The sequence below is a fragment of the Gammaproteobacteria bacterium genome, assembly GCA_032250735.1.
Classification (GTDB): domain Bacteria; phylum Pseudomonadota; class Gammaproteobacteria; order SZUA-152; family SZUA-152; genus SZUA-152.
The window spans coordinates 1-54,763 of the sequence record JAVVEP010000020.1 but is presented as its reverse complement, the minus strand read 5'-3'; the positions used below and the strand labels follow the sequence as shown (position 1 = coordinate 54,763).

General features: G+C 59.1%; 46 protein-coding genes. 15 read left to right on the top strand and 31 right to left on the bottom strand.

Annotation, left to right across the window (positions count from 1 at the left end):
- The first annotated feature begins 175 nt into the window (after positions 1–175).
- Positions 176–1,771 (top strand): tetratricopeptide repeat protein, encoded by a 1,596-nt coding sequence (locus RRB22_11640; GenBank protein MDT8385058.1) that lies wholly within the window; start codon positions 176–178, stop codon positions 1,769–1,771.
- Positions 1,772–1,941: 170 nt separating this feature from the next.
- Here RRB22_11640 and RRB22_11635 read toward each other — a convergent pair whose 3' ends face one another.
- Entirely contained in the window at positions 1,942–2,205 is a 264-nt protein-coding gene (locus RRB22_11635; protein ID MDT8385057.1) for an RNA-binding protein, read from the bottom strand.
- A 181-nt stretch (positions 2,206–2,386) separates the two neighbouring features.
- The gene (locus tag RRB22_11630) at positions 2,387–3,721 is read right to left on the bottom strand and encodes a DEAD/DEAH box helicase (GenBank protein ID MDT8385056.1); all 1,335 of its coding nucleotides are present in this window, start codon (positions 3,719–3,721) and stop codon (positions 2,387–2,389) included.
- Positions 3,722–4,243: 522 nt separating this feature from the next.
- On the opposite strand from RRB22_11630, the gene RRB22_11625 reads away from it, so the two are divergent.
- A complete protein-coding gene (locus tag RRB22_11625; protein MDT8385055.1) occupies positions 4,244–5,008 on the top strand; it encodes a glucosaminidase domain-containing protein in 765 nt (254 codons plus the stop codon).
- A gap of 15 nt (positions 5,009–5,023) precedes the next feature.
- Here the strand turns inward: RRB22_11625 and RRB22_11620 are convergent, their stop codons facing one another.
- The 3 genes from RRB22_11620 to RRB22_11610 form a co-directional block, all read right to left on the bottom strand.
- Complete coding sequence (locus RRB22_11620) at positions 5,024–8,767, bottom strand: translocation/assembly module TamB domain-containing protein (GenBank protein ID MDT8385054.1); 3,744 nt, start codon at positions 8,765–8,767, stop codon at positions 5,024–5,026.
- On the bottom strand, positions 8,764–10,494 hold the full coding sequence (locus tag RRB22_11615) for an autotransporter assembly complex family protein (GenBank protein MDT8385053.1): 1,731 nt from the start codon (positions 10,492–10,494) through the stop codon (positions 8,764–8,766). Before RRB22_11615 ends, RRB22_11620 begins: the two co-directional genes overlap by 4 nt.
- Positions 10,495–10,597: 103 nt before the next feature.
- Positions 10,598–11,104: a hypothetical protein gene (locus RRB22_11610; GenBank protein MDT8385052.1), complete on the bottom strand. Its 507-nt coding sequence runs from the start codon at positions 11,102–11,104 to the stop codon at positions 10,598–10,600.
- Between the two features lie 526 nt (positions 11,105–11,630).
- On the opposite strand from RRB22_11610, the gene RRB22_11605 reads away from it, so the two are divergent.
- Both RRB22_11605 and RRB22_11600 read left to right on the top strand, forming a co-directional pair.
- Positions 11,631–13,031: an MBL fold metallo-hydrolase gene (locus tag RRB22_11605; protein MDT8385051.1), complete on the top strand. Its 1,401-nt coding sequence runs from the start codon at positions 11,631–11,633 to the stop codon at positions 13,029–13,031.
- A gap of 30 nt (positions 13,032–13,061) precedes the next feature.
- Positions 13,062–13,964: a TIGR00730 family Rossman fold protein gene (locus tag RRB22_11600; protein ID MDT8385050.1), complete on the top strand. Its 903-nt coding sequence runs from the start codon at positions 13,062–13,064 to the stop codon at positions 13,962–13,964.
- Positions 13,965–13,980: 16 nt separating this feature from the next.
- Here RRB22_11600 and RRB22_11595 read toward each other — a convergent pair whose 3' ends face one another.
- The 3 genes from RRB22_11595 to RRB22_11585 all read right to left on the bottom strand — a co-directional run bounded on the left by RRB22_11595 (position 13,981) and on the right by RRB22_11585 (position 15,440).
- A complete protein-coding gene (locus RRB22_11595; GenBank protein MDT8385049.1) occupies positions 13,981–14,205 on the bottom strand; it encodes a LapA family protein in 225 nt (74 codons plus the stop codon).
- Between the two features lie 63 nt (positions 14,206–14,268).
- Entirely contained in the window at positions 14,269–14,994 is a 726-nt protein-coding gene (locus tag RRB22_11590) for a transporter (GenBank protein ID MDT8385048.1), read from the bottom strand.
- A gap of 44 nt (positions 14,995–15,038) precedes the next feature.
- Positions 15,039–15,440 carry a hypothetical protein gene (locus tag RRB22_11585; GenBank protein MDT8385047.1) on the bottom strand — a complete coding sequence of 134 codons (402 nt, stop codon included), beginning with the start codon at positions 15,438–15,440 and terminating at the stop codon, positions 15,039–15,041.
- 325 nt (positions 15,441–15,765) lie between these two features.
- Between RRB22_11585 and RRB22_11580 the strand changes: the two genes are divergently transcribed.
- A complete protein-coding gene (locus RRB22_11580) occupies positions 15,766–16,089 on the top strand; it encodes a hypothetical protein (protein MDT8385046.1) in 324 nt (107 codons plus the stop codon).
- 32 nt (positions 16,090–16,121) lie between these two features.
- Here RRB22_11580 and RRB22_11575 read toward each other — a convergent pair whose 3' ends face one another.
- The 3 genes from RRB22_11575 to RRB22_11565 all read right to left on the bottom strand — a co-directional run bounded on the left by RRB22_11575 (position 16,122) and on the right by RRB22_11565 (position 23,351).
- Positions 16,122–19,160, bottom strand: a complete 3,039-nt coding sequence (locus tag RRB22_11575) for a hypothetical protein (GenBank protein ID MDT8385045.1) — start codon at positions 19,158–19,160, stop codon at positions 16,122–16,124.
- An 88-nt stretch (positions 19,161–19,248) separates the two neighbouring features.
- The gene (locus tag RRB22_11570; protein MDT8385044.1) at positions 19,249–19,851 is read right to left on the bottom strand and encodes a hypothetical protein; all 603 of its coding nucleotides are present in this window, start codon (positions 19,849–19,851) and stop codon (positions 19,249–19,251) included.
- A gap of 377 nt (positions 19,852–20,228) precedes the next feature.
- The gene (locus RRB22_11565; GenBank protein MDT8385043.1) at positions 20,229–23,351 is read right to left on the bottom strand and encodes a response regulator; all 3,123 of its coding nucleotides are present in this window, start codon (positions 23,349–23,351) and stop codon (positions 20,229–20,231) included.
- A gap of 714 nt (positions 23,352–24,065) precedes the next feature.
- On the opposite strand from RRB22_11565, the gene RRB22_11560 reads away from it, so the two are divergent.
- Together RRB22_11560 and RRB22_11555 are read left to right on the top strand one after the other, a co-directional pair.
- A complete protein-coding gene (locus RRB22_11560; protein ID MDT8385042.1) occupies positions 24,066–24,716 on the top strand; it encodes an adenylate kinase in 651 nt (216 codons plus the stop codon).
- 26 nt (positions 24,717–24,742) lie between these two features.
- Positions 24,743–25,135, top strand: a complete 393-nt coding sequence (locus RRB22_11555) for a hypothetical protein (GenBank protein ID MDT8385041.1) — start codon at positions 24,743–24,745, stop codon at positions 25,133–25,135.
- Positions 25,136–25,164: 29 nt separating this feature from the next.
- Here RRB22_11555 and RRB22_11550 read toward each other — a convergent pair whose 3' ends face one another.
- From RRB22_11550 to RRB22_11530, 5 genes are all read right to left on the bottom strand, one after another.
- Positions 25,165–25,875, bottom strand: a complete 711-nt coding sequence (locus RRB22_11550; GenBank protein MDT8385040.1) for a hypothetical protein — start codon at positions 25,873–25,875, stop codon at positions 25,165–25,167.
- Between the two features lie 28 nt (positions 25,876–25,903).
- A complete protein-coding gene (locus RRB22_11545; protein ID MDT8385039.1) occupies positions 25,904–26,971 on the bottom strand; it encodes a homoserine O-succinyltransferase in 1,068 nt (355 codons plus the stop codon).
- Between the two features lie 119 nt (positions 26,972–27,090).
- The gene (locus RRB22_11540; GenBank protein ID MDT8385038.1) at positions 27,091–27,936 is read right to left on the bottom strand and encodes an ATPase; all 846 of its coding nucleotides are present in this window, start codon (positions 27,934–27,936) and stop codon (positions 27,091–27,093) included.
- Between the two features lie 114 nt (positions 27,937–28,050).
- Positions 28,051–28,851 (bottom strand): tRNA cyclic N6-threonylcarbamoyladenosine(37) synthase TcdA, encoded by an 801-nt coding sequence (gene tcdA / locus RRB22_11535; protein ID MDT8385037.1) that lies wholly within the window; start codon positions 28,849–28,851, stop codon positions 28,051–28,053.
- A 41-nt stretch (positions 28,852–28,892) separates the two neighbouring features.
- Entirely contained in the window at positions 28,893–29,660 is a 768-nt protein-coding gene (locus RRB22_11530; protein MDT8385036.1) for a TatD family hydrolase, read from the bottom strand.
- Positions 29,661–29,783: 123 nt separating this feature from the next.
- Here RRB22_11530 and RRB22_11525 point away from each other — a divergent pair, with 123 nt between their 5' ends.
- On the top strand, positions 29,784–30,500 hold the full coding sequence (locus RRB22_11525) for a tetratricopeptide repeat protein (protein ID MDT8385035.1): 717 nt from the start codon (positions 29,784–29,786) through the stop codon (positions 30,498–30,500).
- 147 nt (positions 30,501–30,647) lie between these two features.
- Here the strand turns inward: RRB22_11525 and RRB22_11520 are convergent, their stop codons facing one another.
- A complete protein-coding gene (locus RRB22_11520; GenBank protein MDT8385034.1) occupies positions 30,648–31,748 on the bottom strand; it encodes a thioredoxin fold domain-containing protein in 1,101 nt (366 codons plus the stop codon).
- Between the two features lie 310 nt (positions 31,749–32,058).
- Between RRB22_11520 and RRB22_11515 the strand changes: the two genes are divergently transcribed.
- Together RRB22_11515 and RRB22_11510 are read left to right on the top strand one after the other, a co-directional pair.
- Positions 32,059–32,382, top strand: coding sequence for a helix-turn-helix transcriptional regulator (locus RRB22_11515; protein ID MDT8385033.1), 324 nt, complete (start codon positions 32,059–32,061; stop codon positions 32,380–32,382).
- The gene (locus tag RRB22_11510; protein ID MDT8385032.1) at positions 32,372–33,610 is read left to right on the top strand and encodes a type II toxin-antitoxin system HipA family toxin; all 1,239 of its coding nucleotides are present in this window, start codon (positions 32,372–32,374) and stop codon (positions 33,608–33,610) included. Before RRB22_11515 ends, RRB22_11510 begins: the two co-directional genes overlap by 11 nt.
- Here the strand turns inward: RRB22_11510 and RRB22_11505 are convergent.
- The 13 genes from RRB22_11505 to RRB22_11445 form a co-directional block, all read right to left on the bottom strand.
- Positions 33,570–35,213 (bottom strand): hypothetical protein, encoded by a 1,644-nt coding sequence (locus tag RRB22_11505; protein ID MDT8385031.1) that lies wholly within the window; start codon positions 35,211–35,213, stop codon positions 33,570–33,572. The two genes, RRB22_11510 and RRB22_11505, sit on opposite strands and share 41 nt — an antisense overlap.
- Before the next feature lie 14 nt (positions 35,214–35,227).
- Positions 35,228–37,138: a VWA domain-containing protein gene (locus RRB22_11500; protein ID MDT8385030.1), complete on the bottom strand. Its 1,911-nt coding sequence runs from the start codon at positions 37,136–37,138 to the stop codon at positions 35,228–35,230.
- Positions 37,135–38,307 (bottom strand): VWA domain-containing protein, encoded by a 1,173-nt coding sequence (locus RRB22_11495; GenBank protein ID MDT8385029.1) that lies wholly within the window; start codon positions 38,305–38,307, stop codon positions 37,135–37,137. Before RRB22_11495 ends, RRB22_11500 begins: the two co-directional genes overlap by 4 nt.
- A complete protein-coding gene (locus RRB22_11490) occupies positions 38,291–38,794 on the bottom strand; it encodes a hypothetical protein (GenBank protein ID MDT8385028.1) in 504 nt (167 codons plus the stop codon). The genes RRB22_11495 and RRB22_11490 overlap by 17 nt, the downstream gene beginning before the upstream one ends.
- Before the next feature lie 53 nt (positions 38,795–38,847).
- The gene (locus RRB22_11485) at positions 38,848–39,888 is read right to left on the bottom strand and encodes a DUF58 domain-containing protein (GenBank protein ID MDT8385027.1); all 1,041 of its coding nucleotides are present in this window, start codon (positions 39,886–39,888) and stop codon (positions 38,848–38,850) included.
- A 2-nt stretch (positions 39,889–39,890) separates the two neighbouring features.
- Entirely contained in the window at positions 39,891–40,853 is a 963-nt protein-coding gene (locus RRB22_11480; GenBank protein ID MDT8385026.1) for a MoxR family ATPase, read from the bottom strand.
- 117 nt (positions 40,854–40,970) lie between these two features.
- Positions 40,971–42,005 (bottom strand): hydrogenase expression/formation protein HypE, encoded by a 1,035-nt coding sequence (gene hypE, locus RRB22_11475; GenBank protein MDT8385025.1) that lies wholly within the window; start codon positions 42,003–42,005, stop codon positions 40,971–40,973.
- Between the two features lie 7 nt (positions 42,006–42,012).
- Complete coding sequence (hypF, locus tag RRB22_11470) at positions 42,013–44,385, bottom strand: carbamoyltransferase HypF (GenBank protein MDT8385024.1); 2,373 nt, start codon at positions 44,383–44,385, stop codon at positions 42,013–42,015.
- Complete coding sequence (gene hypD / locus RRB22_11465; GenBank protein ID MDT8385023.1) at positions 44,382–45,545, bottom strand: hydrogenase formation protein HypD; 1,164 nt, start codon at positions 45,543–45,545, stop codon at positions 44,382–44,384. Before hypD ends, hypF begins: the two co-directional genes overlap by 4 nt.
- 5 nt (positions 45,546–45,550) lie before the next feature.
- The gene (hypB, locus tag RRB22_11460) at positions 45,551–46,399 is read right to left on the bottom strand and encodes a hydrogenase nickel incorporation protein HypB (protein MDT8385022.1); all 849 of its coding nucleotides are present in this window, start codon (positions 46,397–46,399) and stop codon (positions 45,551–45,553) included.
- A 49-nt stretch (positions 46,400–46,448) separates the two neighbouring features.
- Entirely contained in the window at positions 46,449–46,799 is a 351-nt protein-coding gene (locus tag RRB22_11455) for a hydrogenase maturation nickel metallochaperone HypA (protein ID MDT8385021.1), read from the bottom strand.
- Positions 46,792–47,034, bottom strand: a complete 243-nt coding sequence (locus RRB22_11450) for a HypC/HybG/HupF family hydrogenase formation chaperone (GenBank protein MDT8385020.1) — start codon at positions 47,032–47,034, stop codon at positions 46,792–46,794. Before RRB22_11450 ends, RRB22_11455 begins: the two co-directional genes overlap by 8 nt.
- Positions 47,035–47,174: 140 nt before the next feature.
- Positions 47,175–48,458 carry a hypothetical protein gene (locus RRB22_11445; GenBank protein MDT8385019.1) on the bottom strand — a complete coding sequence of 428 codons (1,284 nt, stop codon included), beginning with the start codon at positions 48,456–48,458 and terminating at the stop codon, positions 47,175–47,177.
- A gap of 208 nt (positions 48,459–48,666) precedes the next feature.
- On the opposite strand from RRB22_11445, the gene RRB22_11440 reads away from it, so the two are divergent.
- From RRB22_11440 to RRB22_11420, 5 genes are all read left to right on the top strand, one after another.
- Positions 48,667–49,791: a 4Fe-4S dicluster domain-containing protein gene (locus RRB22_11440; protein MDT8385018.1), complete on the top strand. Its 1,125-nt coding sequence runs from the start codon at positions 48,667–48,669 to the stop codon at positions 49,789–49,791.
- Positions 49,788–50,633, top strand: coding sequence for an FAD/NAD(P)-binding protein (locus RRB22_11435; GenBank protein ID MDT8385017.1), 846 nt, complete (start codon positions 49,788–49,790; stop codon positions 50,631–50,633). Before RRB22_11440 ends, RRB22_11435 begins: the two co-directional genes overlap by 4 nt.
- Positions 50,634–50,792: 159 nt before the next feature.
- A complete protein-coding gene (locus RRB22_11430) occupies positions 50,793–51,569 on the top strand; it encodes a sulfhydrogenase subunit delta (protein ID MDT8385016.1) in 777 nt (258 codons plus the stop codon).
- Complete coding sequence (locus tag RRB22_11425) at positions 51,566–53,431, top strand: hydrogenase maturation protease (GenBank protein ID MDT8385015.1); 1,866 nt, start codon at positions 51,566–51,568, stop codon at positions 53,429–53,431. Before RRB22_11430 ends, RRB22_11425 begins: the two co-directional genes overlap by 4 nt.
- Positions 53,432–53,938: 507 nt before the next feature.
- Positions 53,939–54,526, top strand: a complete 588-nt coding sequence (locus tag RRB22_11420) for a hypothetical protein (protein ID MDT8385014.1) — start codon at positions 53,939–53,941, stop codon at positions 54,524–54,526.
- 5 nt (positions 54,527–54,531) lie between these two features.
- Here RRB22_11420 and RRB22_11415 read toward each other — a convergent pair.
- Positions 54,532–54,763, bottom strand: a 232-nt coding sequence (locus RRB22_11415) for a hypothetical protein (GenBank protein MDT8385013.1), incomplete at its 5' end; no start/stop codon positions are given.

The window sequence follows — 54,763 nt, the reverse complement described above, 5'->3', positions numbered from 1 at the left end:
CGTTGGGGGCTTTGCCAGAACCAAAACTTACCCACAGATTCTGCTGAAGAGCCAATTTTCTAAATGCAGCATTAAAGTTAGCAGGTTTAGATGACTTGGCCGGGACGGTCTGTTAATGGATTTTATCTGTAATTTCCTTTTCTATACCAAAAAGTAAGATTTTTAGGTCGTTCTAATGTCTCCCATCATCTTTAGCCTACAAAATTCATGGCGTAATGCACGACAACAATGTTGGATCGTATTTTTTACACTGTCTCTGTTGTCATTGACACTGTATTCCCCATCATTTTTCGGTGATTTTATCTGGGATGATACAGAAACATTTTTAAATGATCCGTCAATTCGTGACTCCAGTTATATTTCTTCGTACTTTACGGAGGGCGTGGCTAGCCACCTTGAAAAACAAGGAGTGGCCCATAAAAGCCTTGGCTATTACCGCCCGCTTATCAGGATGCTTCATTTTTTGGAGTATAAAATATTCGGGAAAAATCCGGCGGGTTTTCACGCTGTCAGTATCATTTTAAATTTATTGGTTGTGTTGCTGGCTTTTTTGGTGGTGCGTGAAGTAACCAGAAATTCTTTAGTCGCTTTCATGTCAGCGATGTTCTTTTCGGTTAACCCTAGTCATGTAGAGGCGGTAAGCTGGGCTTATTCAGACTCTTATCTTGTTTTTTCGTTGTTTTGCCTTTTATCATTTTATTTCCATCTTAGAAATAAAATAGTGTGGTCGTTAGTTTCGTTTTCTGCGGCATTACTTGCGCAAGAATCGGCGATACTATTGCCTATCATATTGGTATTTGAGCGATATCTGATAGCAAATAAAAAGACATTTAAGGATTATAATTTTTTAATCCCGTATTTGGTGTTGGTGGTATCATTTCTTGTTTTGCGCTCATTCGCTGTTGGCAGCTTGCCGATCACCAGCATTGGGATTGTGCCATGGTTAAATGCGATATCAACGATACTGGCTACCAGCGTAAAGATATTTTTTGTGCCGGATGCAGCGATAGCGCTTTACCATAACAAGCCTGGAATGTTTGCTGAAATATCAGTCGGACAGAGTTTTATTTATTTTGGCGTAATAGGTCTTGGCTTGGTTGCTGCGTGGCTCTGGAAATACCATCAGGCATGGCTATTTTGGTATGCATGGTTTTTCGTGTGGCTGCTTGTGATGTTCAATGTGGGTGAATTCGCACAATTCTATTTTATGGACAAGATACTTTATTTGGGATCGCTGGGATTCTGTGTGTTGTTAGCAAAGGGACTGTTAAGTTTGCGCGTCAAGGAGAGTGTTTTAGTTTTGATAACGGTCAGTTATGTAGCGCTTTATTTTTCGGTATCAATGTGGCGCGTGTCTTATTTTTTAGATGAGAAAAAATATTTTGAAAAAGCGGTATTATTCTCGCCTGATTTTCCCTTGTTGCGTTATTCCACAGGCATGATGTATCTGGATAGAGAGGAATATAACAAAGCCGAAAAGGAGTTTAATCTGACGGTAAAACTGGATCCAAAGCACTCCTATGCGTATAACAATTTAGGTAACATTATGTATATGCGTAGCGACTTTTCTGGGGCGATCAACTTTTGGCGACGCGCCATTTCTGCTGATCCTACAAACCCACAGCCCTATTACAATATTGGTGCAGCCTATGATCGCCGAGGTGATTTCCAGCAAGCTTTACGCTATTACAAACAATATCTTGTTAAGCAGCCGAATCCACCCGAAAATTTATTAAATCGAATTCAACAAATTAAAAATATTCAGCGCTGAGTTTTTGTTACTATTTTATTGTCACGGCTATCCCGTCAACCTTTACAGTGCCGTAGGGCGTAATAACTGAAAAGGCATTGCGCCGCCAAACTAATCGCGATCACTGTTACTCAGCTCTCAATATTTATCAACGTTTGTGAGGTACATGACTTCGATCTGGTTTTGCCAACTTAGGAATTGTGTTCTGCATCCGGTTTTGTTTCGGCCTTTTTAACGCGGATTTTGTTGCCGTCTACCTCGGTGTAGTTGAGGTTTTTGATGGCGGCTTTGGCCTCGCCCACGTTGGGCATTTCTACAAAGCCAAAACCCTTGGAGCTGCCGGTGGCTTTGTCGGTGACCAGGGTGCAGGACTGTACGCTGCCGTAGGTTTCGAACATGGCGCGTAATTCCGCCTGTTTGGTGATGCGGGCAAGGTTGCGTATTAATAGTTTCATGGGATCACTGTGTTGTAAGGAAATGTTGTGATGAAACGTTGTGATGAGATGTCGCAATAAGGGTGGTGGTAGAAAACGCTGGCTATTCTGCGGGATGCGCTGATGCCAAAGGCCGGGATGATGCTGTTGAATCAGTCATCATCCCGGTATCGCTGACAGCGTTAATTACCGCGTGCTTTTCCTAACGTGAATTTTGCGACCGCTGGCTGGATCGGTTGCTCGGGCGGCTCTGATTGCCCGACGGTCCCTTGGCGTGTGAACGTGGGTTGTTCTGATTCGCGTAGGAGCGATTCCCCGCCGGTTTTTTCGCGCCGCTGGACGGCCTGCCGCGTCCCTGGTTGATGGGCTGGGGCTTGATGCTGAGATCGGGTTTGAAATCATCGAACACGACCTTGGGAATCTCGCGCTTGATAAGGCGCTCGATATCTTTCAGTAGCTTTAGCTCGTCGACACACACCAGCGACATGGCGGTACCTTCATTGCCGGCACGACCGGTGCGACCGATACGGTGCACGTAATCTTCGGCGATGTTGGGCAGTTCAAAGTTCACCACATGCGGTAACTGGTCGATGTCCAGTCCACGTGCGGCAATATCCGTGGCGACCAGGACGCGCACCTTGCCGGTTTTAAAGTCGGCCAGTGCCTTGGTGCGGGCACCCTGACTCTTGTTGCCATGAATGGCGGCGGCGGTGATGCCGTCGGCGTTCAGCTGCGTCGCCAGATGATTGGCGCCATGCTTGGTGCGATTAAAGACCAGCACCTGTCGCCAGTCGTTGGAACCCACCAGGTAGGAAAGCAGTTCACGTTTGCGATTCTTGTCCACCGGATGCACCACCTGGGTGATATTTTCCGCAGCGGTATTGCGCTGTGCGACCTCGATCAGCACCGGCGTCTTCAGCAGATCGTTGGCCAGATGTTTGATCTCGTCGGAGAAGGTGGCGGAGAAAAACAGGGTCTGTTTCTGTTTGGGTAGCAGGGCGAGCAGTTTGCGGATATCACGGATAAAACCCATGTCGAGCATGCGATCGGCCTCGTCCAGCACCAGGATCTCTACCTGCGACAGGTCGATGGTTTTCTGGCCGACATGATCCAGCAGACGCCCCGGTGTTGCGACCAGGATGTCGATGCCGTCACGCAGCTGTTTAATCTGTGGGTTGATGCTGACGCCACCAAAGATCACGCTGGATTTCAGCGGCAGGTATTTACCGTAGGTGTGCACACTTTCGGCAACCTGTGCGGCCAGTTCGCGGGTCGGGGTCAGCACCAGGGCGCGGATGTGGCGACGGGCCTTTTTCTGATCACCAGCCGCCGACTTGTCTGATGACATGAGCCGCTGTAACAGCGGCAGGGTGAAGCCGGCGGTTTTGCCGGTGCCGGTTTGTGCGCCACCCATGATGTCGCGGCCTTCCAGAATAGAGGGAATGGCCTGTTGCTGTATGGGGGTGGGGGAGCTATAGCCTTTTTCGGATACAGCACGGAGTAATTCAGCCCGAAGGCCGAGGGATTCAAATGACATGTTTGGATGATCTCCAGAGATCGGCCTACCCAATACACATGGTTTGGGTCGGTCTAGGCGGAAACTTGCTAGTAGGTTACGTGGTAAAACAGAATGGATTATCACGTTCAAAACAGGCGCAGACCGAAGTGCGCCAGAAGTTGTGGGCGGAGTATAGCAGAGAATCTATTGGAAGGGTGAGCAATGTTTTAATTCCAGCCTTGATCCCGTCGGCCGTGGCCAGTCAGCGACAGGCGCCGGCCAGACCCCCTTCGATTGCACCCACGATTGCACCCAGGATTAAACCCTTTATTGCACCCCTTTAATCACTTTCTGCGTACTGCGGGCCTGACGGCCGTTACTACCGTTGGCATCCTGACTATTTCGGTTCTGGCGGCGACAGTGACGGTGATGTGATCCTGTAACGACCACGATCCTGTATAGTGACGTGCGCCTTTTGAACAAGGGGCGCTGCTGAAAGCGTATGATTTTTTAATAGTTAAGAATAGTAAGAAGAGTTAAGGGTAGTCAGAAGAGGCAGTAATGACAGTAAACAACACGGCCGTGTTGACCGCCGCCGGTCTGCTATGCGCCGTCGCCGGATTGACGTACTGGATGGCTCCCTCGGCGACGCCTGACTTTAGTGAGTTTCCCGCCGGCCCGGAGCGTAAGGCGGCCTTTTTTGGCTATCTGGCGCCGTTGATTGAAGAGAAAAACGACGAGATCCGCGCCACCCGGCAGGATCTGCTGGCGTGGAATGAACACCGGCAGTCCATCAGCTGGTGGGATGCGCGACAGATTCGTCACATTGCGAAAGACTATCGCATGGACGGTTTTGATCTGGGCAGTGATGCTGACTGGCAGACCCTGCTGCGCCGGGTCGATGCGGTGCCAGCCTCGCTGGCCCTGGCGCAGGCGGCCAATGAGAGCGCCTGGGGGACGTCCCGTTTCTCGCAACAGGGGTTCAATTATTACGGGCAGTGGTGTTTCGAGGACGGCTGCGGGATGGTGCCTGAGCTGCGGGGTCCGGGAAAAAACCATGAGGTCGCGACGTTTGATTCGCCCGCGGACTCCGTTGCGAGTTATATCGATAATCTGAACACGCATGATGCCTATCACGAGCTACGCACCCTGCGTAGCACCCTGGCGGCCACGCAACAGCCGGTGACGGGTATCGCCCTGGCCGCCGGGCTGGAGAATTATTCCGAACGCGGCGCCGCATACATTGAAGAGCTGCGCGCCATGATCCTGAGTAACGAGCTGGCGCACTATGATACCCCGCAGCCTCACTACGACACCCTGAATTAATCCTGAATCCCTGGTTTAACGCTCGATGGTGAACAAGATATCGGCGCCCTGGTATTCACCACTTTCCCCCTTGAGTTGCCAGTGCTCCGAGATCTGATAGCGCAGGGTGAGGGTGTTGAAGGCCTCGATCAGGCCGACGCCGTAGCTGACGTAGAGTCTGGGGGAGAGGTAGCGCCCCATCACCAGCGATGCCTGATCACCGCCTTCGCTGCTCTCGACGCGCATTTCATCCAGCCCGAACTGGTCCGTGAGGGCGCGCGCCAGCGAGTTGCCGCTACTTAGGCCAAGCGCCAGCGCCGCCTTGGCCATCATGCTGCCTTCTTCACCGGAGGCGTTTTCGATGGGCCGGCCCAGTATCAGGTAGGAGAGGGCGTCGGTCTGTCCCATGGCGGGGATCGTAAACAGTTCGATCTGTGGCTGTTTGAGGCTGCCCCTGGCGTACAGTCCCGCGGTGACCTCGCCGACCTGGCGCACGGCGCGCAGGTCGAGGCCGGGGTTACCGAGCGGCCCGCCGGTATAGAGCAGGCGGCCGTTCTCGATCTCCAGGCGTTGTCCATAGGCGCGATAGCGGCCCTCGGGAATGGTGATCTCCCCCGTGCCCCGGGTCAGCTGGCCGGGCTCGTCTTCCAGTAGCAGGCTGCCACCCAGGCGGCCTTCAAAGCCGAAACCATAAAACGTGACCCGCTCCCCCAGCGTCAGCCGCACGCGGGTGGTGATGGACCACTTTTCCGCCGCGCCCGGCTCCTGGCCGATGATCACCACGTCCTCGGATACCCGCGCCGCGGTGGACAGGTCTTTCGGCTGTAACCGGGCGAAGGGGATGTGGACCTTGCCCTTGATGTCGATGGTCCGGTCCTGCAGGGTGAGCTGGAGATCCGGGGTAATCAGCACGCGGGCCTCGGGGATGCGGGCCACCTCGAAGGCCTCGCCCTTGATGTCGATGTCGGTGGGCCAGCCCGCCTTGGGGTCGAGCCGGGTCTGTCCCTGCACCGCCAGCGTGCCGTCGCCGGACCGGGCGCCTAGCGTGTAGTGCAGTGTTTCGGCATTGTCGATCTCGGCCTGTAACTTGATGCGCTCGATGTGCAGGCCCAGCCGCGGGATCCGGAATTCACTGTTGTTGAGACTCGCCTGACCGCTGAAGCGGGGCCGGGCGAGGGTGCCGTCGGCCGCGAGGTTCAGGTCCACTTCACCCTGGAGACCCTGCACCTCGGGGATCAGGACCTCGACCAGGCCCAGGTCGCGGAGCGTGAGCCGGGCCTCGGCGTGCAGGGGCTGGCGCTGGCGATCCAGCGTTAGCAGCTGGGCGCCGGGTAATTCCGCGCTGAGCCTGAGCTGTTCGCCGGTGCGCATATCGAGTGACGCCCTGGCATTGATGTCCTTGTCGGTGAGGAAGATCGCCATGGACCCCTGCCGATATTCCCAGCGGTCGCGCTCGCCTTCCAGCAGCGGATAGGTGACCGCCCCCGGCGGCAGCTCGATAGTGGCCTCGCCCCGCACGCCGTCGGCCTGTAGGTCGAGGCGGGCGTGGGCATTGGCGGTGCCTTCCAGGCCCAGGTTCTCCGGCAGCCAGGGAGATAACAGCCCCAGCGGCAGCTGGCGGGCGTCGAGCCTGGCCTGCCAGAGATCACCGCTGCGCTGTAGCGCCAGGCACAGCTCGCTGTCCTGGCTCTGCCAGCAGAGGGGGGGCGCTTTGAGGGTATCGGCGCGAAGCTGAAGCTCGACGGGTGCCTTGAGTCGCCAGTCCTGAAAGCGCGAGCTGTTGAGTTCGGCCCGGGCGATCCGTCCCTGCCAGCCCTGGTCATCGATCCGGCCCTGTAATTCGATTACGGCGCTGAGGTCGTCGGCCGCCACCTCTGCGCTGATCCCCTGTTGGGTGCTGACGATGCTTAGCGATTGCAGGGCAATGCCTTTCAGCATCAGGTCTTTGGCGGCGAGGTTGATGTCGAGCTTTTGCCACTGGAACATATCTATAGTTAGCGCGCCATCGAGACTGCCGATCTGGTATTCCCGAAGACTGAGCGTCTGGCCCTTGAGCGTGGCCTGCAGGGTCGGCGTGGCGCGGGGGCCGGTCAGGGCCCCCTGGGCCTGGAGCTGGCCCAGGGCCTGTGGATAGAGCGCGGCCAGATCGGTGGCGGCGATGGACCAGTCCAGTTGCAGACGCTCGCCGATGCGGCCCTCGGCCTTGATCCGGGCGCTGCCGGAGCGCAGGTCGAGCCGCTCAATATCGAGCCCCGCGTCACGCCAGCCTACACGGCTGCGCAGTGACACAGGATAGCCGCGCAGCTTGCCGGACAGTTCGGTGATGTCGGCGTCGGCGATCAGTTGGCCCTGTTCCAGCCGGCCCGTGCTGGTGAGCGTGGCGCCGAGCCGGCCGGACCACTCCGCGCCCAACGGTAAATAGCTGGCGGGATTGATGTCGCGGATGCTCGCCTGTGCCTGCCAGTGCAGTTGCGGTGACCAGTTGAGCTGTCCCTTGATCGTGGTTTCACCGTCCAGCGCGGTGATGCGCAGGGAGTCAAAGCGCAGCCCGTCGAGGTTGCCCGCGGCGCTGGCATACCAGAAGGAGGGCGGGGCCTGCGGCCAGAGTCTGTCCGTCGCCAGGCCCACGCGGTACTGTGCCAGGCTGCCCTCGATCCAGCCGCTGCCCACGGCGCTATCGAACCAGGCGCCGGTTTTGAGTGGCCAGCGCAGGTGTTGCCAGCTCAGGGCCAGGGCGACCTCGCCGCCGTCGGCGCCGGGCCGCCAGTCGCCACGGGCCTGCAGGCGGGTGTCGCGCTCCGGGGCATGCAGCAGCAGCTGCTCGATCTCGATGCGGTTGTCGGGGCGGCGATGCAGGCGGAAATCGCCCGTCACCGGGCCGAGTTCCGGGTAGCGACCTGCCAGGCTGCCGGTGAGGCTGGCCGTGCTGAGGTCGCCCTCGCCGGTGAGCGCAAGACTGCCGGTGGCGGCGGGCCAGCCCGTCCCCAGTTTTGCCATATCGAAGGCGCTGATATCGGCGCGGGCCTGCCAGGTGGGGCTATCCAGCAGGGCCCGGAGCTGCGCGTCGAGGTCGAGTTGCACGGCGGCTCCTGTCAGCTGCTGTTGTAGCCGGGTCATCGTCAGGTCACCGTTGAGTGGGCCGTCACCGGTGATCACCGCACCCGAGGGCAGGCGGGCCTGCCAGTCGAGCTGGAGTTGATGGGCATAGTCCCCGGCCAGCTCGATGTCGCCCGCAATCGTGAGGTGGAAGGTCTCGGCCTGAATGCGCAGTTCGTCGATGCTGAGCTGGCTGAAGAGGCTGCTCGCCCTGAGCCGAATCTGTTCCAGGCCGAGGGTCTTGCCGTTCTGGTCGAGGCTGATCTCGTCGATCTGCACCTCGTTCAGGGCCACCCGCCAGGGCAGGCGGATCTCCGGCAGGGACAGAGGCCGCTTCGGCTCTGCTGGGGCGGGCGTGGCTGTGGGCGGCAAAACGATGTGCAGGCCGCGCACCTGCAGGCGGCTGATGTTGACGTTGGCGGTGAGCAGGGTGGCGGGCAGCCACTCCAGGCGGATCTGCTCGGCGCTGACGCGCGTGCCGTCCTGTGTATAGTCCAGCCCCTGAATAGTGATCGGCCCCAGCAGCTGACCCTCCAGGCTGTCCAGGCTCAGCTCACCGGGGAGGTACGACTGCCCGTAGTGGTAGGCCCAGCGCAGGCCGCTCTGGGTCATCAGCAGCCAGACCAGGCCGAGAAGGGGGATCAACAACAGGCCGGCGATGCCGATGCGCAGCAGGCGTTTCATAGATCCGGGCCGATGTTGATGTGCAGACGCCAGGGCTGGCCGTCCTTGCTGATGGCGCTGGCCAGGTCGATGCGCACCGGTCCCACCGGTGACTGCCAGCGCATACCGAAGCCCGCGCCCCTTTCCAGTTTTTCGGCGATGTCGTCGATGGCGTTGCCGGCGTCATAGAACAGGGCAACCCCCCACTTGCCGCCGAGCCGGCGTTCGAACTCGACGCTGCCGACCATGAGATTTTTGCCACCCACCACCTCGCCGGCGCTGTCCACCGGGCCCAGCGACTGGTAGGCATAGCCGCGCACGCTCTGGGCGCCACCGGCGAAGAAACGCACCGATGGGGGCAGCTGGTGAAATTCCTGGGTATAGGTGCTCCCCAGTCTGCCGCGGAGGATTATGCGGTTGCGCTGTCCCAGCGAATAGATGGTCTTGACGCCCCCCTGCAGCTGGGCGAAATCGGTGTCGGACAGCAGCTCCTGGCTGGCGCCGCGCAGGCCGATGTCAAACCGCAGCCCGTCCAGGGTATAGATAAAGCTTTGGCCCCAGGTGCGGCTCCAGTTGACGCCGGGAATGAACAGGGTGGAGGTGCCACGGTCACCGGCGACCTCGAACTCCTCGCGCTGATAATTGAGGGAGACGGATTCGCGCCACTCGCCGCGTCCGCGATTGATACTGGCGCCGATGGTGCGCAGGGTGCTGTCGCTGCTATCGGTCTTTTCGTTGACGATGCCCGCGCTGTACACCAGCTGGTCGGTACGGGGATTGAGGATCGGCACGCGGTACTGGGCGCCGAGGCTGTAGCCGATCTCCGAGATCCGGACCTCGGTGTTGAGGCGGTGTCCCCGCCGGTTAAGGCGCGGTTTTTCCCAGCCGAATTTGGCGCGGGCGCCGGTATCGGTGCCGTACCCGAGACCCATGCTGTAGCGATTCGGCTTGCGCGGGGTGAGCATCACATTGATGGGGATCTCGGTGCTGTCTTCCTGGGGTTTGGCGGGCGAGACCTCGATCGTCTGAAAATAGTCGCTGTTATTGAGTGCATGTTGCAGGCTGATCATCTCATCGAGGGAATAGGGATCACCCTGTTTGAAGGTGATGTAGCGCCGCAACAGGCGGTCATCGAGTACCTCCTGCTGTAACGACACCTCGCCAAAACGGTAGCGGGGGCCGCCGTCATAGTGGACATAAATGCGGGCCTCGTAGGCGTCGAGGTCAACCTCCACCCGGTGTTCCACAAACCGCGACTTGAAATAGCCGCGCTCCGCGGCCAGTCGGGCCAGGTTGGCCTTGAACTCTTCATAGTCAAGGTGGTTGAACACGCGGCCCTTGCGCAGCGGCGGCTTGCGCAACAGGGCCTGAAACTCGGGATCCCCGGCCATCTCCTCGCTGATAACGATGTTGACCTCGCCAATGGGCAGGGGCGGGCCCGCGTCGATGACATAGCGGGCCTGCCATTCATCCGTCGCCACCTGGGTCAGCTCCGCCTGAATGACGGGGCGATAATAGCCGAAGGGTTGCAGGGCGTTGCCGATCTCCTCGGGCGCCTTTTTGTGCAGGCGCTGCAGGCGACCCTCCGACAGCAAGGGGTCTGCCCGGTGCTGCACGACACTCAGGAACAGACGCACATTCTCTTCCAGCCGCGCGTCGATGCCGCTGATGGTGACGTTGACATTGAGCTGCGCAAAGGGTGCCGCGGAATAGGCGCAGGCCAATAGCGCCAGCAGCATTCTTTGCATGTGATACATCATCGTTGCCTGCTACGTAAGCTCAGAGTGAGACTGACGGTTTGCGTTTAACATCTTCAAGCGGGCGTCAATGTGGCGGCCGTTTCGCTTCGATTTACCGTGTGCCACCGAGTTCCTGAAGTTTGGCCCGATAGGTCATGTCCTTACCGAAGCCAAACGATGCCTCGCCATTGTCCTTGGCGGGAAGGTGGTAGGTCTGGGTCGTGGTGGTCACCCGTGGGGATAATTCCTCACACGCTTCCGCCGACAAGGCGCGGATTTCCGCCAGGCGCGGTTGCACGACCCTGTGCAGCACCGCGAGCTCGATGGTCTCCCCCAGCAGCTGGTGGGTGACACTCACGCCGGTGAAATACTCCACGCTGGTATATACCTTTTCCATTTTGCCGGAGGCTGTCCGTTGACAGCTCAACTGGAGAAAACTGCGTTGAATGCCTTTGTTCCAGGTATATTGTTTTTGCGACACAATCGCCTTGCCCCGCTCAATGAGTTTATCCCCCTGCAGCAGTTCAAAGTCCATCAGGAAGCGATCCGCCGCGTGGGCGCTGACCGTGGTGGCGAAGAGGGCTGCCAGCAGTAAAAATCGTAAACTCAATGTGGTCATCTCCCTGTTTCCATTATCCGTTCCCGCTATTATTGCCAGTATTGTTGAAAAAACATTAAAAATTATAGTCGTGTTATCCGCTTGTCGCATACCCGCGCTGGGGCCGGGACACCCTCTGCCGAGGTGCCGCTACGATAACACGCCGGCAGGCAATCCAGACAGTCAGGTAGGGTGGGCAGGTTTTTGTGCCCACGCGGCCTCGGTGAGCGGATTGCCGAAAATGATAACGAGGTATGGTGTAGGGAATTCGGGTGATGCTGTATGGGAACACGAAAAATGATTGTGGATGTTTCCGCGTGGGCACAAAAACGTGCCCACCCTTGGCTGTGGTTACGTCCCGGTGTTTATGTGGCGATCGCTACTTTTGGTGACAGGTTATGCGGGTGTTATTGTGTAGGCGTGTAGGCGGCGTTATGGATTGGAACCTGTATACTCTAAATAAGTCAGCTAGGGTGGGCACAAAAAACGTGCCCACCCTACCTGGCTCAAACAATAACGGTCGGCAAAAAATAATGCGGAGAATACGATGGCAACGTTAACGTTTTATGGGGCAGTCCGGGGGGTGACCGGGTCCGCGTATCTGCTGCAGACTGAGCACGCCACCGTACTGCTGGAATGCGGACTGATTCAGGGAAGTCGTGAAGAGGAAAAAGGCAACAAGCAGCCGTTCCCCTTCAATCTGCAAGAACTGGATGCGATGGTGTTGTCGCATGCGCATCTGGATCACTCGGGACGCATACCCAAACTTGTCGCGGACGGTTACCGTGGTCCCATCTATATGACCTATCCGACGCATGAGTTGTTGGTGATCATGCTCAAGGATGCCGCGTCACTGGCGGAACGGGATGTGGAGTGGGAGAACAAACACCGTCGTCGTGCGGGTAAAAAGGAGCTGGCGCCGTTATATACCCTGGAAGACGTGGAGGACGCACTGACCCTTGTTCATGATATCGACTATGGCCAGCGCCAGGAGGTCGCGGAAGGCGTCGAGATCTGTTATCGCGATGCCGGCCATATCCTGGGTTCCGCCATTGTGGAGATCTTTATTACCGAGGCCGGGGTGAAGAAAAAACTGGTGTTCTCCGGCGACCTTGGCAACAGTTGCGCGGCCTTGCTGCGCGATCCGGAGGTGGTCACTGAGGCGGATGTGCTGTTGCTCGAATCCACCTATGGTGATCGGGAACACCGCTCCATGGAGGAGACGCTGGCGGAGTTCGCGGAGATTATTGCCACGGCCTCGGAAACCGGCGGCAATATCCTGATTCCGTCCTTTGCGGTCGGACGTACCCAGGAGATCATTTTTCATCTCGGCGAACTGTATCAGGCGGGCAAGCTGAATCATCAGGCGGTGTATCTGGATAGCCCGATGGCCATTGCCGCCACCGAGGTGTATCACCGTTTTCAGAATGTCTTTAATCGTGAAGACAAGGCGACGCTGAAACAGGGAAAAACCGGCAGCCTGCACAGCTTCCTGCCGGTGTTGCGCTACTCACGTTCCACCAATGAATCGATGGCCCTTAACCGGATTGAGAAGGGCGCCATCATCATTGCCGGCAGCGGTATGTGTAACGGTGGTCGCATCCGACATCATTTCAAACACAATCTGTGGCGACGAAACGCCCATGTGATTTTTGTCGGTTACCAGGCGATCGGCACACCGGGCCGCGCCCTGGTGGATGGCGCAAAAACTTTCAAGGTGGGTGCGGAAACCATCGCCGTCAAGGCCACTCTGCATACCATCGGTGGATTTTCCGCCCACGCCAGTCAGTCGCAGTTGCTGGCCTGGGCAAATCATATGCAGGCCTCGAATCCGCGGCTCTACCTGGTGCATGGTGACCCAGAGGCAAAGACGGCGCTGCGCGACTTTTTTGCCAAACAGGGCTGGGCGGCCACGATACCATCGCATGGCGAGTCTATCTCGATCTAGATCTAGATCTAGATCAGAGGGAAGTCTTTGATGAAAAAACCCGAGCTGCCCAACAAGGTGTTCCCGTCCGCGAAAGACGATGTCAGTGTCTCCCGCCGGGTGCCGGACACGCCGCAGACCCGTTCATCGGCCTACCGCCTGGCCTATGCCGATAAACAGTTTTTGCTGCGGGATGAGCTGCGCCCGGTGCGCCTGCAGCTGGAGCTGCTCAAACCCGAACTGCTGCAACATGAGCATGGCATCCATTCAACCGTGGTTATCTTTGGCAGTACCCGCATTCCCGAGCGTAAGCTGGCCATAGAGCGCCTGCAGCAGGCGGAGGCCTTGGTATTGGCGAATCCAACGGATCCGGCACTGACCCGGCAAGTAAAAATCGCCGCATCGATACTCGACAAGGTGCGCTACTACGACGAGGCCCGTTTGCTGGCGCGTATGATTACCGAAAGATCGCAGCAGGATGAGAACTGTGAGCTGGTGATCATCACGGGTGGTGGGCCCGGCATCATGGAGGCGGCCAACCGGGGCGCGGATGATGTCGGCGGCAAGAGCATCGGCCTGAATATCGTCCTGCCCATGGAACAGTGCCCCAATCCTTACATCACGCCGAATCTCAGTTTCCAGTTTCATTATTTTGCCATTCGTAAAATGCATTTTCTGATGCGCGCCAAGGCGTTGGTCGCCTTTCCCGGCGGCCTGGGCACACTCGATGAACTTTTTGAAACCCTCACCCTGATTCAGACCCAAAAGGTCAAGCCGGTGCCGGTGTTGCTGTTTGGCCGGGAATACTGGCAGCGCATCATCAATTTCGATGCGTTGGTGGAGGAGGGAACGATAGACCCGGAAAACCTGGATCTGTTTCAGTATGTCGAGACCGCGAAGGAGGCCTGGGCCGCTATCCGGTATTTTTATTACGCGGATCAGGGGGCCGATTAGCGTCAGCGACTGATCGTCAGCTGTGCTCGTTAGACGTGATTGGTTTTTGGCCGAAATGGCTACCGAGAATCCAGCCAATGGCGATGCCGATCGCCAGGACGAAAAAGATCATCAGCGAGCGCGACATGGTGAGGGTCCAGAATAGCCAGCGGATTTCGACCACGACCGCATTCTGTACGATGAAAATGACAACCAGCAATAGCAGCGCCAGACCGATATAGATTTTGTGGTTGATGTTCATGCGATCGTCATGCCCATGTATTAAATATCTGTCGGTTCCCACGCATGCTGAATGACGTGAGCGCTAGAACCAGTTCACGATGCCGACACTGATCCCATAGTCGAGGCTGGATTCATTCAGGCCTGCTATGCCTTCCAGCGTGAGGAACCGGCTGCGTTGTATCTGATAAAGAAGACCACCATTCAACTCCAGGGGATCGTCGCTGGTATCGAGCATCTGCTGTCGGCCCTCCAGTCCGCCATAGACATACCAGTTATCAAACTGTCGGGATAAACTGATCCCATATACGAGGATGTCGTCATAGGACCTTGTGCGGGAATCGCCCGTGACAATATAACCCCCCATCAAGGTGAGATTCATGACCTTATAATGCTGCGTATAATTCAGAAAACCACCCAGATCGGCTTCACCCGTGCTGAGTCCTTTGGATTCATCGCCGGTTGGCAGTTTTAGTGCAAGTGAGACGTAAAGGCTGTCTTTAGCGGCGTTATTTTTGTCGAACATGATGCCACCACGCAACACAACATCACCCAATGCCGAATCATCCCCGAACTCGTCACTGAGAAACAGGTATGAGGCCGTTATGCTGTGATCATAACGACCCGATACCTGGCCATAGGCAAGTTGCAGACGATACATATCGGCGACTTCGTTGGTGTCGAATTCGCCGCGACTCTTGCCGGCACTAAACTCCAGATAGCGTTCTGTCGTGGCCACCGTGACGGGTGTGGCGCCGCAGAATACCACTGCCGCGATAAGGGCCGCATACGCAGAATATGTTCTGTTCATGTCAGGCTATTCGTCACAAGGCACGTCAGCAACAGTATCACTTATTACTGGTTTTTCTGTTCCATGTTGCGGATCATGTTGCTGATCCTGTTCATATGGAGTTCCATCTCCTGCACCATGCTTTCCTCCACCTTACCCTGTTCCATGTGTTGCGCCATGTTGTGCATGGCCTGCGAAAGCTGTTCCATCACCTGTGACATTTCCCGGGTCCGGGTCTGATCCATGTTCTCGGTCTGATCCATGATACGGTTCATGTCCCGTGTCATTGTGTTCATCTGCTGCATAATCCGAGACATGTTATGCATCATGTCGCGGCTCATCATATGCGTGGCTTGCGAAGTCCCCATCTGACCACCGGATGCGCCGGCATCTCTGTTGTGCATGTCGGCGTATGCGAAGAAGGGGATAGCCAAAAGTAATAAAATAATACTGATCTTCCTGTTCATGGTGTCACTCCTGTGGATTGTATTGAAAAAGTAAATCGGTAATGGTCCCAATTACGCCGTAAGTATAGACGTTTAAAGCGTAAGCAAGGATTCTGAAAAAAATCTAACCTGCGAAGTCGAAGGGATAAGAAAATTGCCTATGCAATCGGCTGATATCCCGAGGTAGGTAAAATTACTCATCCCCACCAAATTGACTAAATCGATAACTATACTGAAATGGTATCGGTTGGATTGATGCAGGCGGGATCTGCCTGCACACGTGCGACAATGCGCAACAACTCGTGACGATTGGATTATCGATTAGTAACATAATGAGGATCTGTCCATGGAAAATAAACGATTCATCACAGCCGCCCTGGCGGCGGCACTGTTTCTCACCGCCATCCCTGCATACTCCGCCGATGAAGAGCCCATCTACGGCAGTCAGCTCATGACCCAGCAGGAGAGGATCGAGCACCGGGAGCGCCTGCGTAGCGCTCAATCCGCAGAGGAACGCGAAAAGATTCGCAATGAACACCACAAGCGGATGCAGGAACGCGCCAAGGCTGCGGGCAAGTCGCTGCCAGACGAACCGCCGAAAAATGGTGGCTTTATGCAACCCGGTGGCAAGGGTTCTGCTGGTGGCGGTGGCGGTGGCGGCGGTCGATAGACGATTGTTCCGGCATTGCTCATGCACACAGCCTATCGCGTGATGGCGTAATCCATCACCCCCTGACCGACGCCGATATTTCTGACCGGCATCAGCGGAATATTCCCTTCACCGGCGTCATGCACAATGGCGAACTCAAGGCCGCGATCCACCGACCAGTCGATCCTGGTGTCGGACAGGCTGGGTGTGTAACTGGTGTAGTTGGCCACATCCGAGACGTCATCATCGTGCAGCATGAGGTCAGGCGTGGTGACCCATTTATGCACGGTGATGGCGTGGCCGGTGGGGATCCGGTACCAGCCGCTGCCGGGAGTGATCTCCAGACCGGTATCTTCATCTAACACGGTGTAGCGGGTGGTGATGAAGTCGGGCGTGTTGGGGAGTGTGACGCTGGATAACACCGATACCGGATAGCCCGCCAGCGATTCGTAGCGATGGGTTTCGCGCTGCTGAAAGTAACGCCGAGAGGGACAGGTGGTCGGCGTGCCGGTAATCAGGTCCTGATACATCCAGGTGAAGACGTTTCCTGCTCGAGGGTTGAACGATGATCTCAGGATATAGTCGTAGCCAAAGGTCAAAATGAACAATGGCGAATTATCGATGGTGGTGACCTTGAACTGCTGATCGAAGTCGGGGATGTCAGTCCAGTCGGAGGGGGCGGAAGCGTCCGGCAGGGTATCGCTGGCAATCGACTCCGGGCTTGCAGTGCTCGGAGCGGGAACCCGCTCCTTTTCCCAGTTGCTGCCGGTCCAGTTATAGACGCTGTCAGGGTATTCCCAGTGGTCACTGTTGACATCAAAATCGGGGCACTGGTCCGTCACGCGCATCAACCCCAGCCGCCACTCGGTGGTGGTCTTGAGCTGGACCCGATGTTCCCTCACCAGTTGGTCGACCGTCTGGGTGGTGGTGTGCACCGCAGTGTCGGCAACACTGATATAGAAGGCATGTCCTGTGGTATTGGTAAATTGGTAGGCGGTGCTGGCGAAGGGCATATTGTTGAGGTTGATGCGTTGGGCGAAGTCGGTGGTGGAGAATAGATCCGTGCCCAGATCGCTGATCATTGTGTTGTCCATGCTCGTTGCCGGCACATAGAAATCCGCACGAAAAGTGAAGTGGTGCCGTGTCTGGTTGCCGGCGAGATCGGTGACCTCAATCTCGATCCGGTGTTCGTCCAGGGCGCTGGCCTGATGCCAGTCTGCCGCCAGCGTTTCCGAGGCCAGCGGCACGAGGTATTCGCCATTCACCGGCGTCAGCGGGCGCCAGGGGTTTAGCACCCGATCGTTGCGTTGATACTGCACGCGCACACTGATGTCCTGCGGGTCGGTCGCGACCGTGGGCGTCATCTGGTCGCTCACGCCAAAACCAAAATAGGCTATGTCGTTGTTGTCCAGGTCCTGACGATTGATTAGCACGCCGCCCATTTCCAGCCGATCGGTCTCAAAGTACAGCGGGGCGTCAGCGTTGCTGTCTTGCAGGCTGAGTTCGGTGTAATTCCCGTCGCCATTGGAAAAACGGGCCTGACTGTGTGTGCCGCTGCTGTCGATCAGCGGCAGGGTCTGGTCCAGATACAACACGGTCTGTAGTGCATCGTTCTGATTGCCGGCCTGATCGATAACCCGGAGGGGGATGACATTTTCGCCCGGGTCGATGCCGATGTCCGCATACCAGGTACCATCGTCCAGCAGGGTAGCCGCTATCTCGCGGGCAAAAATCGCCTGCACCCCGGCGATATTATCACTGTAGGTGCCGCTTATCCGGCTAATGGGCTGATTGCTGGCCGCTGGTGAGCTGACATTCACCACCGGTGCGGTGTTGTCGAACTGCACCGCGAAGCTGGTCGTGGCGTTATTGCCCAGGGCGTCGATGGCGCTGAGGTTAATCTGATGTTCGCCATCGTTATAGTTTCTGGTGTCTATGCTGACGGGCACGCTGCACGGATTGGTAATCGGAATATCACGCTCCTCCTCGATCTGCGTGCCAGTGCGTATAGACATCCTGATCCGGTTGGTCACCAGCGCGGCGCCGACGTTAATCTGGAAGGCATAGTCACCACTGTGATAGTCGCCCGTGGGCCTGACGATGTTGAGGGTTGGCACCTGGTTATCAATGTCGAGGGGATCGGTTGCGCCGGTCAGCAGTGTGGTCTGCGCGGCGATCTGTTGTGCCGCGTTCAACAGCTCGGTGACGCTGACGGCGGTGCGGTTTTCCTCACAATTGGCGACGGCCAGCATGTGCAGGGAAAAGGCCAGTCGATAGGCATCTTCATTGAGTGGCACGATGCCAAACCCCAGCCGCTCCAGTGCGGTGCCCGCCTGGTTATAGCCGATGCCATTGAGCAGGCCATCGGCGTGGAGATCGTTATAGATAATCTGGCTCAGCGCGATGGAGTTATAGGTGGCGTGGGGTTGGCCTTCCTGATTTTCCCTGCTCGCCCACAGGCTCCAGTGCGACAGGCCGGCGAGATAGAAGCCGTACAGCAGATCATCGTCAGGCCCGGTGGCCGGGTTGTTGTTGCCAGTGTGGTCAGCGGAAATGTCGATCGGCCGGGTGAGTCCTGCATTAATCGCAAAGAAACGATTCACGGTTGCGCTGGCTTCGTCTATCGCCGTCTCGGCCGGCGTGCCCTGCTGGATGCGGTACTCCGCCAGGGCGGTCGCCATATGGGTGAGGGGGGTGACCATGAGGTCCTGCGCCTGGCCCGAGGTGTAGCGGCCGATGGCGCGTAGTCGCTGCCCATCCTGCAGGGAAACCGTGGCGCCGCTGGCCTCTTCGACATAGCTGCCGCCGCTGACTTCGATGAGAACAGGCTGGCTGCGGCCCTGGACGTCAACGCTGTAGGCGCCCGATGCATCGGTCGTGGTGCCGCCGAGCCTGCTGCCGCGCACACCATTGCTGAAGCCATAGACGCTGACCTGCGCCCCGCCGATCAGGCCGTTGACCGCGTAACCACTGATACTGCCATGGGGGCGCTCCGCCGGGAGTTCGGTGGAGTCGCCGGGGGCGCAGCCCGATAAGCATCCCGATAAGAGGAGTAGGGTGAATAACAGATACACATGCTTGTCGGTGGTCATCGTGTCATCCTTTGCACTCTGTCCCGTTTGCCATCCATGGACTGGTGTTTGACCTGAATCCGTGGCTTAACCACGGATTCAGGTCTGATTAATAACGATAGAGCAGGGTCATGGCGAACAGGGATTCGGTGATCTGGCCATCGATCGGCACAGAGTGCTCGAATTTCGCGCCTATCATCCAGTCGCGTGTCACGGCCCATTCGCTGCTCATATTGAGGATGCCCGCCAGTCCGGTCTCGTCCCGATCCGGGTAGGCCCGTATCAGGTAGCCCTCGTCATCCACGGTGTGGCGCGTGGAATATCTTGCGTGGGAAAGGTCGAACCCGGCGCCGATCCAGGCAGTTACCCCCGGTGCGACCGGCAGGCTTTTCTGCAGGGATAGGCGCATGCCATAACGCGCCACATCCTGACCAATTTTAGTCGGGCCTGCATCGAGTGTGGTCTGGTAATAGTAGAGTTCTGACCAATACCGTATCCCGTTGCTCCACAGGCGGGCGGTATAGATCAGCGTAAGGGGGTGCAGGGCCCAGCGCGTGTCCGTATCACCGGCCGGATCGTCGACGCTAATCAGGGCGGTGCCAATAGCATAGCCAAGCATGGAGGTGCGTTGCGGTTGCCCCAGTGCGGCGCCATAGCCCGAGCCGCTGACAAAGAGCATCACTACCCCAATGATCCGTTCGACGTTCTTCACCAAGCAATTCACCTCCATGGAGCCATGCCTGTGGTTGTGGAAATTGTCTGCTGAATTGTCAGCTGAATTGTCTGTCTCAATTAGACGTATAAATTTAGTGTTGAAATAGACGGTTTTGACCCTCGTCGAGAACAGCAGGCAAAAGCCAGCGCCGGTTTTTTCCCGGCCACTGGTATCAGTATAGATGATCAGAATGTTGGCGAGACCGCCGGGTTCGGGGCGCTTGGGTGGTGATTAGGGGGAGTCCGCGATGGCGGCAGGAAAATCGCGCTGGGGGAGGGTCGCTACACGAGGTGTCGGCGCCTGTGTCAGCAGGTTTCATTGCGGCAACGTCGGTTTGTGCAAGCCTCTGTCCGGGCAGTCTCCCCGTCGATGATTCAGCCGCTGCGGGTGATCAAGGTCTCGTCAAGACTGTCGAGCACTTGCTGGAGTTTGATCGGCTTGGTGATGTACTGGCGAAAGCCCGCATCCAGGGCCTGTTGCTCGTCTTCCGGCATCGCGTTGGCGCTGATGGCGAGCACAGGAATTCCCTGTGTGGCGTGATCCTGTTGCAAGATATGCAACATATCGTAGCCGCTCATTTCCGGCAGATTGATATCCAGCATGATCAGGTCCGGCCGCTGCTTTGCCGCCATGTCCAGACCCGCGCGGGCATCAGTCGCCTTTAGTAACCGGATGTTGGAACGGCGTTTGAGCAGCTGTTCCATGAGCCGCATATTCGCCGGATTGTCCTCCACATACAGGACGGTGTATTGCCCCTGGTCTGCGTTACCGGTGACAGCCGTTTGGGTATTTTCCGACTTTTCGCTACCCGCTGTGGTGGATGCGCTATAGCAGCCGGGCAGCTCGATCCAGAAGGTACTGCCTTCGCCGAGGGTGCTCTGCACGCCCACATGGCCCTTCATCAGCTCGATAATCTTTTTGGTATAGACCAGACCGATGCCCGTGCCTTCCGTTTCGGTATTTTCCGCGCCCAGTCGGTTGAAGGGCTGGAATAACTGCGTCTGTTTTTCGAGGCTGATACCCGCCCCCGTATCGCTGATGCTGATGCGCAGAAAGCCCTCATTCATGCTTTGGCAGTCCACGGTCACCTGGCCATTCTCGTGGTTGTATTTCACGGCATTGCTCAGCAGGTTGATCAGGGCTTGTTTGAGGCGGGTGCGATCCGTATGCACAACCGCGCCCAGTTGCTGCTGTTGTCGCAAGCCAATCTCTCTACCTTTATGGGTGGTGATAATGTCGATGTGGCGCTGTTCTGCCAGGGGGGCGATGAGGCCGATGCATTCCATCATCACATCGGCCAGCATGACGTCCTCGATCACAAGATCGAGGCGGCCGGCCTCCACACGGGACAGGTCCAGTACCTCGTTGATAAGATCCAGCAGATGATTGCCGGCGCTGAGGATTTCTCCGACATTGTCGTGCTGTATCTGGTTGAGCGGTTCCAGTCTCAGTAATTGGCCAAAACCGATAATCGCGTTCATGGGGGTGCGCAGTTCATGGCTCATGTTGGAAAGAAATTGTGATTTGGCCTGGTTGGCCTGTTCCGCCGCCTCCATGGTGGCGATCAACTCGCGCTCGGTCTGTTTGCGGATGCTGATGTCGTGAACAATGCACAGCAGGTCTCGATCACCCAGGTAGGAAAGCGACAACAGCTGAGGGAAATGACCGCCATCTTTTCGTAACCCGGTTGCCTCACCGCTCCATTGCTGCAAGCACTCCAGCTTTGGCATAACCTCTTCTTCGAAGCGCAGTAGTTCCTCGGCGCTGTAATGCGCGGTCCAGGGCCGGCCAATCAGTTCATCGGCCGTCTCATAACCATAAATATGAATCAGTGCAGGATTCAGGTAACGGTAGTTGCCACCGGGATCAAGGATTGCAATCCCTTCCAGTGAACTGTCCATGGCGGTTTTGTGTTTGAGCAGTTCCGCCTCCACCTGTTTGCGCTGGCTGATGTCCTGCACCACTCCCAGCATGCGCAGCGGTGTGCCATGCTCGTTTCGCACCACGTTGCCACGTTCCACCACCCAGCGCACCGTGCCATCCAGCCAGCGTACGCGGTGTTCGATGTTGTATTCGGCACCCTGTTCCACGCAGCGGTTGATGGCATCGATGACCCGCTGGCGATCTTCGGGATGGATGGCATCGAGGAAGTGATCATAGCTTGTCGCGGGGAGGGGCTGGTGATAGCCGAACAGGGGGCCGATGCGCTCCGACCAGTACAGGTCACCCGTCTGGATGTTCCAGTCCCAGGTGCCAATGTTGGCAAACACCTGACTGCGGTGCAGGCGGTCTTCACTGGCCTGCAGGGCGGTAATGTCCGTGCGTACCGATATGTACTGGTACGGCAGTCCATCCTTGTCGAGAAAGGGCACGATGGTGGAGTCCACCCAGTAGTCGCTGCCGTCCTTGCGGCGGTTACAGATGGTGCCCTGCCAGGTCTTGCCCTGGGTGAGGGTGACCCACATGTCAGTATAGAATCCGTCGGGGTGTTGACCGGACTTGAGCAGTCGGTGGTTGTTGCCCAGCAGCTCATCACGGCGGTAGCCACTGATCTGGCAAAAGGTGTCATTGACGTAGGTGATAGTGCCGTTAACGTCCGTCGCGCTGACGATGGCGTGATTATCCAGTGCGAAGCGGCGTAGCTCGCTGTTGTGCAGGGCGTCCCGCAGGCCCTGGTTGATGCGCTTGGTCTCACGCGCACTTTTGATCCGTTCCTTGACCCGCAAAACCAGGCGCTGCGGATCGATCTGCTTGCTGATAAATTCATCGCCCGCCAGCTCCATGGCCGACTCCTGCTGCTCCGGGGCGTCGAGCATCGAGAGATAGAGGATGGGCAGCTGGGCGAAACTGTCGTCCTGCCGAATGACCATGGCCAGTTCCGCACCGGAGATGCCCGGCATGTTGACGTCCAGCAGTAGCAGGTCGGGCACGAAGGCGGCCAGCGCCTCCAGCCCCTGATGCGGGTCACTGACGGTCTCCACGGTGATGCCGGCACGCCGCAAGGGGGCGGCAAACAGGGCCAGCAGGTTTTCATCATCATCGATCAGCATCACCCGGTAGGGGCCGTGCGCCGCCGTGGAACACAGGCTGTGCAGGGTGCGACTCAGCTTGCCCAGATCGAGGGGTTTGGAAAAATATCGCGCGCTGCCTGCGCGGGCGGCGGCCAGACGATGCTCGATGCCGGTGGCGGTCGAGAGGCAGATAATGGAGGGGCAGGGCTGCAGGCTCTGTCTGAGGTGGGTGATGGCCTCAAGGTTCGAGTCACCGGTGAGCGGATTATCCATGTCCACCAGAATGGCCGCGGGCGCGCCATTTCGGCTGTGCGTCTCGATGGCGCTGAGGTCGCTGAAAAGGGTGATCTGAAAATTTTCTGCCCCCAGCGGAATCGCCAGGGTGTCGCCCAGCGACTCGTCGCAGCCCAGCACGTAGACCCGGTTGTTGATCGGTGCGGGGCCTGCCGGAAAATCCCCCAGATTCGTCTCGATAACACCCTTCATGCCGGTTTCCTGTGTCCTGGCAGGCCCCTGTCTCGATCCATGTGATACTCCCTGTCATTAATCACTCACGTGACATGATGCTCCCCGCATATCTGGCCGGCCGTCGGTTTATGTCTCTCCAAGAGACTTGCCGCATAGCTAGGGGATTTCACTAGACGCACCCCTCATTATCGGCAGTTGGGTGGCAAACATGACCCCAAGACAACTGTAAATTTGCGATACAAAACCTATATTTTATCCGCGGCAGATTTGGTCGCCGGGAAAACCGGCTGATGCCAGCGGATTTCCGCCGCACAGGATATATCAACAATAACAATATGGATATTAATTTAAAACCCATCGTCGGGCTTCTGCCGGAACCGGGTCTGTATCTTATTCACGATGATCCATCGGCGCGATGGTGTGAGAGGGGGGCGGTGGTGGAGAACATATTTCCCCCTCTGTATCGATGCCGGGTTTGCGATTGCGGCCCGTGGGATTGGGGTGATCTTTTTGGTATTTAAGGGCCGCCTGTTTATACCCACATTAAGACACGAACCGAACTCACCAACAGGACGGTGTTCTATCTCATTAAATAATTCTCTATACCTCTAAGCTATCCTAATAGATTGCGCCGTGGTGTCACGATAGGCACAATCGATGCGTTTTAAGTAAAAAATATAAAGCAGTACTCACACTAAATAGCGCCTTGGCGCACGGGAGAGGAAAGATTCTATGAAAATTATTTTGTTAGGTGCCCCAGGTGCAGGAAAGGGAACGGTTGCAAAGATGCTCACGGCGCTGGACGGCTCGGTGCAGATTTCCACCGGTGACATTTTGCGCGGCGCGGTACAGGCCGGCACCGAACTGGGCCAAAAGGCCAATGCCTTCATGAAGGCGGGAGATCTGGTGCCCGACGAATTGATCATGGGCATTATGCGCGATCGCCTTCAGGAGCCCGATTGTCAAAAGGGCTTTTTGCTGGATGGTTTTCCGCGCACCATTCCCCAGGCCGAGGCGTTGAAAACCCTGCTCACCGAGATCGGCGTCAGCCTGGATATGGCGGTCAATCTGCAAGTGCCTCGCGACGTGATCCTTGATCGACTGACCACACGTCGCACCTGTGAAAATCCGGCCTGTCAGGCGATCTACAATGTCAAAAGTCAGCCACCCAAGGTGGAGGGGATTTGTGACAAGTGTGGCAGCAAGGTCGTGCAGCGCGAAGATGAGACGGAAGAGGCGATCAGCCATCGTCTGGCAACCTATAATGAAAAGACCGCGCCATTGACCGATTTTTATGAGAAAGAAGGGCTGTTGGTGAATGTGGATGCGGTGTCGAGTGATGCGGTCGTTGCCGCGATTCAGAGCAAGCTCAAGGCCGGTTAAACCGGCCGCTGTCAAAGGAGACTGACATGAAGATGATGAGGATTATTACGATTATGGGACTCGCCGCCAGCCTTTTACTGGGTGGCTGGTGCTTTGCGGCGGAAGGTCACGGCAAATCCGCCATCGCCCAGATGGCGGAGATCATGCATCGTCTAAAACACTATCCCAGCCCGCAGGGTAAACAGGAGTTGCAGACGATTATCAGCGCGTCGAGCACCACGGAAAACGAACGCGTGATCGCAAGGGCGATGATGAACCTTGAGCATCAGGCCTCGCCGCAGGATATCCCCTTGCTGAAAAAACTGATCGACAGCAAGGCGTCGACACCGCAGGAACGCGAGATCGCCGCGATTATCGTCAACCTCGATCACCGTCCTACCGAGCAGGACAAAGAGAAGCTGAAGACAATGATGCAGTAGGCGATGCGAAAGTACGGCAGACAAAGGCATTAGTGACTTTGGCCGGCATCACTCGGACCGGCTCGGTTGAGGCCGGTGCTGTGCTGTTGCAGATAATCAATGATGGTAAGCAGGGTGTCCTGTTCCGGCGTCGGTATATTTGCCGCCAGCATGTTTGACTTCATTCGCAGTACGACGCGGGGCCACTCGGTTTTGGTATGTGATTCCGGTGCCGGCGCCGCATGGCATTGGGAGCAGGTCGACACAAATGCCTGGCCCGATGCCGTACTGAGATCGGTGTATTGCAGGGGGTCCAGGGAACGCTGCCCGTTCGTCACCAGATAGTCACCCAGAATCAGCCAGTCCCTTTCGGGCGGCTGAATAATGCGGCCCAACATCCCCTTTTTCGACGCCAGTAGATGTGACTGCATTCTGGTCAGAATGGCCGGCCACTCCGCAGCGCTATGCATTGCCGGCGTCGGCAGTTCATGACATTGGGCACAGTACAGGGTCAATACGGTGGCGCCGCGACTATCGGGCTCCGGCAAATCATCCGGGTTCATTCCGGTTGGAATAATCCCTTTTGGCACGGCAGCCTCGTCTGCCCTGTTTTCGGCAAACCTGTTCTCTTCCACGACCGGCGCGGGTTTCGCCAGTGGTGAATTTTTCCGGTAATCCAGTTCAAGGTAGACAGTGAATCCCGCGATCGCGAGGAAGGCGATGATCACTAGACGTAGCGCGAATTTTTCACCGGATTTCATACACGATCCTCATCGGAAAGACTGCGGGTTAACGTATACCGAGCGGGTCGTTGGGGTCGACACCGTCCATGAAGTGTTTCTTGCGGTCATTGTTGGTGGTTTGATAAACGCGACCGATCCAGTTGTTGATAACCGCCTCGCCGGAGTCGTGCCAGGTGTTATGCAATAGGCCACGGATCAGCTTCTCCGGGAACTCCGGCAGGCTGAGCTGCTTGGCGATTGCCGTCAGGACTTTCTGCCGGTACTCATTGAGGATGGCCTGTACCTGCAGCGAAAAATAATTGTCGGGAAAAGGCGGGTAATCATCCCGCTGCTGGCCGATAAAACGCAGTACCTCGCGTTTATATTCCTTCAACAGACTATTGATGTCGTATTCCGGATGGCCCTGAAAAAAGACAATCCGGAAAAGGTCTTCACTTACCGCCAGGTGCACGCCGATCTCCTTGCTCTCGACCAGCACGCGCAAGCCTGACTCATCAAACTGGCGGCGTGAGATTTCATTAAAGCGTGAATGGGGGACATCGAACCGGGTATTGATCCCATTGACCAGCGGATGATGGCGGTCCACAACCACATGGGAAAACACCCCCCAGCACTTATGCGCCAGTCGCGTGCGTTTTTGCCGGTAGCGGAATTCCATGACCGCATGCGTCGCCAGACACGAACATAAAATGGATGCGACGTTGTTATAGCCCCATTCAATGACCTCAATCAGTGGCTGCCAGAAATCCTCATCGGCCAGATTGGGGTGGGTGACATTGGCGCCGGTAATAATCAGCGCATCAAGACCCTCCTGCCGAATCGACTCGAAGGTTTCATAATGTCTGTTGATGTGTTCGATCGCCTTTTCGCCCCGCACCAGTTGCGGCAGACTAAAGGGGTGCATATGAAACTGTGCAATCTGGTTGCTTTCATTCACCAGGCGATAAAACTGACGCTCGGTTGCCTCAAGCGCGGCATCGGGCATCATATTTAACAGGCCAATATGAATTTCCCGGATATCCTGCTTCTGGGCACGGGCTGAGTCCAGCACCGTTTCGCCTTCGGCGCGAAGGCGATCAAAGGTGGGCAATGATGAGTTGGCGACTAATGGCATAGTGTGGTTATGGAACCCTGTTGTGCTTTGGTTGGTACTGACATGGTTGGTAATGCCATGCCTGCTATCAACGTGGTTTGTACTGGCGCTGGCACCAGCGCCAGTACAAGTAGTCGGTGTTATGTCTTCCGCTCGATGGCCTTGGCCACCAGCTGTACAAAGTCTTCCTCTGTCGTGACCCCGGCCAGTTCTTCCGTGGTGATGGTGTAACCGTACTGGTCCGCAATCGCCTGGTAGCGGGGAATCCTGGAGTGGAACAGCCGCGGAAAGACCCAGCGTACAAAATCATCCGGATTGATCAGGGAAACATACTCCAGCCTGTTTTCGTGCAGGTAAATCTCCAGCATTTCGTCCAGAAAGGACTCGCGGTAATACAATGGCTTCGGCGCCTTCTCTGCCCGCTGAATTAGCTTTTCTTCATCCTGTTTGCTGGCCTGGATGTAGAGGATCACCGTATGCCGCGCCAGTTTTTTCATTACAGTGGGGTCATCAAGTTCACAGGCGCTGCCGCCGGCATCATTGATAAAGTGTTTGTAACCATAAATTGCCTGCGCCTTATGGATGAAATCCGGGACATCGTTCATGGCAGCGATTTCTGCGGCGTGGTGCAGCGTCTGGCGGCGTTTGAATTCGCGCAAATCCAGCCCGTCCTGACTGGGGTCGCCCAGTTTTCCCATGAACGTCGCCACGGGTTTGAGGTGATCGACGGTGATGTTGTTGCAGATATAAATGGAATCCGAACGCAGCAGGTCACGCAAAAAGGGCACCTGCATGGCCTGCATCTTGATGTTATCCAGAATGGGCTCATCCAGATAACGGGTGCCGATACGGTAATCACCCGAATAATGGAACCAGCCCTGTCCGCGGAGAATAGAGGCGAGACGTGTCTTTCCCACCCCCGACATTCCCAGCAAGGTAACGCGTTTGTTCTCTGAATCAAGAAATTCTTGTGGGCTGAGTTCCACGTTAGGTGACTCCCTGGTGATAAGCTATTTCTTCAAATGGTTCTGAATGACATCAGCAAGGCAGTCGATGCCACATGCTGCTATTGTCGCCGTCTGGCACGCCGGCTGTAAAGCCTAGTCCTTTATGTGTTTATGCAGCGTTTTATTGATTACCCGCGAGGCCGCCACATTGCCAAAGGTAGCCGTAACCGCCGTTGCCGAGCCGTATCCCATCGAGCAATCCAGGGAGATGCCGTGGATCCCCGGCTTCTGGTGGCTGACCGAACCATCCGCCTTTGGATAGACGGGTTGCTGGCTGGAAAACACGCACTCCACCCTGAAACCGCGTTTGGCATTGCGTGGAAAGTTGTGTTCATTGCGCAACTGCGAACGCACCTTTGCCGCCAGGGGATCATTATAGGTGCGCGACAGGTCACTGACCTTTACCGCCAGGGGATCGGTCAGGCCGCCGGCGCCGCCGGTGGTGACAATGGGTATTTTGTTGCGCCGGCAGTGGTAAATCATGGCTGACTTGAATTTGATGCTGTCGATGGCGTCGATCACATAGTCATATCCCTGAGCCAGCGAAATCAGTTCATCCAGATTTTCTACGGTCAGAAAATCATCAATGATTCGGCACTCACAATAGGGATTGATCCCGGCCACACGCTGCTGCAAGACCGTGGATTTTTTTTCGCCATCGGTCGTGTCTAGAGCCGCCAGTTGGCGGTTGATATTGCTTTTGGACACCGTGTCGTAATCTATGAGTGTCAGCCGGCCAACGCCGGTACGCGCCAGCGTTTCGACCGCCCAGGAACCGACGCCGCCGAGGCCGACGATACACACGTGCAGGTTGCGAATGATCGAGGTCGCCTTAACGCCATAGAGCCGCTGAATGCCGCCGAAACGTGCCGCAAAATCTTTATCTGCTGACATAAAAATGAACTCTCATACTGTTGTCCGGGATCATTCGCTCGTTATTGTGCAAAACCAAATACCGCCTCTGCATTGGCCGTGGTCTGTGCGGCCAGGACCTGAATGTCTTCACCCCGGGCGTCCGCCAGTGCCTGCAGGCATTCGGGCAGGTACTCCGGGCTGTTACGCTCACCATGATGGCTGGCGACGGTCATGTCGGGTGCATCCGTTTCCAGCACAATGGCCTCGATGGGTAACTGCCTGGCGAGGCGCTGCAGTTTGTGTGAGCGTTCATAGGTGAGCATACCACCGAAGCCGAGCTTGAAACCCAACTCGATATAGCGATCAGCCTGTTGCAGGCTGCCGTTAAACGCATGACAGATGCCGCCTTTGACGCGGGCCTTTTTCAGGCTCGCGAGCACCGCATCATGCGATTTCCGCACGTGCAGCACTACCGGTAGCGAGGCATCGGCGGCAATGGCCAGCTGGTCATCAAACAGGGCTTGCTGGAGGCCGTGATCCAGCCCATCCACCGCATAATCCAGGCCGATTTCACCCACGGCGATGGGCCGATGGTGTTCTATCCGTTGCGCCAGTGCAGCAATGTCACCGGCAGTATGTCGCGCCAGGAACACCGGGTGCAGGCCGAAACATGCGTGCAGCATGGGGTTTGCATCGCACAGCTGTTGCAGCCTTTCCCAGTTTTGCGCCACCACCCCGGGGACGACAATGTGTGAGATGCCCAGTTGCCGGCAGTGCCTGAGCACCGCTGCACGATCCTCATCAAAGGCGGGCAGGTCGATATGGCAATGGGTATCTATCAGATTCATCGGTGCATTTTAGCCTGATTGCGACCCTGACAGCATCGGCACCCTGGCGGATGGGGCCACATTTTGCAGTTTTTGCCTTTCTCGTTACAATCAGGCGCTCAACTCTGGGGGGGAGGACGTCTGATGGTGTTTCGTTTGATGACAGCGGTAGTGTGTGCAATGGTCCTGGCGGTGGTGAGTCAGGCGCAGGCGGAGGAGGCCGATCCGCTGGAAAGGGGGCTCAGTGCCTATCACGCCGGTGATTTCAAGACCGCCTATAACCTGACCATACCCCTGGCGGAGCAGGGCAATCCTGATGCCAGTAACCTGATGGGCATGATGTACGAACTCGGCAAGGGTGTGCCCAAGAACCTGGGAAAATCCGTTGCCTATTACCGTCAGGCAGCGGAGCAGGGTAATCCCTACGCACAATATAATCTGGCGGTATCCTTTGATGCCGGCACCGGGGTGCCGCAGAATTATCGCGAGGCCGTGCGGTGGTTTCGGCGGGCGGCGGAGCAGGGGGTGAGTTCCGCGCAATATGATCTGGCGGTGATGATCGAGCAGGGGCGGGGAATAAAGAAGGACTACGCCAAGGCGGTGGACTGGTATCAGAAGGCCGCCGCACAGGGGCACGTGCAGGCACAAAACAATCTGGGCTGGCTGTACGAAACCGGCAAGGGCGTGCAGCGGGATCTGGTTGCGGCCTATGCCTGGTTTGACGCGGCCGCCGCGCAGGGTTTCGCTGTGGCCTCACAAAAGCGCGATGTCATTAAAACGGCCCTGTCACCCCGTGAGCTTCGTCAGGCGCAGGAACGGGCGCTGAAAATCCGCCAGGCTACAACCCTGGCGGCCCAGTAAAACGACACGGTGATGAAACGATAAATCGACACGCTGGACGGCTTCGATCTCAGGGGTCTGCCGACGGGTAATTACACTAACGGCACTTCTACTGCAGGATCCCCGGCGCACACCGCGGCCGGGGAACCCCGTCATACCGGCTGACGGCTACTCAGCCCCTGCCGCCTTGCCTTCACCGACCTTCTCATCGGCGAAGCGCCAGATATCCACATCGCGTCCCTGTTCCCTGAAATGGTCGGCATAGTCGGCCAGGTAACGCTGGAAACTCGGCTGTTTTTTGTAGGACTCACTGAGCACGTAATGAAAGATGCCCTGGGTGTGGAACACCTTGAAAAAGGCCTCGGAGCGAATCACCTCTTTGCCTTCACTGTTGAACACCACGATAGAGGGCGCGAATTTAATATCCAGCTTGCCGGCCCACTCGCGGGCGGTCATCTTCTCGCCCTCGGGGGTGACTATCGGTGTGGTGGACCACATGTCCAGCTGTGTGTTGTCGAACTGTTTGATGACACTCCGCAACTCCGGATCCGGCAGAATCTTGGTGTGTAGGCGATCGCAGTTCGGGCAGTCTTTCTGCTCGAAAAACACGGCGAACGGGCGACCGTTCTTATTCACCTTGGCCGAATAGTCAAAGCTGTCCGGGCTGAAAAAGCCTTCGCTGTGCAGCGTCTTGCTACTCTGGGTGGCCGGCAGATTCGTCTTGATAAATTCCCGGTAACTGAGCTGCGTGTCGTTGTGTTTTGCCGCGTAATCCAGATCCAGGCTGAAGCGTTGCGGGGCATGGTAGCCATTGATCCGCAGGGCGACCTTGCCCTGCTCATCAAAGAACAGCACAGTCGGCGTGAATTGCACCTTTAGGGCCTCGGCCAGGGTCTTTTCCGTATGCTGTGTACCGTCGACATGGGTCACCGGGCGGTCGCCCCACATGTTGATGGCGAGGATATCGAAGTTCTGTTGCGCCTTTTCGGCGATCTCCTTCTGGGCGAAATTTCGCTCCACCAGGGCGTTGCAATAGGGGCAGCCATCCTGGTGGAAAAACACCACCAGCCGCTTGCCGGCCGCCGTGGCCTCGCGGACATCCTCCTGCAGATCGAGAAAGCTGTCTTTAAACCAGCTCGGGTATTCGGTATTCATTCCACCAAAAAACTTTCCCTCGGGCTTGGTCGCGGCCTGGGCGGCAAAGCCGACAGCCAGCAGGAAGACAAAGGTGGTCGCAAGCAGGCGGGAGCAGGGTGTGAGGCGTCGCATATTATTTTTCCTTTTTCACGGGTTCACGGGTTTCACAGGTTCACGCTTGCACGGGGCGCGTCATAGTAAGACCGAGTCTTACGGATTAAATTCAATGAACTGGCGAGTATAACAAGTTGGTCATTTTCCTCTATGCTCGCGCAATGACTGGCTTGGTCGATACGATCCGGACACATTATTACTGCGATAATATTGGTCGTAATATAAAAATAAGCTATGTATATGCGATATATTACGCACTTTCAGCCTTGCACCCTGCGGCGGTCTCAACTACTATTATTTCCGCAATCAAGAGGCGATTCGGTAGATTATGACTAAATATATCGCATTTAAAACAGATCCAGAGATCGCCGGTGAGATGGCCGCCCGCTTCGCGCGGGAGCGCGTCCGGCAAAACATCACCCAGCAAACACTGGCCGAGCTGTCCGGTGTGACCTATTCCACCATCCGGCACTTCGAGCGCACCGGCAAAATCGGCCTGACCCGGTTTATTGCCCTGTTGCGCGCGCTGAAAAAACTGGATGAACTGGAGCCGCTCCTGACGCCGCTGCCCGTGTCCCCGATGGAGAGGCTGAAAGGCACGGCCTCCCAGCCCCGTAAGCGCGCCCGTCGCGTTGAGCCGCATGTCGATTGATCTGGTTTGCGAGGTCCGGCTGTGGGGCCAACGGGTCGGCGCACTGATCGAGGAGCAGGGCCAGGTCATCTTTGAATATGACGCGGCGTTTCTCGGCTCCGGGCTGGAGATCTCCCCCTTCGAACTCCCGCTGCGCCCGGGTGTGTTTACCCGCAACGACCGCAGCGAGGCCTTTCAGGGCTTGCAGGGAATCTTTGCGGATTCCCTCCCCGACAAGTTCGGCAACGCAATTATCGAGCGCTATTTCCGGACCACGGCGGACACCGCCCGCCACCGACTTTCGGTACTGCAAAAGCTGCTGTATATCGGCTCCCGCAGCATGGGGGCCCTGGAATATCTGCCGCCGATAGGTGACATCCGGCCGCGCACCCGCGAGTCGCTGGAAATCGCCCGCCTGGTGCAGGAGGCGCGACAGGTGATCGAGGGCGAACTGGAGGTGGCCTCTGCCGAGATCATGCAGGTGGGCGTGTCGGCTGGTGGCCAGTATCCGAAGGCGGTGATCGCCTGGAATCCGCAGACCAATCATGTGGTGTCCGGCCTGCGCGACTGTCCACAGGGCTACCGTCAGTGGATTATCAAATTTGACGGCACCCAGGGCGAGCCGCAGCCCTTCGGTAAACTGGAATACGCCTACGCGCAGATGGCGAGGGACGCGGGCATTCGCATGGCCGAGACCCACCTGCTGGCCGAAAACGGGCGTCATCATTTCATGGTTAGGCGGTTTGATCGCACGGATACCGGCCAGCGCCTGCACATGGCATCCCTGTGCGGGCTGCTGCAAAAGGACTTCAACATTCCGCGACTGCTGGATTACGAGGACTACCTGCGCGTCACCCAGGCCCTGGCGGCCCCCAGCGCCGATCGGGAACAGGCCTTCCGGCGCATGGTGTTCAACGTTATCGCCAGGAATCAGGACGACCACACCAAGAATTTTTCCTTCCTGATGGATACCCGAGGGCGCTGGCAGCTGTCGCCGGCTTATGATCTCACCTTCGCCTGCGGACAGCGGTTTACCGCATCGCATCAGATGACCGTCAATGGCAAGGACCGGGATATCCGCCGCGAGGATCTGGCCGCATTGGGCGAGAAATTCGCTATCCCCGATTACCCAGGCGTTATCGATCAGGTCATCGAGGTGGTGCGGGCGTGGCCGGATTACGCCGCCCAGGCCAGCATGCCGACCGCCTTCAGCCGAGAGATCGGCGAGCTGCACCAGACGAGTCTGTAGACGCCAGCGCCATTGTTGCGCGCTTAAGTGCGCGCTTAGGTGCGCGCTTAGGTGCGCGTCGGCGTGCATTGAGCTGGGTCATCAGCCGGCTGCGTATCACCGCCAGTCCGGGTGAGGGCAGCTGGCCGTAACACGCCTGCGAGAGCTGTTGCAGTACGTCACGAAACTCATCATCCCGTTGATAACGCAGACCCCAATACCGCGACCAGGCCGTGAGCGTGAGATTACCGGGCCAGCCCTCGGCGCGAGCAAAAAGTCTCAATGCCTGGTGCAGGGCAGTAAAGTCCTCGGCCCGGCCAATCTCCCGCAGGGCCTGCCGACGCAGCCGGCGGGCCCTGTGCACCGCCAACAAGTGCTTATAAAAATAGCGGCCGGCCGCGATGAGCAGCAGACCGATCAGGAGGGCGATGGCAATGCGTCCCGCCAGACCGATGACGAGGGTTGTTGGCGGGCGGTGGCTGGCGCTGACGATCTTGCCGCTGGCGGGATCGAAATACTGCCAGCCCAGGGTTGGCAGTGTCAGTCGGCCACTACTCAGCGGTTTGAAGGGGATATGATATTGCACCTGACTGTGGAGCACCCCCTGGCTGATGCGCACCTCTGGTTGCGCGGTGTGGGAAAAGAACTGGATATCGGTGCGGGTGTTTAGCTGGCGCAGAATTGGCGGCAGCCAGCTCGGTGACACTCCAGATGCGGTTAGGCCGACATCCCAGTAGGACAGCTCAGCGGGGGAGAGTGGCGCTTCTGTGTGCAGCGTGCTGGAGACCTCGACCCGGCCAACCGGCATGGTCGGTGGGATGTAGGCCGGCAGGGCCTTTACCTCCAGCCTTTGCCGGGGGCTGAAATAGGTGCGCAGTGTCCGGCCGGACAGACGATATTCAATCGGCGGCAGTTCGATGGTGTGTTCACCGGCGAGCAGGGGGAACACGATCCAGCCAATGCGTAACAGTGAATAGTCAACCCCGTCTCGTACCAGCTTTTCGCTGCTGGCGGGCACCGCAAACACCTCGAAACCCGGCAGCTCAAACTGCCCGGCGCGCAGCGAGGCGAAGCGGTCCGTGCTGGTGATGCTGACCTCGATGTGCACCTGCTGGCGCTCCCACGGCTGGGTCGATGAAAGCCGCAGCTCACGACGGATCGGGGTATTACCTGCGCGCGATATCGTGACGCCCGGTGTCACGCGAATGGTTTGCGCCTCGCTGGTGGCGCCGGCAAATTGCAATGCCGGAAGGCGGAGTTCGCCGCTGTGCCGGGGATACAGCTTCAACAACATCCGTTGTATGGACTGCCCGGGCCAGCGACTGTCCTCCAGCGCTGCGCTGGTCTCGACGATATCGATAGCAAAGTGCTCCTGTAACGGCGCGTGGTTTTTCAGCTCAAGTTTGCCCAGCTTCTCCTGTAGCTGGACGCCATAGAGCCGGGCGTTGATATGATGTCCCAGCTCAAGTTCGGATTTGTCCAGTTCCAGAATCAGTTGCGGCCGGTCGGCGGCCGTCGCGGACTGAACCAATAAAAGCAGGAACAACGGCCATAGCAACAGCAGGATATAAGCCGTCGCGCTGTTTGCCGCGAAGAGACAGCGGGCTGAACTGGAGAGAAGCATGGGAGAACACCGGCTTACCATGGAGAGACACCGGGTATATCGCGTGGCTCGGCCAGTGGGGCAGGGAAGCCCTCTTCCATCTCAAATAACCGCTGCCACATTTCTGTCTGTGGATCGTCCAGCCGCGACATCAACAGCCGCGCACTGATGACGGACAGACGGCTGCGGGTGAGTGCCTCGCGCTCGGCGGACGCCGCCGGCGCAGCCGCCAGGCGTATGTGTTGCAGGCCCCGATCGATCAGCATCGCCAGGCCGGCGTCGGACAGATTCGCCGGTTCGGGCAGGGGAAGATCGTCCGCTTGCAAGTCCTCATCCTGATCAAGGGCGAGCCCGCCCCCTTGATTGTTTTCCATCGTCTCGTCAGACGGGGCGAGCTGAGGACCTGCGCCGCTGCGGGAAAACCGATTGGCATTGTTGAGTTGTGCCTCCACCGCCTGTTGCAGGGCGTGGCTCAGTGTCAGATTGTGCCGCACCTTGTCCAGCGCGGGGTTATAGCGCAGGGCGTCACTATAAATAGACGTCGCCTGGTCATAGTCACCCGCCTGGAACTGGGCATTGCCCAGATTAAATAGGGCCGTGGCACGCTCGCGGTCCTCGTCGGCCGCCAGCACCGCCAGGGAAAATTGACGGATGGCCGCCTTGTAATCTTTCAGCCGGTAGTAACAGACGCCTTCCCCCAACCGCGCGGCATAACCTGGAATAGCCTTGTACAGCAGGGCGGCCGATGCATAGTCGCCGTTGCGATAGGTCTGAAAGGCCTGAGACCGGTCTAACTCGCGCGCGATATCGAGACGGCCTGCCGCGTCGGTGGGCGCGGCCGCTGCTGCCGTGTGCTGCCCGAACAGGCCAACAGCGATTATCACCATGGCGACAGAGAGCAGTGAAGTGGTGACGGTCTGTTGCGGCCGCCGCCTCACAACAGGGCCGAAGGGCACCAGCGCCAGCCACAGCAACAGCAGCGCGGCGGATAGCGGCCAGACGAAGAGTTCATCCCAGACGATCTCGGCGTCCGCCTTTTGTTGCGCCTTGCGGGCCAGTGTCGCAATGCCCTGGTCATAGAGTTTCTGCCAGTCAGCATCGTCGTCGGTCGCCAGGCTGTAGCGAGAGCCATCGTTCAGCAGGTGCTGAAAGTGTTCCTCATTCAGGCGCGAGATCACCGACCGACCCTCGTGTTGCAACCAGCCCCCGCCGGCAAGGGCAATCGACTCGCCTTCGGGGCTGGCCAGGCCCAGGCCATAGACCGGAATAGCGGACGACTCGACAGCGGCGGGCAGCTTCGCGGTATCCAGCTCCGGAAAATCGCCGTCGCTGATGAGGACGATGGCCGACGGCGTGGCGTTGTGGTCCAGCTCACGCTGTGCCATCGCCAGTGCGGCGATCGGCTCACTGCCATGGGTGGGCAGCTGTAGGCTATCCAGCGACTGAAGATAGTGACGTAGCGCCGCAGGGTCCGAGCTTAAGGGCACAAAAAGATGAGGCCGCGCCGCGAACACAATGATGCCAATGCGGGTGCCGGTGGCGCGCTGCAACAGCTCTTCGATTTCGATCGTCGCCCGACGCAGACGGCTCGGCGCGATGTCCATGGCCTGCATGGAACGCGACACGTCGACCACCAGCATGATGTCGATATCGCTGCGGGGTGCGTGGCCGGTGGAGTCGATCGCCAGCCGTGGTCCGGCGAGGGCGATGGCGATCAGTAGCCAGGCGAGGCCATAGGCGGTGTTCTTTGACAACAGCGCCGCCAAAAAACCGCGCCGCGGCCGGTAGCTGACCCAGGGTTGTAAATGTTCCGCAGCGTAGGCATGGCTGTCGCGTAACCGTTGGCCCGCCAATACGGCCACTATGGGCAGTAACGCCAGCAATCCCCATAACGGTTCGCGCCAGGCAAGGCTGGCAAACAACAGGTCCAGGCCGGAGGTATTCATGGGCGGGTGTCTCCCGTCGCATCGCCCGTGCCTGGGCGCAGGGCCAGCAACAGGGCCTTGAGGTGGGCGGAAAACAGCAGCCCGCAAAGCAGTCCAACGCTAACCAGAAGTGGCCAGTGGTACAGCGGGGCCCGGTAATAACGCGGGGCGACCTCCCGTAGATTGGCCTCGCTATTGGCGATGTCATTGACCGCGTTCTCCAGCGCCTGGGCATCGCCGGCCTGATAGCTGCGCGCCCCAGTGCGGGTGGAAATGGCATCCAGCAGGCCGCGATCCACCGGCTCATAAATCAGCCCGGTGGTGCGTTGCTCCTCCGCCTCGGCCGTGCTGGCGCCGATGGCAATGGTGTACAGCGGCAGCCCGGCCTCGTCGGCCAACGCGGCCGCGGTGTGTGGGTCGATGCTGCCGGTGGGACGGTCGGCATCGGTGAGCATCACCAGCACCCGGTGGCGATGACCGCTCGCCTGTTGTTGGGTCTGTTTGACGGCGAGGGCAATTGCCTCGCCCATGTTATTGAAGCGCCCCACCATGGTGGCCTGCAGGCGCGACAGCATACGCCGCAATAGCGACTGGTCACGGGTGAGCGGCACGAAGGTATAGGCCGCATCGGCAAAGATGATGATGCCAATGCGTTCGCCGGGCAGTTGCTGGATGAAGCGATCCAGCACGCCCTTCAGCAGGGTCATGCGATCAATGCGCTGACCATCGAGCACATAATCTTTCAGGGTCATGGAGATGGAGGTGTCGACGATAAACACGATGTCGCGCTCCTGCGGCGGATCCGGCAGCCGGCTGCCGATGCGCACCGGCTCCGCGAGGCTGATGACCAGACCGAGGATGATGCCGCTGTAGATCAGTACCTCTGTCAGCGGTGTCCTGTGGCTGGCAGGGCCGTGGGGCAGCAGCGCAATCAGCGGATGGATCACCCGCTGCCGCGCAACGGACTGCCCCGTGGCCAGGCTGGCGGAGGATTGCAGGCGGCCGAACCGGCGCCAGAGCAGCGTGGCCAGCAATAACACCGGCAGCAGCCAGAGCCACTCGGGATGGCTGAGGGCGAGTGTTCCGGGAAGTGTTCCAGAAATCGTTCCGGGAATGGTTCCAGACAGGGTTCCAGCAATGGCCCCGGTGATGCTGTCCTGCACTGCGGCGAGGTTAATGGCGTCGGTCATGTTGTCTGTTCGGCCAGGCCCGTAGCCAGAAATAGGCATCATCCAATAGCTGGGACATCTGCTCGGCCGCGGGCTGCTGTTGCGGGGCGGCGTAGCAGCTGACCGACAGCTGCTCGGTAAAGTGTTGCCAGCGCGGTGCATGGACCTTTAGTGCCGGTGGGAGAATAGTGCGTGTTAAGGGCTGGTGTAGGTCAAAGGTGTCGCGCAGTACCCGGGACAGCTCACAGGCGGCCTCCCGCTGACTGATGCTCCGGCGGCGGAACTGCTTTTGCAGCCTGTGAAGGCTACGCCGGGCCCGGCCTTTCACCGAGCCATAGCGGGTCCACAGCGTGAAGGCGGTCACCAGCAGTAGCGCTGTGATGAGCAAGGCAGGGAGGACGCTGCTCAGGGTCGCATTTTGCACAGCGTACCCCAATGAAAAGAACAGCGGCGTCAGCGGTGGCTCAATATCAACAAGGCCTTGCAGGTTGGTTGCGTCAGGGTTCATCGGATATGTCTGGTCATTGCTGCGGTTAATTTTGCTGTTAATTTTACTGTTGGTTAAAGTGCGGACAGACGATCTTCGACGTGGTCTTCGGTGGTCGAGATCGCCGTGTAGCGGATATTCAGGCTGTCAAACAACTGCTTGCGCGCCGCAAAGTGTTTTGCGGCGGCGGCCTCATAGGCCGCGCGTAGCACGGGGTCCATGGTGTCGACGCTCATCTCCGGCGCGTCTTGTGCGCCGTGAAAAAGCAGGCGGCCGGCCTGCGGCAGGCGCTGCTCGGCCGGGTCATACAGGTGCACGGCATGCACATCGTTGTGGGCCGACAGCTGCATCAGCCGGGCGCGGTGGTGTTCGCCGAGATCCATGAAATCGCTGAGCAGATAGAGGCTGGAGCCGGCCACGTGGGTCTGTTGCAGCAGGCTCAGCGCAGCGTCGAAGGCCGCTGCATCGCTGTCGGCTGCCGATGAATCCGCAGCGGCATTATTGTCGGGCGGACAGGGCGCACAGGCGGCGCGAATCAGGCTGTCCGCGGCCTGTTTGTCATTGCTGTCCCTGATCCGTCGTGGCGCCTGTCGTGTCGACTCCAGCACAATGGCATCGAGCGCGGCGTGTTGCTGTTGCGCGGCAAAGGCGATACAGGTGGCCAGCCGTGCAGCCTGGGTAATCTTCAGTCGCGTCTGGGTGCCGAACTGCATGGATCTGCGACGATCCAACAGGACCACAATGCCGGGGCGACGCTCCTCGCGGAAAACCTTCATATACAGTTCGCCGCTGCGTGCGCTGAGCTTCCAGTTGAGGTGCCGCGGGTCATCGCCCGGCTGATAGGGACGGCTCTCTTCATAGTCCAGGCCATCGCCACGGTAGATCGAGCGCCGGTCGCCGCGACGTTGCTCGGCGGTGTCCTGGGCAGGGGAAGGCGGCGTGGATTTTGCCGCAACGCGTAATTGCAGATCGAGGATCTCGGTGCGGTCCAGCAGGGGCCCGTTGACGTCGGGCTCGTGTGACAGCAAAAAGTCGGGCAGATACGGCCGCAGGCGTTGCTGAAAATGGCGCAGCTTGTGCAGCAGGGCGTGCGGTGCGGCGGTGACGGCCGGCATGCTCAGGGGACGGGGATCACTGCAAGTAGTTGGCGGGTGATGTCGTCCGCGCTGATCTCCGCGGCACGGCCGGCATAATTAAACATCAGGCGGTGGCGTAACACATCCGGCGCAACATCATGGATGTCCTCGGGCGTGACATAGTCACGGCCCTGCAGATAGGCCAGCGCGCTGGAGGCGCGCAGCAGGGCGATGGAGGCCCGCGGCGAGGCCCCCGCCCGCAGGTATCCTTCCCATTCCGGGTTCCACTTTTCCAGTTCGCGGGTTGCCGTTACCAGGGCGACGATGTAGCGCTCCAGGCGCTCCTCGACATGGATGTCGGCCACTTCCCGCCGCGCCGCGAGCACGGTCTCCGGTGTCAGTAGCGAATGGATGGCCGGTTCGGCATCCGTCCGCTTGCGGCTGCGGTCCTGTTGCAGGATGCGCAATTCATCCTCCGGGCTGGGATAGTCCAGCACCACATGCAGCAGGAAACGGTCGAGCTGCGCCTCCGGCAGGGGATAGGTGCCCGACTGCTCTAACGGGTTTTGTGTGGCCAGCACCACAAACAGGTCGGGCAGGCGACGGGTGACGCCGCCCACTGTCACCTGATGTTCCGCCATCGCCTCCAGCAGGGCGGATTGCACCTTGGGCGGCGCGCGGTTGATCTCGTCGGCCAGCACGATCTCGTGAAAGAGGGGGCCATTCACAAACATAAAACGGTGTGCTTCCGGGTCAAAGATGTCCGTACCGGTCAGGTCGCCCGGCATCAGGTCGGGGGTGAACTGGATGCGCTGAAAACTGGCATGCACGCCGCTGGCCAGGGTATTCACCGCCGTGGTCTTGGCCAGCCCGGGAGGGCCCTCCAGCAGCACATGGCCGCCGGTCAGCAGGCTGATCATGAGCCGGTCCAGCAGCTGCGGCTGGCCGATGATGGTCTGTTCGAGGTGTCGGCGCAGGCCGAGAAATTCTGGCTGTGTGTGCATCTGGATGGCGGGATCACTGTCTGGGCGAAGGTGCAGGCAGGATACCATAATCATCCCGCTCCGGACCCGTTGCAGGGGCGCTGCGGCGCCGGACCTCATCCCTTCTTTATTGCATCGTCAGCAGATGCGCGGCAGGGGATCGTCTTCCAGCTCTTGCAGTACCCGCTCACCCCCCAGCTCGGTGACCAGTACCACCCGCGGCGGCGCGGCGGTGATATGGCCGATGCTGCGGGCCTCGCGGCCGTCGTCCAGCGCCTGCCAGCGCGCCAGGGCCTCCTCGGCCTGCGCCGCGGCCACCACCGCCACCACCCGGCCTTCGCAGGCCATGAACAGCGGGTCGTAGCCGAGGATCTCGCACACCGACTGCACCGTCTCGTGCACGGGGATCTGCGCCTGCTGGAGGCGGATGCCCAGCCCGGTGGCCTGCTGGATCTCGTGCATGACGGTGGCCAGACCGCCCCGGGTCGGGTCGCGCATGAAGCGCAGGCCGGGCAGGTCATACAGGGCCTGACACAGCGCCAGCACATTGCGGGCATCGGAGGGGAGGTCCCCCTGCAGGCCAAATTGCTCGCGCGCCAGCAGGATCGCCGCCCCGTGGTCCCCCACCGGGCCGCTCACCAGCAGGCGGTCACCCTCGCGGATCAAGGCCAGCCCCAGTTGCAGGTCCGGGCGGCGCTCACCGATTCCCGTGGTGGTGAGGTAGACCCCGCTGCCTTCCCCGCGCGGTACCACCTTGGTGTCACCGCAGACGATCTGCACCTGGGCCTCGCGGGCGGCGGCGGCCAGGTCGCGGATGATGCGTTGCAGGGTGTCTAGTTCCAGTCCCTCCTCGATGATCGCCGACAGGCTCAGAAACCGCGGTACCGCACCGCTGACCGCCAGGTCGTTGACGGTGCCGTGGATCGCCAGGGAACCGATGCTGCCGCCGGGAAATTCCAGCGGACTGACCGTAAAGCTGTCGACGGTCATCATCAGCGCGCCGTGCAGGGCCGGTAGGCTGGCGGCATCCACCTGGGTATTCAGGGGAGTAAATAGGTGATTCGGCAGAGCATCGCTCCCGGCCGGCCCACCCAGCTGCGCTGCAAACACCTCCTCGATGAGCTGGCGCATGAGGCGGCCGCCATTGCCGTGGGCGAGCGTGATGGTCGTCATCGCTGCGTTAATCCGAGTGCCAGGCCGAATGCGTGGCTGAGTGATATTCCATCACCTGACCGTAACACAGACCGGCATCGTTGACGGGCACCCGCTGCGGCAGATAACAGCGAAAGCCATCGGCCTCCAGCAGGTCCATGGCCCGTTCCGTCAGCCGGCGGTTCTGAAACACGCCGCCGCTCAGGCCCACCACAAAGGCCTCGCGCTGCGCTGCGGCCTCGCTGTCGCGCAGCTGCTGTGCCTGCTGTAGCAGGGCCTGGGCGAGGGACTCATGAAAACAGGCGGCACGCGCGGCGCGGTCGCGGCGGTCATCGGTGAGCATCGCCAGCAGGGGAGACCAGTCCGTGCGCCACAGGCCCTGGTCGTCCGGTTGCAGGGGCAGTGCGACGGCCTCGACCGGCTGACGGTGCTGCCCGGCCAGCGCCTCCAGCCACATCGGGCCCTGGGCCTCGTAACTGCTGTGGCTGAGCAGGCCGGTGAGCGCGGCGGCGGCATCGAACAGCCGTCCGACCGACGAGCTGGGCGGACAATTGAGGCCGTTTTTCCACGCCTGATATAACAGGGCCGACTCTGACTCCAATCCCGACTCCAATCCCGCCGACTGCCAGTCGACCCCCGCCTCCCAGCTCAGCGCCGCGGCACTGCGCCAGGGTTCGCGGCCGACCCGGTCGCCGCCGGGCAGATGAAAGCCCCGAAAGCTGGCCGCCCGCTGCCAGTGGCCGGGACGGCCGAGCAGGGCCTCGCCGCCCCACAGGCTTTGATCCTCACCCAGGCCCACGCCATCCCAGCAAAACACCAGCCAGCGCCCCGGTTGCGGAAACTCCCCGCACAGCACGGCGGCATGGGCATGGTGGTGATACACGGGGTGCACCGGCAGCCCGCAGTCCCGCGCCCAGCGACTGCTGGCGTAGCCGGGATGGGCATCGCACACAAGCTGCTCCGCCTGCACCTGATACAGGTCCTGCAGGTCGTCGATCGTTCGCGCAAACACCTGTTGGCTGCGCAGGGTATCCAGCTCGCCGATGTGGGGCGAGATGACGATGCGCTCATCCCAGGCCAGGGCGAGGGTGTTTTTCAGCTGACCTCCAACGGCAAGTAGTGGCCTGTCGAGTCGAAACGGCAGGCGCAGCTCCAGCGGCGCATTGCCCCGTCCCAGTCGTAACGGCCGGGCCCGGTGGCGGATGATCCGATACACGGGGTCATCCACCGGACGCTGGATATGCCGGTCGTGATGCAGGAAGGCATCGGCCACCTCTGTCAGACGTCGACTGACGTCCGCCCGCCGGGTCAGCACCGGTTCGCCGCTGATATTGGCCGAGGTGGCGACCAGCGGCCCGCCAAACTGCTGGCTGAGCAGGCTGTGCAGTGGACTATAGGGCAGCAACACCCCAATTTCCGTTAGGCCCGGGGCGATCAGTGGCGACAGCGTACTGTCGGTACGCTGCTCGAGCAGGAGGATGGGGTGCGCCGCAGCGGCCAGATATTGTCGCTGGGCGGAAGACACCTGCACCTGTCCCGGAAGCTGGTCTGCTGCCAGCATCACCGCAAACGGTTTGTGCGGCCGGTGCTTGCGCGCGCGCAGCCTCGCCACGGCCTGATCACTGCGGGCATCACATAGCAGGTGATAACCGCCGATGCCTTTTACGGCGACGATCCGGCCCTGACCCAGGGCTGCGACAGCGGCGAGCAGGGCCTGGCCGGGATGCGTGATCTCCTCCGCGCCCTGCTGGTAACTCAGCTGTGGTCCGCAGGTCGGGCAGGCGATCGGTTCCGCATGAAAGCGCCGATTGGCGGGATCATCGTATTCCGCCTGACACGCGGCACACAGCGCAAACGCCGCCATGGTGGTGTTGTCCCGCGCATAGGGCAGCGCCCGAATCAGGCTGTAACGCGGCCCGCACTGGCTGCAATTGATAAACGGATAGCGATAGCGCCGGTCCTGCGGGTCATTGAGTTCATGGCGGCAGGCCTCACACAGGGCCAGGTCGGCGGGCAGATGAATGGCGGGGGCGGCCGCGGTGGAGGGCTGGATAGCGTGCTGGGGTATAGAATTATGGTTAATAGAAAACCGGGTGCATTCCACAGCCCCGATCTCCTCTGCCGCCAGCAGTTGCGGATAGATGGGGGCGACGGCCTGGCTCAGGATCGCCTGCCGAAACTGTTGTAGATCGCGCTCGCACCCCTGGGCATAGATGAGCACATGGTCGACGCGATTCTCCACCCAGCCGACAATAGAATGGGCGATGGCCAGGCGGTACACAAAGGGACGAAAGCCGACCCCCTGCACCTGGCCGGTAAAGCTCAGGCGCAGGGCGCGCCGGGCCGTGGCCGCGTGCTGCGCTGTTGTGGCGTTGGCCTCGGTGACCGCGCGGGCCGTCATGGAGTGGTCGTCGCCGCGCGACGGTTGGCCGGTATCGCACTCGGTCGGCCGCTACTCCACCAGATGCGACAGGCGCCCTCGTCGGACACCATGCAGGGGCCGACAGGGGAGCGTGGCGTGCAGGCGCTGCCATATAAACGGCACTGGTCGGGATACAGATTGCCGAGGACGACCCGGGTGCAGTCGCAGCCCGGCGGCATCTCGCCAGCCCGCGTCCGCGCGGGCTGCGCCTGCGTCAAAAGGGCCGGGCGGGCATCAAGGGCCGCATAGCGGGCCGACAGCCGGAAACCGGAATCGGCAATCACGCCGATGCCGCGCCACTGCGCATCACCCAGCTCCATCACCTGCGCCAGGGTCTGCTGCGCCACGCGATTGCCCTCCGGCTTCACCACCTCGGCATAACAGTTATCCAGAAAGGCATTACCGTGCAGGTGCTGGCGCAGGATGGAGTAGAAGGCGGCCAGCAGGCTTTCCGCGGTAAAGCCCGCCACCGCGGTGGGCAGGGCATGGTCGTCGACCACGAACTGCCACTCCCGCGAGCCCATGATGGTGGCCACATGCCCCGGCGCCACCAGGGCATCAAAGCGGGCCTCGCCCGATTGCATCAACATCGACACCGCCGGCCAGGTGAGGCGGCCGGATAGCAGCAGCTTCAGGTTAGGCGGTGCGCCGGCGGCCAGCATCGCGGCCACCGGCGCCATGGTGGTTTCAAACCCGGCGGCAAAAAACACCACGGCCTTGTCGGCCTGCGCAGTGGCGATACTGACTGCCTCCATGGGTGAGGCAATGGGGCGGATATCGGCGCCGGCGGCGCGGGCCTGTTCCAGCGAACGGATCTCCTGGCGCGGCACATTCACCGGCACGCGCAGCATGTCACCAAACACCAGCAGGATAATGTCCTCGTTCAGCGCCAGCTGAATCGCATCAAAAATATCCTCTTCCGGGCAGATGCACACCGGGCAGCCGGGGCCGGGGATCAACTCGATGTTAGGGGGTAGGGCGCTGCGCAGCCCGGCCTGGGTGATGGTGCGTTCGTGTCCGCCGCAGACATTGAGGATGCGTACCCTGTCGGGCAGTTCCAGCTCACGAATCCGCTGTAGCCAGTCCTGTGCGGACCGTCGTGCTGAGGGAGGTGAGGAGGCTGGCGGCGTCAAGGGCATGCCCGCTACAGCGGTCCGAGGCGAACGGCGGAAGGCCGCTGCGCCGCATGAAAGCGGATGCCATCGGCCGCGATGACGGGGCGGGTGTTGTCGCCATTGTGCAGCCGGGCCCGGTGCGCCTCGATCTCCTGCGTCAACCAGTGCAGCCAGTCCTGCATACCCCGTCCGGTTTTTGCCGACAGGGAAATAACCGGGGCCGGGTTGGCCAGTTGACGCAGATAGTGTTCGGCCTGCGTGGGACTGAAATCATCCATAACCGGGAGTAGTTCGCTTTTGCTGAGCACCATCAGATCCGCGGCCCGGAACATCACCGGATATTTGGCCGGTTTGTCGTCGCCTTCGGGAATCGAGAGCAGCACCACGTTACGGTGATGACCAAGATCGAAGCTGGCGGGGCACACCAGATTGCCGACGTTCTCGATAAACAGCAGATCCAGCGCCGCCAGGTCGAGCTGATGCAGGGCGTCATGCACCATATGGGCATCGAGGTGGCAGGCGCTGCCGGTGGTTATCTGCACGGCGGGCACCCCTTTGGCGCGGATGCGCCGGGCATCGTTTTCCGTTTCCAGATCACCCTCGATGACGGCTATCGCATAGCGATCTTTCAGCGCATCGATGGTGGCCTCCAGCAGGGCGGTCTTGCCCGCGCCGGGGGAAGACATCAGATTGATGGCCAGCACCTGATGTTTGGCGAAGTGCTGGCGATTGTGCCGGGCCTGGAGATTATTCTCCGACAACAGGTCCTGCAGGATAGTGACCGCCGTGGTGCCGGCGTCGACCGTGGCAAGCGGGCCGTTGTCCTCGATCAGGTGCCGGTTTCCGGCCGTCACGTTACATCCACAGCTGTCACACATTTTTTGCTCCTGAAGGTCACTGTCTTGAAGTTCACAGTCCCGGCATGATCTATTGCGGCGTCTGCATCTCGATGCGTTCGATCAATAATTCGTCACCGCTGAGCAGCTCGGTTTCCCAGTCACCGCAGTCAGCGCAGGTGAGATTGTTGAGCGAGGCCTCGGTGTCCGCATGGCAGCGTCGACAATGCACGCGGATCGGCATGGCCCGGATCACCATCTGCGCCTGCGCCGCCAGGCTGTCGGCGCTGGCGATGGGAAAAGCGGCCTGCAAGAGTGCGGGTTCCACGCCGGCCAGCGGGCCAATCTGCAAGTAGATCTTCTCCACCGCCGTGGCACGGTGCTCCAGGGCGATCTGTTTGACCTGCCTCAACAAGCCCTGGCAGACGGACAGCTCATGCATGCGGCGGTGACGCTGCGCTGCCGAGCATTTCGTCATAGAGCTCCCAGGCCGAGCGGGCATGATCGGCGGCCACCTTCTGGATGGCGTAACCCACATGCACCAGCACAAAATCCCCCCGCGCCAATGCCGCATCCTGCACCAGAAACAGATTCACCTCGCGCTCCACCCCCCTGGCACTACAGTGGGCGGTGAGGCCATCAATGGCCATGATCTGCATGGGTATACCAAGACACATTCGGGATTGCTCGTTGATTGCCTGATGGAGTACCAGTAGCGATGAGTATATTACCGCGACACAGGGAAAGGATACCCTTCCCCTGTGTCGCGTCAGTAAGCTGTGTACCTGAGCGGTGACAACCTCCTAGCGTCGCAATCTCAGAACGCCGTATCGAAGCCCAACAGCAGATAGTGTTCACTGCTGAGATGCCCGGTGTAATAGCTGCCGGTCTGGGGGTCTTCATCCAGCAGATCCACGTTGAACTCGATCACGCCCTTGATGTTGCGCATGAAATAATAGGAGGCGGTATAGGTCAGGGTCTGCATGGCGATACCCTCGTAAACGGTATCGGTATTTTCCAGGTCGTCGGCGTCGGCATAGTTATACAGCAGTGAATGGGCCCAGCGCGGGCTCTGGATATAGTCGACACCGATAAAGGCGCCGAACCATTTGTACTTCCTGTTGGCGTCGATAAAGCCGTCCCATTCATTCCACAGCAACTGCGAGAACCAGTGGCTGTTCATGCCCAGCGTGCCACTGATGTCGAGACCGAGGATGTCCTTGTCGGTGTCCCGCGTGCCGGACCCGGTGCCGGCGACCCCGATGGCATTTTTCTGCTGACCGCGATAACCGAACAGCCCCACGCCGACGGGGCCCAGCTCGGTGCCGATGCGGCCAAACACAGACTTGTCGTTGTCGTTATCAAACAGGTGATCCGGGCGGCGATAACCGGGACTGTTGATGGTGACGTTGTCGTTGATGCCGTTGCCGTTGACCAGGCCGAGCGCCATATCGACGCTACCCACCGCGGTGTCGAACACCACGCCGCGTTCATAGGTGATGCCGGCCAGGCGATAGGCCATGAAGTCCTGGAAGTTGAGGCGGGTCTCGCGGGGAAACATCAGATCCGAGACCTGAAACTGGCCCAGCATCATCCCCACATTGGTGCCGAACAGGGCGTCGTGCGAGAACCAGGCGTCCTCGACAATGGTTTCGCCGTTGCCACCCTTCTCGGCGAAGATGGCGTAGAAATAATAACTGATGTGATCCGACAGCGGCGCGCTCGACAGCAGCTTGATCAGATAGGGCGACTGGAAATCGCTGTCGGCCTCGGTGCTGTCACCGGTAGTAAGATCAATCGCCTCGGCCTCGCGGGCCTGGGCATAGCCCTGGGCGCGAAACGCCAGCGGCGGGGTCATGGGTAGCGCCAGCATATCGTCACCGGTAGGCACCGTGTTGTTCTTCCAGTTGGGCAGGCGAAAATTGGAGGCGGCAAAACTTTCACCAAAGGCGTTCAGGCGCGGAAAGGCGGAGTGACACGCGCTACAGGACAGGCCGTATTGCCGGGCAAAGGCCGGCATGGCGCTGGCCTCGGGGATCATTATCAATACCTGCAGGACAATCAGCAGGGGCAGTGCTAGTCGGTGTGTGATCTTTTTCATTGCAGTCTCTCCTATCGTTAATGCGAAGTCATCGCGCCAATCCGTTGTGTTCTCAGCGTTGTGCACTTAGTAAGCATAGTGAATATTTTCCCCAGCAACGGAGCTGGCAGGGCGTGACCCGGCCGCCGGGTGCTATCCGCTGGAGAATGCGGCTACACTGGCGGGGTAATATTCTCTTTCATCAATAGGGCGATGTGGCTGGGTGAACATGAATCAGGATGTCGGGTTTTTAGCGCATAACGAACTCCAGAGTCTGCTCGATGTCTTGCAGGGCGCCGGTTATCGCTGCATCGGCCCCATGGTGCGGGACGGGGCGATTGTGTTTGATGAGCTGAGTTCGGTCACGGCGCTGCCGCAGGGCATCCGTGACCGACAGCGACCCGGTGAATACCGTCTTACCGAGACCGACAGCCCCCGCTATTTTGCCTGGGCCAATGGCCCGCAGGCTCTGAAGCCGCTGGTGTTTGCGCCGCAGGAGAGCCTGTGGTCCTGCGAGCGCGATGCGCAGGGGACGATGCGTTTTACGATCACCCAGCCGGATCATCGACCGACGGCCGTGCTGGGGGTGCGCGCCTGCGATCTGGCGGCACTGTACATCCACGACCAGCACTTCCTGCAACAGGCCTATCCGGATCCCTATTACCTGGCCCGCCGCCAGCAGATGCTGCTGGTGGCGGTGAACTGCACCCATCCCGCCGATACCTGCTTTTGTGCCTCCACCGGCGACGGACCGCAGGCGCGTTACGGCTATGACCTGGTGCTGACCGAACAGGACGACGGCTTTGTGCTGGAGGCGCACAGCGATCTGGGCAAGCAGCAGATGCAGGCGCTGCCCCTGCAGCCGGTCACCCAGCACCAGCTCCAGCAGGTGGAGGCCGACATGCAACAGTCCGCCCGTGTCCAGCAACGCCGACTGCCGTCACGCAATCTCAACCAGGCCCTGTTCGCCAACCTGCACCATCCCCGTTGGGCGGAGGTGGCCGAGCGCTGCCTGAGCTGCGGCAACTGCACCTCGGTGTGCCCGACCTGTTTCTGCCACACGTCCACCGAGACCCCCGCCATCAGTGGCGAGTTGAGTATCCATCAGCGCGAGTGGGATTCCTGTTTTACCCCGGGCCACAGCTACATCCACGGCCTGACCCTGCGGGCCGATACCGCAAAACGCTACCGGCAATGGCTGACCCACAAACTGGGCAGCTGGCATGACCAGTACGGGCGCTCCGGCTGCGTGGGCTGTGGGCGCTGCGTGACCTGGTGCCCGGTGGGTATCGACATCACCGAAGAGGCGGCTGCCATCTGTGGCCAGCCCGCGGAGCAGGGGGCCTCGACATGAGCGCGGCGAGCGGCGAGCTGTACCTGCCCCACGAGGCGGAAATCGTGGAGCGTATCCAGGAATCCCCCAGCCTGATTACCCTGCGCCTGCGGTTTACCGATCCCGCCGTGCAGGCGCGCTACCAGTTCGAACCGGGCCAGTTCAACATGCTGTATCTCTACGGCGTGGGCGAGGTGGCCATCTCCATCGTCTCGGATCCCCGCGACGCGCAGATTGTCGATCACACCATCCGCATCGTCGGCCGGGTCACCCAGGGCATGGCCCGGCTCAGGACGGGGGATCGCATCGGCCTGCGCGGCCCCTATGGCCGCGGCTGGCCGATGCAGGCGGCGGAACGGCACGATGTGGTGGTGGTCACCGGCGGCCTGGGCTGCGCCCCGGTGGTCTCGGTGATCAACTACATCGCCCAGCGCCGCGAGCGCTTCGGGCACCTCAATATCGTGCAGGGCGTAAAACACTCCGACGACTTCATCTGGCGCGAGCGCTTCGATCAATGGCGCGAGCTGCCCGATACCACCGTGCTGCTGGCCGCCGATCAGGGCAGCGCCCTGTGGCCCTGGCACATCGGCCGGGTGACGGACCTGTTCGACCACCTGGTGTTTGATCCCCAGCAGGCGATGGTGATGATGTGTGGCCCGGAAGGCATGATGCATGTGGTGATCAAGCATATGCAGGAGGCGGGCATCGCGCCTTCGCACCTGTGGCTGTCCATGGAGCGCAACATGCAGTGCGCGCTGGGCCACTGCGGCCACTGCCAGTACGGCAGCCGCTTCGTCTGCAAGGACGGCCCGGTGTTCTGTTATGAACAGGTCGCGAGTCTGTTTGACGTGAAGGGATTTTAGGAGACGCCCGCTTTCAGGCTGATCTGGATTCTAGAAAAGGGATATAAGTCCATGATTTATAACTGTCGAAAGCAGGTTGTTAGAAATGACATTAACTGACGTTCAGGCAGGGCCCAGGCCACTACGGTCTATGTCTATATAGAAGGAGTCGGAGGAACCATGACCAAGCCCACCGTGGCCGTGCACAAATTCAGTTCCTGCGATGGCTGTCAGCTGGCGTTTCTCAACCTGGGCGAGGACCTGCTCGCCCTGAGTCAGCTGGTCACCATCCTGCACTTTGCCGAGGCCGGCCCGCAGGACGAAGAGGCCAGTGTCGACATCGCCTTTGTGGAGGGCAGCATCAGCACGCCACACGACCTGCAACGGATTCAGCGGATCCGCGCCAACAGCAATTATCTGATCACCATCGGCGCCTGTGCCACCAGTGGCGGCCTGCAGGCGCTGCGCAATATGGCCGATGCCCAGGCCTGGGTGGCGGGCATCTATGCCTCACCGGAACACATCAACACGCTCGACACCTCCACGCCGATCCGCGCCCATGTCAAGGTGGACCTGGAGCTGTGGGGCTGCCCGGTCAACAGCCGGCAGATCATGGCGGCGGTGCGCGCCCTGTTGTTCGGCGTGTCGCCGGTCGAGGAGCGCGACAAGGTCTGCCTCGACTGCAAGCGCCGCAACCTGGTGTGCGTGATGGTGGCCAAGGGCGAACCCTGCATGGGGCCCGTCACCCGCACCGGCTGCGGGGCCCTGTGTCCCGCCTTTGGCCGGGACTGCTACGCCTGTTATGGCCCCGCGGAAAACATCAACAGCCATGCCCTGGCGCGGCGGCTGTCCGGCCTCGGGCTGGTGGACGGGGAGGTGGCGCGCCGCTTCCTGTTCATCAACAGCGCGGCGGACGGCTTCCAGCAGGAAGGCATCCAATGGGGTAAGCCGCTATGACAGCTGACAACACGCCCAACAACACCACCAACAAAACCATCAACATCAATGTGCCGGTACTGGCGCGGGTCGAGGGCGAGGGGGCGCTGGATCTGCGCATCGAAGACGGCAAAATCACCGACCTGAAACTGCGCATCTTTGAGCCGCCGCGGTTTTTTGAAAAGTTTCTCGAGGGGCGCAGCTACCGCGAGGTGCTGGATACGGTTGCGCGCATCTGCGGCATCTGCCCGGTCGCCTATCAGATGACGGCGGTGCAGGCACTGGAGGCGATCTTTCACACCCCGGTCACCCCATGGACCGAGGCGATGCGCCGGGTGATGTATTGCGGTGAGTGGTTGCAGAGCCATAGCCTGCATGTGCACATGCTCGCCGCCCCGGACTTTCTGGGGGTGAACAGCATCATCGAGATGGCCAGGGACAACGACGAGGCCGTGCGCCGTGGCCTGCGCCTGCAGGCGCTGGGCAACGATCTGATCGCCCTGTTCGGCGCGCGCTCGGTACACCCGGTGGGGGCCTGTGTCGGCGGCTTTACCCGCGCGCCGCAGCCGGAGGAGGTCCGCGCGATGCTGCAACGGCTGGCCACGGCAAAGCCGGATGCCGAGGCCGTGCTGCGCTGGGTGGCCGCGCTGGACCTGCCCCACGATGAACAGGACTTTATCTCGGTCTCGCTCCGACAGCCGCAGACCTATCCGATCACTGGCGGCCGCATCGTCTCCGATCAGGGGCTGGATATCGGCATCGAAGCCTTCGAGCAGTACTTTAGCGAACACCACATCCCGCATTCCACCGCCCTGCATTGCCTGCTACAGGGCCAGCCCTATCTGCTGGGACCGCTGGCACGGCTCAACCTGAACCTGGACCGACTGCCAACGGAAACCCGCGCCTTGCTGGATGACATCGGCATCGTGTTTCCCTCGCGCAATATGTTTCACAGCATCATCGCCCGCGCCGTGGAAATGCATGCGGCGGTCTGTGACGCCCACTCACTGTTAGAGGCCTATCACTACCCGACGCACTCCCGGGTCGAGGTGCAGGCCAGCGCCGGCACCGGCTTCGGCTGCACCGAGGCCCCCCGCGGACTGCTATGGCATCGCTATGAGCTGCAAAGCGACGGACGCATAACAGCGGCGCGCATCGTCCCGCCCACCAGCCAGAACCAGGCCCGCATCGAACAGGACCTGGCACAGTCACTGCGCAACCTCGGTCTGGACAAGGCCCCGGACGTACTGCGCCTGCACGCCGAAAAGGTGATCCGCAACTACGACCCCTGCATCTCCTGCGCCACCCACTTCCTCACCCTGTCGGTGCACGATACCACCGCGCAAACGGAAACCAACAGCGACACTGCGACAGCTTCTCTCCGAAACGCTTCTCTCCAAACCGGCCATGACCAGCAGCCATCAATTCTGGTGATCGGCATCGGCTCCCCAAACGGCAGCGACACACTGGGCTGGGAGATCGTCGAGCGATTGCAACAGGACAAAACCCTCCGCCAGCAGGCCGGCCTCAGCTTCCTGAGCCTGGATCGCCCCGGCACTAGCCTCATCGAAGCCATGCAACACACCGACCGCGTCATCCTCATCGACGCCATGGCCACCGGCCAGCCCCCCGGCAGGCTGGTCAAACTAAAAATAGGGGACATCACGGCCAATGCCCAGGCCATTGCCCGCAACCACCACCACTCCAGCCATAACCTCGGCCTGGCCGAAACACTGGCACTCGCCGACACCCTGCAACAATTACCCCCCCAGCTACTGATATTGGGTCTCGAAACCCGGGGCGACACCGACCGGCAGTATTCCAGCGAGGCAAGGGAACAGCTGCTCCAGGCTATACGTGCCGAGCTGTTGGCTGTCAGGTAGGGTGGGCACGTTTTTTGTGCCCACGCGGCATGGGTGAATGGAATGCTGAAAATGATAAGGACGTATGGCGTAGGGGATTCGGGTGATGCTGTATGGGATCACGAAAGTTGATTGTGGGTGGTACCGCGTGGGCACAAAAAACGTGCCCACCCTACCTGGCTTCCTTAAGGAGCGGCGAACGCGAAGGCTTATTCATAGTGGCTTCCTGTCAGGTGAAATTGAGCCAATGCAGGGGGCATGAGTAATATGCGTCAATGTGAAATATTTCCGCCTGCTGAAAGGGGCATGCAGCCGACAGCTCCATGCATATTAGAAATCCCTAACTAAAGATAACTGGTTGAAAGGAGCGGTGGAATCCACATTTGCGGATCAGGTGGAAAAGGTGTACTAATACCCTGAACAAAACAAGGGGTGCATAATATGCGTCAAAGTGACGTAGTTTTCCACGTCAGTTTGACGTCCATTCACTGTTAGGCGTAGTAAAGAGTAATTAAAGGGAGATAATTAATGGCTTCATATGAAGAACTAAAACAAGAATTAGTAGAAATATCAAAAATTGTCGATAAGTTCCCTGAGGCGGTTAAACCGAAGGTATATGATTTGCTTGTTGAGCAATTCCTTGGCGTCGCGCCCAGCTCCAATGAAAATACTGAAGAGCAGGCAAAAACTCCAGCTACAAAGAAAAAGAAATCAACTCCAAAGAAAAAAGCAGCATCTACTGAAGCCAAACCAAAGCGCAGCTCTGGAAAAGAGTCTTATTCTTTGGATCGTCACCTAGATCTACGAGGCGACGGCAGTATTCCATCTTTTAAAGAGTTCTATGAAGAAAAGAATCCAAAAGGAGCAAAACAAACAAATGCGGTTGCTGTTTACTATCTAAAGAAAATGAAAGGCATGTCAGAAGTCACTCTTGATCATGTTTACACATGCTATTCAGAAGTAAAAAAGAAACCACCGCAGGCATTTCGTCAAAGTTTTACAGACACAAAAAACAAAGAAGGTTGGATAGAATTTGAGGCGAATGGAAATCTTGATATTCCCCACCGCGGTGTTGTTTATGTAGAGCATGATCTTCCAGCCAAATCAGAGAAGTAACAATTTCACATGGATATACATAGTTTTTCGAAAGCAGTAAAGCTGCTCTCTTTAAAAGAGCTGGAAAAAATTAGGTTACTTGCATACTTCCACCAAAAGACCTCTGGTATCCCAGATTTTTCACGGGCAGAGATATCTGAATGGTTTTCAGTGCTGAATCTACCACACCCTAATTTGACTAGAACCTGAATCCGTAACTTCTCAAGAGCATTCGCTCTTCCCATATCATTCCAAGCG

Bases quoted from the DNA above. Each gene is read 5' to 3' on its own strand.
- RRB22_11590 (MDT8385048.1), bottom strand. From the start codon at position 14,994: ATGAACAGAACATATTCTGCGTATGCGGCCCTTATCGCGGCAGTGGTA.
- RRB22_11575 (MDT8385045.1), bottom strand. From the start codon at position 19,160: ATGACCACCGACAAGCATGTGTATCTGTTATTCACCCTACTCCTCTTA.
- hypF (MDT8385024.1), bottom strand. From the start codon at position 44,385: ATGACGGCCCGCGCGGTCACCGAGGCCAACGCCACAACAGCGCAGCAC.
- RRB22_11595 (MDT8385049.1), bottom strand. From the start codon at position 14,205: ATGAACATCAACCACAAAATCTATATCGGTCTGGCGCTGCTATTGCTG.
- hypE (MDT8385025.1), bottom strand. From the start codon at position 42,005: ATGACGACCATCACGCTCGCCCACGGCAATGGCGGCCGCCTCATGCGC.
- RRB22_11455 (MDT8385021.1), bottom strand. From the start codon at position 46,799: ATGCATGAGCTGTCCGTCTGCCAGGGCTTGTTGAGGCAGGTCAAACAG.
- RRB22_11630 (MDT8385056.1), bottom strand. From the start codon at position 3,721: ATGTCATTTGAATCCCTCGGCCTTCGGGCTGAATTACTCCGTGCTGTA.
- RRB22_11425 (MDT8385015.1), top strand. From the start codon at position 51,566: ATGACAGCTGACAACACGCCCAACAACACCACCAACAAAACCATCAAC.
- RRB22_11490 (MDT8385028.1), bottom strand. From the start codon at position 38,794: ATGAACCCTGACGCAACCAACCTGCAAGGCCTTGTTGATATTGAGCCA.
- RRB22_11580 (MDT8385046.1), top strand. From the start codon at position 15,766: ATGGAAAATAAACGATTCATCACAGCCGCCCTGGCGGCGGCACTGTTT.
- RRB22_11530 (MDT8385036.1), bottom strand. From the start codon at position 29,660: ATGAATCTGATAGATACCCATTGCCATATCGACCTGCCCGCCTTTGAT.
- RRB22_11430 (MDT8385016.1), top strand. From the start codon at position 50,793: ATGACCAAGCCCACCGTGGCCGTGCACAAATTCAGTTCCTGCGATGGC.
- RRB22_11550 (MDT8385040.1), bottom strand. From the start codon at position 25,875: ATGAAATCCGGTGAAAAATTCGCGCTACGTCTAGTGATCATCGCCTTC.
- RRB22_11625 (MDT8385055.1), top strand. From the start codon at position 4,244: ATGACAGTAAACAACACGGCCGTGTTGACCGCCGCCGGTCTGCTATGC.
- RRB22_11610 (MDT8385052.1), bottom strand. From the start codon at position 11,104: ATGACCACATTGAGTTTACGATTTTTACTGCTGGCAGCCCTCTTCGCC.
- hypB (MDT8385022.1), bottom strand. From the start codon at position 46,399: ATGTGTGACAGCTGTGGATGTAACGTGACGGCCGGAAACCGGCACCTG.
- RRB22_11520 (MDT8385034.1), bottom strand. From the start codon at position 31,748: ATGCGACGCCTCACACCCTGCTCCCGCCTGCTTGCGACCACCTTTGTC.
- RRB22_11505 (MDT8385031.1), bottom strand. From the start codon at position 35,213: ATGCTTCTCTCCAGTTCAGCCCGCTGTCTCTTCGCGGCAAACAGCGCG.
- RRB22_11560 (MDT8385042.1), top strand. From the start codon at position 24,066: ATGAAAATTATTTTGTTAGGTGCCCCAGGTGCAGGAAAGGGAACGGTT.
- RRB22_11585 (MDT8385047.1), bottom strand. From the start codon at position 15,440: ATGAACAGGAAGATCAGTATTATTTTATTACTTTTGGCTATCCCCTTC.
- RRB22_11525 (MDT8385035.1), top strand. From the start codon at position 29,784: ATGGTGTTTCGTTTGATGACAGCGGTAGTGTGTGCAATGGTCCTGGCG.
- tcdA (MDT8385037.1), bottom strand. From the start codon at position 28,851: ATGTCAGCAGATAAAGATTTTGCGGCACGTTTCGGCGGCATTCAGCGG.
- RRB22_11600 (MDT8385050.1), top strand. From the start codon at position 13,062: ATGAAAAAACCCGAGCTGCCCAACAAGGTGTTCCCGTCCGCGAAAGAC.
- hypD (MDT8385023.1), bottom strand. From the start codon at position 45,545: ATGCCCTTGACGCCGCCAGCCTCCTCACCTCCCTCAGCACGACGGTCC.
- RRB22_11440 (MDT8385018.1), top strand. From the start codon at position 48,667: ATGAATCAGGATGTCGGGTTTTTAGCGCATAACGAACTCCAGAGTCTG.
- RRB22_11605 (MDT8385051.1), top strand. From the start codon at position 11,631: ATGGCAACGTTAACGTTTTATGGGGCAGTCCGGGGGGTGACCGGGTCC.
- RRB22_11555 (MDT8385041.1), top strand. From the start codon at position 24,743: ATGAAGATGATGAGGATTATTACGATTATGGGACTCGCCGCCAGCCTT.
- RRB22_11435 (MDT8385017.1), top strand. From the start codon at position 49,788: ATGAGCGCGGCGAGCGGCGAGCTGTACCTGCCCCACGAGGCGGAAATC.
- RRB22_11500 (MDT8385030.1), bottom strand. From the start codon at position 37,138: ATGAATACCTCCGGCCTGGACCTGTTGTTTGCCAGCCTTGCCTGGCGC.
- RRB22_11545 (MDT8385039.1), bottom strand. From the start codon at position 26,971: ATGCCATTAGTCGCCAACTCATCATTGCCCACCTTTGATCGCCTTCGC.
- RRB22_11480 (MDT8385026.1), bottom strand. From the start codon at position 40,853: ATGCACACACAGCCAGAATTTCTCGGCCTGCGCCGACACCTCGAACAG.
- RRB22_11615 (MDT8385053.1), bottom strand. From the start codon at position 10,494: ATGCAAAGAATGCTGCTGGCGCTATTGGCCTGCGCCTATTCCGCGGCA.
- RRB22_11620 (MDT8385054.1), bottom strand. From the start codon at position 8,767: ATGAAACGCCTGCTGCGCATCGGCATCGCCGGCCTGTTGTTGATCCCC.
- RRB22_11640 (MDT8385058.1), top strand. From the start codon at position 176: ATGTCTCCCATCATCTTTAGCCTACAAAATTCATGGCGTAATGCACGA.
- RRB22_11635 (MDT8385057.1), bottom strand. From the start codon at position 2,205: ATGAAACTATTAATACGCAACCTTGCCCGCATCACCAAACAGGCGGAA.
- RRB22_11420 (MDT8385014.1), top strand. From the start codon at position 53,939: ATGGCTTCATATGAAGAACTAAAACAAGAATTAGTAGAAATATCAAAA.
- RRB22_11515 (MDT8385033.1), top strand. From the start codon at position 32,059: ATGACTAAATATATCGCATTTAAAACAGATCCAGAGATCGCCGGTGAG.
- RRB22_11485 (MDT8385027.1), bottom strand. From the start codon at position 39,888: ATGCCGGCCGTCACCGCCGCACCGCACGCCCTGCTGCACAAGCTGCGC.
- RRB22_11510 (MDT8385032.1), top strand. From the start codon at position 32,372: ATGTCGATTGATCTGGTTTGCGAGGTCCGGCTGTGGGGCCAACGGGTC.
- RRB22_11445 (MDT8385019.1), bottom strand. From the start codon at position 48,458: ATGAAAAAGATCACACACCGACTAGCACTGCCCCTGCTGATTGTCCTG.
- RRB22_11450 (MDT8385020.1), bottom strand. From the start codon at position 47,034: ATGTGTCTTGGTATACCCATGCAGATCATGGCCATTGATGGCCTCACC.
- RRB22_11495 (MDT8385029.1), bottom strand. From the start codon at position 38,307: ATGACCGACGCCATTAACCTCGCCGCAGTGCAGGACAGCATCACCGGG.
- RRB22_11565 (MDT8385043.1), bottom strand. From the start codon at position 23,351: ATGAAGGGTGTTATCGAGACGAATCTGGGGGATTTTCCGGCAGGCCCC.